The sequence below is a fragment of the Halorubrum sodomense genome (assembly GCF_900111935.1).
Classification (GTDB): Archaea; Halobacteriota; Halobacteria; order Halobacteriales; family Haloferacaceae; genus Halorubrum; species Halorubrum sodomense.
Genome location: NZ_FOYN01000001.1, coordinates 652,661 through 708,216 on the forward strand (window position 1 = coordinate 652,661; position 55,556 = coordinate 708,216).

58 protein-coding genes, 2 tRNA genes and 1 pseudogene (2 of these 61 running past the window's edge) are annotated in these 55,556 nt (G+C 64.6%); 28 read left to right on the plus strand and 33 right to left on the minus strand.

Annotation, left to right across the window (positions count from 1 at the left end; translation table 11 throughout):
• The 3 genes from BM286_RS03350 to BM286_RS15110 form a co-directional block, all read right to left on the minus strand.
• Positions 1-1,645 carry the 5' portion of a transposase gene (locus BM286_RS03350; RefSeq protein ID WP_092920487.1) on the minus strand. The gene continues 68 nt to the left of window position 1, outside the view, so 1,645 of the gene's 1,713 nt are visible here — the first part of the coding sequence; it begins with the start codon at positions 1,643-1,645; its stop codon lies beyond the left edge, outside the window.
• Positions 1,646-1,740: 95 nt separating this feature from the next.
• Positions 1,741-2,451 carry a hypothetical protein gene (locus tag BM286_RS03355; protein WP_092920166.1) on the minus strand — a complete coding sequence of 237 codons (711 nt, stop codon included), beginning with the start codon at positions 2,449-2,451 and terminating at the stop codon, positions 1,741-1,743.
• Between the two features lie 168 nt (positions 2,452-2,619).
• Positions 2,620-3,189 carry a hypothetical protein gene (locus tag BM286_RS15110; protein ID WP_143103850.1) on the minus strand — a complete coding sequence of 190 codons (570 nt, stop codon included), beginning with the start codon at positions 3,187-3,189 and terminating at the stop codon, positions 2,620-2,622.
• A 306-nt stretch (positions 3,190-3,495) separates the two neighbouring features.
• Here BM286_RS15110 and BM286_RS15435 point away from each other — a divergent pair, with 306 nt between their 5' ends.
• The 4 genes from BM286_RS15435 to BM286_RS03380 are packed head-to-tail and all read left to right on the plus strand — an operon-like array spanning position 3,496 to position 5,519.
• Entirely contained in the window at positions 3,496-3,831 is a 336-nt protein-coding gene (locus BM286_RS15435) for a hypothetical protein (protein WP_092920168.1), read from the plus strand.
• Between the two features lie 5 nt (positions 3,832-3,836).
• Complete coding sequence (locus tag BM286_RS03370) at positions 3,837-4,706, plus strand: FAD:protein FMN transferase (RefSeq protein ID WP_092920169.1); 870 nt, start codon at positions 3,837-3,839, stop codon at positions 4,704-4,706.
• A gap of 22 nt (positions 4,707-4,728) precedes the next feature.
• Positions 4,729-4,977: a hypothetical protein gene (locus BM286_RS03375; protein ID WP_241989489.1), complete on the plus strand. Its 249-nt coding sequence runs from the start codon at positions 4,729-4,731 to the stop codon at positions 4,975-4,977.
• Positions 4,977-5,519: a hypothetical protein gene (locus BM286_RS03380; protein ID WP_092920171.1), complete on the plus strand. Its 543-nt coding sequence runs from the start codon at positions 4,977-4,979 to the stop codon at positions 5,517-5,519. Before BM286_RS03375 ends, BM286_RS03380 begins: the two co-directional genes overlap by 1 nt.
• Here BM286_RS03380 and BM286_RS03385 read toward each other — a convergent pair.
• The 8 genes from BM286_RS03385 to BM286_RS03410 all read right to left on the minus strand — a co-directional run bounded on the left by BM286_RS03385 (position 5,516) and on the right by BM286_RS03410 (position 17,453).
• A complete protein-coding gene (locus tag BM286_RS03385; RefSeq protein ID WP_092920172.1) occupies positions 5,516-6,037 on the minus strand; it encodes a winged helix-turn-helix transcriptional regulator in 522 nt (173 codons plus the stop codon). The genes BM286_RS03380 and BM286_RS03385 overlap by 4 nt on opposite strands.
• Positions 6,038-6,040: 3 nt before the next feature.
• On the minus strand, positions 6,041-6,328 hold the full coding sequence (locus BM286_RS03390) for a hypothetical protein (RefSeq protein ID WP_092920173.1): 288 nt from the start codon (positions 6,326-6,328) through the stop codon (positions 6,041-6,043).
• A gap of 338 nt (positions 6,329-6,666) precedes the next feature.
• The gene (locus tag BM286_RS03395) at positions 6,667-8,343 is read right to left on the minus strand and encodes a transposase (protein WP_092920174.1); all 1,677 of its coding nucleotides are present in this window, start codon (positions 8,341-8,343) and stop codon (positions 6,667-6,669) included.
• Between the two features lie 454 nt (positions 8,344-8,797).
• Complete coding sequence (locus BM286_RS15970; RefSeq protein WP_369333759.1) at positions 8,798-9,181, minus strand: DUF5658 family protein; 384 nt, start codon at positions 9,179-9,181, stop codon at positions 8,798-8,800.
• A 1-nt stretch (position 9,182) separates the two neighbouring features.
• Positions 9,183-9,776, minus strand: a complete 594-nt coding sequence (locus BM286_RS03400; protein ID WP_073307163.1) for a response regulator — start codon at positions 9,774-9,776, stop codon at positions 9,183-9,185.
• A 10-nt stretch (positions 9,777-9,786) separates the two neighbouring features.
• Positions 9,787-10,110 (minus strand): HalOD1 output domain-containing protein, encoded by a 324-nt coding sequence (locus tag BM286_RS15975; RefSeq protein WP_158293471.1) that lies wholly within the window; start codon positions 10,108-10,110, stop codon positions 9,787-9,789.
• Between the two features lie 158 nt (positions 10,111-10,268).
• Positions 10,269-12,977 (minus strand): response regulator, encoded by a 2,709-nt coding sequence (locus BM286_RS03405; RefSeq protein ID WP_092920175.1) that lies wholly within the window; start codon positions 12,975-12,977, stop codon positions 10,269-10,271.
• A gap of 24 nt (positions 12,978-13,001) precedes the next feature.
• Entirely contained in the window at positions 13,002-17,453 is a 4,452-nt protein-coding gene (locus tag BM286_RS03410) for a PAS domain S-box protein (protein WP_092920176.1), read from the minus strand.
• A gap of 430 nt (positions 17,454-17,883) precedes the next feature.
• Between BM286_RS03410 and BM286_RS15980 the strand changes: the two genes are divergently transcribed.
• Entirely contained in the window at positions 17,884-18,285 is a 402-nt protein-coding gene (locus BM286_RS15980) for a hypothetical protein (protein ID WP_092920488.1), read from the plus strand.
• Between the two features lie 132 nt (positions 18,286-18,417).
• Positions 18,418-18,588 (plus strand): annotated as a pseudogene (locus BM286_RS03420) (type II toxin-antitoxin system PemK/MazF family toxin); the annotation flags it as partial.
• A gap of 461 nt (positions 18,589-19,049) precedes the next feature.
• Here the strand turns inward: BM286_RS03420 and BM286_RS03425 are convergent.
• On the minus strand, positions 19,050-19,544 hold the full coding sequence (locus BM286_RS03425; protein ID WP_092920177.1) for a metal-dependent hydrolase: 495 nt from the start codon (positions 19,542-19,544) through the stop codon (positions 19,050-19,052).
• Positions 19,545-19,652: 108 nt separating this feature from the next.
• Here BM286_RS03425 and BM286_RS03430 point away from each other — a divergent pair, with 108 nt between their 5' ends.
• The 3 genes from BM286_RS03430 (at position 19,653) to BM286_RS03445 (ending at position 23,328) form a co-directional block, all read left to right on the plus strand.
• Positions 19,653-20,153, plus strand: a complete 501-nt coding sequence (locus tag BM286_RS03430; RefSeq protein WP_092920178.1) for a CBS domain-containing protein — start codon at positions 19,653-19,655, stop codon at positions 20,151-20,153.
• A 622-nt stretch (positions 20,154-20,775) separates the two neighbouring features.
• Complete coding sequence (locus tag BM286_RS03440; protein ID WP_092920180.1) at positions 20,776-22,101, plus strand: 5'-deoxyadenosine deaminase; 1,326 nt, start codon at positions 20,776-20,778, stop codon at positions 22,099-22,101.
• 129 nt (positions 22,102-22,230) lie between these two features.
• On the plus strand, positions 22,231-23,328 hold the full coding sequence (locus BM286_RS03445) for a DUF4382 domain-containing protein (protein ID WP_092920181.1): 1,098 nt from the start codon (positions 22,231-22,233) through the stop codon (positions 23,326-23,328).
• Here the strand turns inward: BM286_RS03445 and BM286_RS03450 are convergent, their stop codons facing one another.
• The 4 genes from BM286_RS03450 to hemC all read right to left on the minus strand — a co-directional run bounded on the left by BM286_RS03450 (position 23,329) and on the right by hemC (position 26,780).
• On the minus strand, positions 23,329-23,730 hold the full coding sequence (locus tag BM286_RS03450) for a hypothetical protein (protein WP_092920182.1): 402 nt from the start codon (positions 23,728-23,730) through the stop codon (positions 23,329-23,331). It abuts the gene before it with no gap.
• A 248-nt stretch (positions 23,731-23,978) separates the two neighbouring features.
• Positions 23,979-24,761 (minus strand): uroporphyrinogen-III synthase, encoded by a 783-nt coding sequence (locus tag BM286_RS03455; RefSeq protein ID WP_092920183.1) that lies wholly within the window; start codon positions 24,759-24,761, stop codon positions 23,979-23,981.
• Positions 24,758-25,657 carry a uroporphyrinogen-III C-methyltransferase gene (gene cobA, locus BM286_RS03460; RefSeq protein ID WP_092920184.1) on the minus strand — a complete coding sequence of 300 codons (900 nt, stop codon included), beginning with the start codon at positions 25,655-25,657 and terminating at the stop codon, positions 24,758-24,760. The genes BM286_RS03455 and cobA overlap by 4 nt, the downstream gene beginning before the upstream one ends.
• Positions 25,650-26,780 (minus strand): hydroxymethylbilane synthase, encoded by a 1,131-nt coding sequence (hemC, locus tag BM286_RS03465; RefSeq protein ID WP_092920185.1) that lies wholly within the window; start codon positions 26,778-26,780, stop codon positions 25,650-25,652. Before hemC ends, cobA begins: the two co-directional genes overlap by 8 nt.
• A 209-nt stretch (positions 26,781-26,989) precedes the next feature.
• Here hemC and BM286_RS03470 point away from each other — a divergent pair, with 209 nt between their 5' ends.
• The 8 genes from BM286_RS03470 (at position 26,990) to BM286_RS03505 (ending at position 34,824) form a co-directional block, all read left to right on the plus strand.
• A complete protein-coding gene (locus BM286_RS03470) occupies positions 26,990-28,072 on the plus strand; it encodes a beta-ribofuranosylaminobenzene 5'-phosphate synthase family protein (RefSeq protein ID WP_092920186.1) in 1,083 nt (360 codons plus the stop codon).
• A gap of 3 nt (positions 28,073-28,075) precedes the next feature.
• Positions 28,076-28,912: an RAD55 family ATPase gene (locus BM286_RS03475; protein ID WP_092920187.1), complete on the plus strand. Its 837-nt coding sequence runs from the start codon at positions 28,076-28,078 to the stop codon at positions 28,910-28,912.
• Positions 28,913-29,051: 139 nt separating this feature from the next.
• Positions 29,052-30,011: a hypothetical protein gene (locus BM286_RS03480; RefSeq protein ID WP_092920188.1), complete on the plus strand. Its 960-nt coding sequence runs from the start codon at positions 29,052-29,054 to the stop codon at positions 30,009-30,011.
• On the plus strand, positions 30,008-30,649 hold the full coding sequence (locus tag BM286_RS03485; RefSeq protein ID WP_092920189.1) for a hypothetical protein: 642 nt from the start codon (positions 30,008-30,010) through the stop codon (positions 30,647-30,649). Before BM286_RS03480 ends, BM286_RS03485 begins: the two co-directional genes overlap by 4 nt.
• Before the next feature lie 88 nt (positions 30,650-30,737).
• Positions 30,738-31,829 carry a putative sulfate/molybdate transporter gene (locus tag BM286_RS03490; protein ID WP_092920190.1) on the plus strand — a complete coding sequence of 364 codons (1,092 nt, stop codon included), beginning with the start codon at positions 30,738-30,740 and terminating at the stop codon, positions 31,827-31,829.
• A 535-nt stretch (positions 31,830-32,364) separates the two neighbouring features.
• Positions 32,365-32,694, plus strand: coding sequence for a transcription factor S (locus BM286_RS03495; RefSeq protein WP_092920191.1), 330 nt, complete (start codon positions 32,365-32,367; stop codon positions 32,692-32,694).
• 5 nt (positions 32,695-32,699) lie between these two features.
• Entirely contained in the window at positions 32,700-33,242 is a 543-nt protein-coding gene (locus BM286_RS03500; protein ID WP_092920192.1) for a hypothetical protein, read from the plus strand.
• A gap of 337 nt (positions 33,243-33,579) precedes the next feature.
• Positions 33,580-34,824, plus strand: a complete 1,245-nt coding sequence (locus BM286_RS03505) for a glycosyltransferase (protein WP_092920193.1) — start codon at positions 33,580-33,582, stop codon at positions 34,822-34,824.
• 46 nt (positions 34,825-34,870) lie between these two features.
• Here BM286_RS03505 and BM286_RS03510 read toward each other — a convergent pair whose 3' ends face one another.
• The 4 genes from BM286_RS03510 to BM286_RS03525 form a co-directional block, all read right to left on the minus strand.
• On the minus strand, positions 34,871-35,515 hold the full coding sequence (locus BM286_RS03510; RefSeq protein ID WP_092920194.1) for a CocE/NonD family hydrolase: 645 nt from the start codon (positions 35,513-35,515) through the stop codon (positions 34,871-34,873).
• A gap of 31 nt (positions 35,516-35,546) precedes the next feature.
• Positions 35,547-35,945: a DUF5778 family protein gene (locus BM286_RS03515; RefSeq protein ID WP_092920195.1), complete on the minus strand. Its 399-nt coding sequence runs from the start codon at positions 35,943-35,945 to the stop codon at positions 35,547-35,549.
• Between the two features lie 75 nt (positions 35,946-36,020).
• Positions 36,021-36,944: an HhH-GPD family protein gene (locus BM286_RS03520; RefSeq protein WP_092920196.1), complete on the minus strand. Its 924-nt coding sequence runs from the start codon at positions 36,942-36,944 to the stop codon at positions 36,021-36,023.
• Between the two features lie 25 nt (positions 36,945-36,969).
• Positions 36,970-37,617: a DUF7384 family protein gene (locus tag BM286_RS03525; RefSeq protein WP_092920197.1), complete on the minus strand. Its 648-nt coding sequence runs from the start codon at positions 37,615-37,617 to the stop codon at positions 36,970-36,972.
• Positions 37,618-37,737: 120 nt separating this feature from the next.
• On the opposite strand from BM286_RS03525, the gene BM286_RS03530 reads away from it, so the two are divergent.
• On the plus strand, positions 37,738-38,598 hold the full coding sequence (locus BM286_RS03530) for a carbon-nitrogen hydrolase family protein (protein ID WP_092920198.1): 861 nt from the start codon (positions 37,738-37,740) through the stop codon (positions 38,596-38,598).
• Positions 38,599-38,678: 80 nt separating this feature from the next.
• Entirely contained in the window at positions 38,679-39,227 is a 549-nt protein-coding gene (gene dpsA / locus BM286_RS03535; RefSeq protein ID WP_092920199.1) for a DNA starvation/stationary phase protection protein DpsA, read from the plus strand.
• Positions 39,228-39,322: 95 nt separating this feature from the next.
• Here dpsA and BM286_RS03540 read toward each other — a convergent pair whose 3' ends face one another.
• The 4 genes from BM286_RS03540 to BM286_RS03555 form a co-directional block, all read right to left on the minus strand.
• Complete coding sequence (locus tag BM286_RS03540; protein WP_092920200.1) at positions 39,323-39,868, minus strand: DUF1684 domain-containing protein; 546 nt, start codon at positions 39,866-39,868, stop codon at positions 39,323-39,325.
• A gap of 133 nt (positions 39,869-40,001) precedes the next feature.
• Entirely contained in the window at positions 40,002-40,703 is a 702-nt protein-coding gene (locus tag BM286_RS03545) for a helix-turn-helix domain-containing protein (protein WP_092920201.1), read from the minus strand.
• Positions 40,704-40,768: 65 nt separating this feature from the next.
• A complete protein-coding gene (locus BM286_RS03550) occupies positions 40,769-41,047 on the minus strand; it encodes a DUF7521 family protein (RefSeq protein ID WP_092920202.1) in 279 nt (92 codons plus the stop codon).
• The gene (locus BM286_RS03555; protein WP_092920203.1) at positions 41,044-41,442 is read right to left on the minus strand and encodes an ArsR/SmtB family transcription factor; all 399 of its coding nucleotides are present in this window, start codon (positions 41,440-41,442) and stop codon (positions 41,044-41,046) included. Before BM286_RS03555 ends, BM286_RS03550 begins: the two co-directional genes overlap by 4 nt.
• Positions 41,443-41,540: 98 nt before the next feature.
• Here BM286_RS03555 and BM286_RS03560 point away from each other — a divergent pair, with 98 nt between their 5' ends.
• From BM286_RS03560 to rnhB, 3 genes are all read left to right on the plus strand, one after another.
• Entirely contained in the window at positions 41,541-43,178 is a 1,638-nt protein-coding gene (locus BM286_RS03560) for a potassium channel family protein (protein ID WP_092920204.1), read from the plus strand.
• A gap of 90 nt (positions 43,179-43,268) precedes the next feature.
• Positions 43,269-43,640 carry a 30S ribosomal protein S8e gene (locus BM286_RS03565; protein ID WP_092920205.1) on the plus strand — a complete coding sequence of 124 codons (372 nt, stop codon included), beginning with the start codon at positions 43,269-43,271 and terminating at the stop codon, positions 43,638-43,640.
• Positions 43,641-43,722: 82 nt separating this feature from the next.
• Complete coding sequence (gene rnhB / locus BM286_RS03570) at positions 43,723-44,436, plus strand: ribonuclease HII (RefSeq protein WP_092920206.1); 714 nt, start codon at positions 43,723-43,725, stop codon at positions 44,434-44,436.
• A 28-nt stretch (positions 44,437-44,464) separates the two neighbouring features.
• Here the strand turns inward: rnhB and BM286_RS03575 are convergent, their stop codons facing one another.
• From BM286_RS03575 to secF, 4 genes are all read right to left on the minus strand, one after another.
• A complete protein-coding gene (locus BM286_RS03575; protein WP_092920207.1) occupies positions 44,465-45,166 on the minus strand; it encodes a TMEM165/GDT1 family protein in 702 nt (233 codons plus the stop codon).
• Positions 45,163-45,867, minus strand: a complete 705-nt coding sequence (locus BM286_RS03580; protein WP_092920208.1) for a metal-dependent transcriptional regulator — start codon at positions 45,865-45,867, stop codon at positions 45,163-45,165. The genes BM286_RS03575 and BM286_RS03580 overlap by 4 nt, the downstream gene beginning before the upstream one ends.
• A gap of 181 nt (positions 45,868-46,048) precedes the next feature.
• The gene (locus tag BM286_RS03585) at positions 46,049-47,638 is read right to left on the minus strand and encodes a preprotein translocase subunit SecD (protein ID WP_092920209.1); all 1,590 of its coding nucleotides are present in this window, start codon (positions 47,636-47,638) and stop codon (positions 46,049-46,051) included.
• Positions 47,638-48,537 (minus strand): protein translocase subunit SecF, encoded by a 900-nt coding sequence (gene secF / locus BM286_RS03590; protein ID WP_092920210.1) that lies wholly within the window; start codon positions 48,535-48,537, stop codon positions 47,638-47,640. Before secF ends, BM286_RS03585 begins: the two co-directional genes overlap by 1 nt.
• Before the next feature lie 144 nt (positions 48,538-48,681).
• Here secF and BM286_RS03595 point away from each other — a divergent pair, with 144 nt between their 5' ends.
• Complete coding sequence (locus BM286_RS03595) at positions 48,682-49,350, plus strand: hypothetical protein (RefSeq protein ID WP_092920211.1); 669 nt, start codon at positions 48,682-48,684, stop codon at positions 49,348-49,350.
• 21 nt (positions 49,351-49,371) lie between these two features.
• Here BM286_RS03595 and BM286_RS03600 read toward each other — a convergent pair whose 3' ends face one another.
• Both BM286_RS03600 and BM286_RS03605 read right to left on the minus strand, forming a co-directional pair.
• Positions 49,372-49,842, minus strand: a complete 471-nt coding sequence (locus BM286_RS03600) for a DUF5812 family protein (protein ID WP_092920212.1) — start codon at positions 49,840-49,842, stop codon at positions 49,372-49,374.
• A gap of 61 nt (positions 49,843-49,903) precedes the next feature.
• Positions 49,904-50,485: a hypothetical protein gene (locus BM286_RS03605; protein ID WP_092920213.1), complete on the minus strand. Its 582-nt coding sequence runs from the start codon at positions 50,483-50,485 to the stop codon at positions 49,904-49,906.
• Between the two features lie 79 nt (positions 50,486-50,564).
• Between BM286_RS03605 and BM286_RS03610 the strand changes: the two genes are divergently transcribed.
• The gene (locus BM286_RS03610) at positions 50,565-51,227 is read left to right on the plus strand and encodes an undecaprenyl diphosphate synthase family protein (RefSeq protein ID WP_092920214.1); all 663 of its coding nucleotides are present in this window, start codon (positions 50,565-50,567) and stop codon (positions 51,225-51,227) included.
• An 89-nt stretch (positions 51,228-51,316) separates the two neighbouring features.
• Here the strand turns inward: BM286_RS03610 and BM286_RS03615 are convergent.
• Positions 51,317-51,387: transfer RNA gene (locus BM286_RS03615), tRNA-Gly, on the minus strand.
• Between the two features lie 91 nt (positions 51,388-51,478).
• Positions 51,479-52,186, minus strand: coding sequence for an enoyl-CoA hydratase/isomerase family protein (locus tag BM286_RS03620; RefSeq protein WP_092920215.1), 708 nt, complete (start codon positions 52,184-52,186; stop codon positions 51,479-51,481).
• A gap of 59 nt (positions 52,187-52,245) precedes the next feature.
• Between BM286_RS03620 and BM286_RS03625 the strand changes: the two genes are divergently transcribed.
• The 3 genes from BM286_RS03625 (at position 52,246) to BM286_RS03635 (ending at position 54,430) form a co-directional block, all read left to right on the plus strand.
• Positions 52,246-52,908 carry a DUF7114 family protein gene (locus tag BM286_RS03625; protein WP_092920216.1) on the plus strand — a complete coding sequence of 221 codons (663 nt, stop codon included), beginning with the start codon at positions 52,246-52,248 and terminating at the stop codon, positions 52,906-52,908.
• Between the two features lie 98 nt (positions 52,909-53,006).
• A tRNA-Thr gene (locus tag BM286_RS03630) sits at positions 53,007-53,078 on the plus strand.
• A 134-nt stretch (positions 53,079-53,212) separates the two neighbouring features.
• A complete protein-coding gene (locus BM286_RS03635; RefSeq protein ID WP_167603301.1) occupies positions 53,213-54,430 on the plus strand; it encodes an RNA-guided endonuclease InsQ/TnpB family protein in 1,218 nt (405 codons plus the stop codon).
• A 94-nt stretch (positions 54,431-54,524) separates the two neighbouring features.
• Here BM286_RS03635 and BM286_RS03640 read toward each other — a convergent pair whose 3' ends face one another.
• Entirely contained in the window at positions 54,525-54,941 is a 417-nt protein-coding gene (locus BM286_RS03640) for a protein-tyrosine phosphatase family protein (RefSeq protein ID WP_092920218.1), read from the minus strand.
• Positions 54,942-55,074: 133 nt separating this feature from the next.
• Here BM286_RS03640 and BM286_RS03645 point away from each other — a divergent pair, with 133 nt between their 5' ends.
• Positions 55,075-55,556: the 5' portion of a hypothetical protein gene (locus tag BM286_RS03645; protein WP_092920219.1), read on the plus strand. Its footprint extends 520 nt past the window's final position; 482 of the gene's 1,002 nt are visible here — the first part of the coding sequence; the start codon lies at positions 55,075-55,077; its stop codon lies off the right edge, out of view.

Here is a 55,556-nt window from a genome sequence, read left to right on the forward strand (position 1 = left end):
CATACTCACCCGTCAGCTCGACTTGGACGAGCAAATCGACCGCTCGCCAAATCGAGTACAAGAGACACGCGAATGCGAAGTAGAAGAATCGGAGCCCGAAATTCTTCGACGTCGTCGCCGCCATGAACCGCTTTATCGATCGATAGCCACTCTCGATTTCCCACCGGTAGCCGTACTCCGTGAGGTGTCCGCTCCCCCGGTTCGTCATGAACACCGAGTACTGCCGATGATCGTCGTGCTCGGAGTCCTCTTTCCGGCGGTAGATCAGCGTCGTCTCGTGCCACTCATTCTTTCCGAGATGGAGCTTCCGGTCGGTCTCGTAGCGGTCTTGGTCGCGCTGGAGCAATCGCTTGGCCTGGGCTTTCTCGCTGGTCTGCATTCGCTTCGGCACGACGTATGAAAGCCCGCGCTGGCTGATCATCTCCAGGATGTGCTGGCTGTCGAACTCCCGATCCATCAGCACGTTATCGACGTGTACCAACTCTTCAGCCGAATCCAGCAAGTCCTCGACGATTTCCAGTCGTGTCTCCCCCTTTCGGACGGGGCGGGCATCGAGGACCAGCGGGACGGCGTTGCCGACTAACTGGACGGACGCCCACTGGTAAGCATACTCGTCGGTCTTCTCCTTCGTCCCGATGATCTCGTCCTCGTGGCCCGTGCGGTTACCTGTGAACGGGTCAGCTTCGGTAATGTCGATCGCGACGATTCCGGCTCGAAAGAACTGCTCTGTCTCGGCAACTTCGTTCAGGAGCCGAGTGATGGCCTGCCGGTACATCGCTCGAACCTGTTCAATCGAGAGGTTCCGAATCTGCCCCCGATGGGCGTGCCCCAGCGGCGTCCGATCCCGAGTCGATTCGTAGACGAAACTGCGAGCCCCTTCGTTCGCAGCCAGCCGCTCACGAAGACCCAGATACGTTTGTAAGTCCCAGTACGCGTTCTCATGGATTTCACAGCCATCACCACGGTCCAACGAGAATGACGGGAAGACGACTCGGCTGACGTGATCGCTGATCTTCGCTGCTTCTTCCAAAATAGTCTGGTCGTCAAGATCGGTCTCCATAGACTCTTCGTTGTGGTACTGGAGCTTCCGTTCCGGGTCACGAGGAACCGCAACACCGGCATTCTGGGCGTTGATGAGGGTCGTCCGAGCCGTTCTCTCGACAGTCTCACGGAGCTTGGCACTGAAGCGCTCATTCCAACTGCGCCAGAGAGTCGACTGGTCGGGAACGGAATCGAACCCAAGCGATCGACGGGTTTCAGAGTGCTGACGGAGATACTCGACGAGCGCGGTTTCGTGATCCCAGCCGTACACTTCTTTCAGCAGGAACGCTCTGAAGAGCTGTGGCATCTCATATCGGGTCGGACCGGAGTACTGGTCGTGGGGACTGAACTCCACGTAGGACAGTAGATACTGACAGACCAACCCCTCGACCGAGTTGTGAGCGCTGTGTTCGAACCAGATTCCAGAGACAGTCCGGAAATCCTCAATGAGCGCAGTCAGTGAACTTTGGTCGTACAGTGGCGTCGCGTCGTAGGCCGGCCAATCGACGTGTGGGCGTTGAGCGATTCGTCGAAAGACATCACGGCGGGAAGTGTCACTCGGGACCACTAGAACTCCATGCCCCTGACTCGTGTACGGACTCATCTCCATCGAAAGATGTGCGGTACTGTCCGAAACGGGCCAATTCCAACTTTGCTGCCAGTCCTCTACTATCAGGCTGAGTCGAGACCACGGGAAGGTCAGTCACCGATTGCGGTGATAATGTGGAGGACGAGGATGATGGCAGTGACAACAGTCAGCAAGACGTGTATTCGTCGCCATCGTGAAAAGAGAGTCTCTTTTGTGACAGTCAGCACACGGCCAACGACTGACGGTGTCTCATCTCCTCGTCCAAGCCGGACGACGTGTCGATGTAGATATCGACCATACAGGCCACTCGCCACCTCTACACCGAGCAAGACAGCAACTGCGAGACCGAGGCCTTCCCACTCTTCGACAGCAATGAAGTGTGGCAGCGTTAGTGCCGTCCCGATGAGAACGACCCACTGGTGTGTTTGTAACTGATACCGACGGTACTGCACCGGCAGCAATCGCTTTCGCTTTACAAGACTGTACCCGAGGACACCGAAGACGAGAAGGACAACGCCAGCTTCAACCACACCAATGTACGGAGCCTCATTCACTTCGCCACCAAGGCCCCACCAATCTCCAATCAGACTCGCGCCTGTCTCATCTTCGTCCGAATCCTCTGCATCTTCACCTTCCTCTTCCTCACCCTCCAATTCATCCACGTCCGCAACAGGAGGGAGTGACTGTTCTGTTGCGTCAAGATTTTTCACGACTATATGATCACCATCTACTGGTGATGCCCCCGCTTGAACAGTGCCGACTCCACTAACGACCAGAATGAGCACAACGGCGAGACCGACTTGCGATAATCGATTATACATATCTAGCTGTGGGTACGGTATCAAAAAGTGTGTTCGCGTCCAGTCATCGAATCGTATGCGTCCACACAGTATTCTGGCATAATACGAAGGGCTCAACGCAGGTGCCCGGGACTACTGTGCCTGCAGACGGTTACTTTACAATAGCGGATAGGTTTGATCCGCGATCAGCTAATCTTCGTCATCATCGTCGGACTGGTCGTCAGAGTCATCATCGTCGGACTGGTCGTCAGAGTCATCATCGTCGGACTGGTCGTCAGAGTCATCATCGTCGGACTGGTCGTCGGAGTCAGAGTCTGAATCAGGGTTGCCAGCGTCATCCTCATCAGAGTTTTCGTCACCTTCGTTCTCGTTTGAGCTGTCGTCAGAAACCGTATCCTCTGAATCCGAATTGTCGTCGGTGTCGGTCTCGTTGAGGTCGTCAGTGTCTGTCTCGTTGATGTCGTCAGTGTCTGTCTCGTTGATGTCGTCGATATCGATGGTCTCACTCGGGGTGTCGGCAGTCAAGCTATCGGATGCACTATCATCGGAAAAGAGTGCTCCGAGCGAATCAAATAGCGATAGTCCGCTAAGTGACTCTATCCCTATCTCACTCGTCCCCGTAGCAGTACTGTTCGTTTCTTGATCAGCATCTGCTGTTTGGTTCGCGGGCGCGGCGGTGGCGGAACCAGTTGCTGCTGCACCTGCACTCAATATTAGCAAGGCAACGAGCGCGATACTGGTTATCTTGTTCCTTGGCATTGCAATCCCACATAGGTACAGTTTACAAAATAGCATTCGCGTCCATCTATCGAATCGTCGTACAACCATCGAATCGTCTGCGTGCACAGGGTCAGACAGACACTGATCGCACCAGATGCCTGGTAACCGAATCACATGCGTGCTCAGAACCCATTTCATGTCCTGAACAGATTCGATAGCTGTACGAACATTCGATGGTTGGACGCGAACGCCTTACTACGGCTGTCTCAACCCTCTATTTGCAATGACAGAACGCAACGACCGACACGTCGAAGATAGTGGTTCTGAACCGAGGGGTAGCTAATTATGCGCGTTCCCGTCCCGAAAAACAAACTCGTCGCCTTCACGCTCGTCGGTGCGCTCCTCACAGCTGGTGTCGCCGGGGCCCTCGCGCTGCCCGGTGGCGGCCTCGCGCAAGTTGGCGAGCAAACTGACTCATCCGGTTCAACGGCATCGGATGTAGCACAACAGGCCGCTTCGGATGCGCCGACGCCGAATCAGGAGTTCACCCCAGCAGTCCAGACACAGTCCGGATACGAGGACAAAGAACACGAGGAGTACGAAGAAGACGACGAAGATGAAGACGACGAGGAAGAATACGAAGAGGAACACGAGGACGAAGAACACGAAGAGGATGAGTGACCGAGATGATGGGATCGCTCGCATCGGTCTACGAACGGTTCGGGGACACCCAACGCGAGTTCGAGTGTTGTGACACAACGTTTCGGATTCAGGCGACGGGCGTTTGGGCCGAGGCTGGGGCTACTGTGGCCCGAAAAACGGCTAAATCACTCGAAGCCCAACTGAACGCCTTCGATGCGGCGAGTGCCGTCAGCCGGCTCAACCGTGAAGGAGAAGTCAGGAACGAACACGTTGCCCAAATCGTTCGCCGTGGAATCGAATACAACGACCGGACCGACGGGGTGTTCGATATTCATCAGGGCCGCGTCGAACACACCCTCAAAACATTCCTGCGCGGTGACAGTGAAACACTACCAACAGAGTTTGATACTGGAACTGTCCAAGCCAGCGGCTCTCACATCACGACCGACGTCGAACTCGACCTGAATGGCCTCGCCAAAGGGTACATCGTTGATCGGGCCAGCGAGGCACTCGGCGGCGTCGGCCGACGTGGGTTCGTCAGTGGTGGCGGTGACATGTCCCCACCGACGGGACCGGTCGCCATCGAGAGCCCGTACGGTGACGACACACCGCTGAAGGTCCTCGACACGGACTGGTATGTCGCAACATCGGGCGGATACCGACGGTCACGAAACGGCACTGACCACGTCTACGATCCGACCACCGAATCGCTCGGCTCTCGCCATGAATCGGTCACCGTCGTGGCACGCCGAGACTGTATGGAAGCCGACGCCCTGGCGACGACCCTCGCGGCACTCCCGCTTGCCAAGGCACGCGAATTAGCATCGGACTGGGAGGGTCTAGAGGCGCTCATCATCCACGATGGCGTCTTCCATACGACAGATGGCTTTGAGACACATGTTTTGGACACATAAGCAACGAATCACCGTCGTGGCGATGGTCGTCTTAGTGGTGGCTGTCCCTGCTCTTTGGCAGATCGGAGACGTGCGTGCCGCCCAAGCGACCGAACAAAAACAAAGCGACCTCGTCGACCAGACCGTTTCAACGCGACAGGCCCCAGCCGATTACGATGATGATGATATCAACGACTCCGCGGATACGTGTCCGACACGACCGGAAACGAAAAACGGGTTCCAGGACGCGGACGGCTGTCCCGATATCGTCGAAACGACGGGGGCATCGTGATGTCACAGCTCGTCTGGCTCCTCGACCGAGGTGCCGCACTTGTCACGTATCCGGCATTGTATCTGGCAGTTCTCACGGGCATCCTCTACAACACGGAATCGTTTGGAATGCTCCACGAGGCCGCTCAACGAATCCATATCGAACTATCCGTGTTCGCGATGATCGTCACGTTGCTACACGCGGGACTCGGTGTCCTTGATGCGTGGTTCGTTATCACCGGACAGGTTCCAGCGCCGGCATACTCGATGCCGTACTTTCTCGGCGGCGTCGCCGTCGGTGCGGGGGCACTGCTCATGCTTGTCGTCGCGGTGCTTGGCTTTATTGACGCAAGACGCTTCCAGCGCCCCTGGGGCCCACGCGTCGTCCACTCATTCGCGTATGCTGGGTTCGCCTTCGGGACAATCCATGCTGCAGCGATCGGGACTGATCTGACGGGACTTATTCGTCCCCTGCTGGGACCCTCAGTGGCGTTTCTCGTGTACGTGCTCCTGTTGCGTCTGTTGGTGCTTCGAGGGCTCCCGTCGAACGCGGCGGCGAGCTAGTAGCTGTCCCAGAGGCCCAGGATACGGTCGACGACTTTGTCAGTGAACGAGCGCCGGTGAACCGTGTAGAGGTATTTTACCCGATCAGGATCGCTGACTTCGTAGACGACACTCCGGCCGTCACGCTCTTTGGTGACGAGGTCGGCCTCGGCGAGTTTCGAAAGATGCCACGAGGCGGTCGATTGTGCCTTGTCGAGGCGGTCGCTGAGTTCGGTTGTCGAGAGCGGGCCGTCTGTGAGAAGATGTGCGAGGATGCGGCGACTGTATTCCCGGCGCAGCGCGTTCATCACTGTTCGATCGGCTTCGTCGAACTCGGCAGCCGGATAGTACCGTGTGTACTTGCCGTCATCCGAGACGTCGATCAGGTCCCCATCGGCGAGCCACCTGAGCTGGTACTGGAGTGTCCCTTGTGCGTACTCAAGATCGTCGAGGAGCGCGCGAAAGTGAATTCCGGGCGTATCGGCTATCCGCTGGTAGATTTCCCGCCGAGAGGCCAATTCGAGATCCGGGTCCGACATTGCTTAGTCCCGCGTCAAAGCGACGAAAAACGCCAGGAGGCCACCGAGGATCAGGATTGCACTCCCGTGTTCGAGCAATTCCAGCGTCGCGTACGGGAAGTACGGGAGCAGCGGGTACTCAAGGAACACGATGAACCCATAGACGGCGAACATCGCGTACCCGAGCGTAACGATCCACATACGACGATCACGTTCCCGCCGCCATGCGAGGAAGCTGAGTACACTCAGGCCTGCAGCGAGGACGAAGATACCCAGACTGACGTATTGTTCGAGGAGTTGAGCGAGTGGCATACGTTCTATCTGTACACACAGCCGGTGCGACGTGCTCGGCAATCGATACAATTCAATTGAAGGGGGTAGCGGGGAAAACGATTGGCGTTCAACCGTCGAATCCAATCTTATGCATTGAGACGACCAGTCTCAACTACCCCTTGGATCGTGAAGTTGAGACTACAGTGGGTTTAGCGGGCCTGTGATGTGCGAATTTGAACGATTCGGTCAGCGGAAACTGCTCCAGATCACTCTCCAAGCGGACATTATTGTCACACTTCCAATCGTAAGGGCGAATTTTCGAGATATCCAATAGTGTAGCCACTCAAACGGCGCGCTAACCCAGACAGGGTGTCTCTCTACCCGATTCCCGTTTCCTTCTTCAGCAACGTCAGCGTGTTGTCGGCTGTTACGATCGGCGAATGTTCGTACTCACCAGTCAACTCAACCTGCACGAGCAGATCGACAGCCCGCCAGATCGAATACAACAGGCAGGCGAACGCGAAGTAGAAGAATCGCAGCCCGAAATCCTTCGACGTCGTCGCCGCCATGAACCGTTTGATCGACCTGTACCCACTCTCGATTTCCCACCTGTAGCCGTACTCCGTAAGGTGTCCGCTCCCCTGATTCGTCATGAACCCCGAATACTGCCGGTGATCGTCGTACTCAGAGTCCTCTTTCCGGCGGTAGATCAGCGTCGTCTCGTGCCACTCATTCTTTCCGAGATGGAGCTTCCGGTCGGTCTCGTAGCGGTCTTGGTCGCGCTGGAGCAATCGCTTGGCCTGGGCTTTCTCGCTGGTCTGCATTCGCTTCGGCACGACGTATGAAAGCCCACGTTGGCTGAGCATCTCCAGGACGTGCTGGCTATCGAACTCTCGGTCCATCAGCACGTTATCGACGTGAACCATCTCCTCGGCAGAATCCAAGAGGCCCTCAACAATTTCTAAGCGGGGCTCACCCTTCCGAACTGGCTGCGCGTCTAGAACGATCGGAACGGCATTCCCGACTAACTGGACTGTCGCCCACTGGTAGGCGTATTCGTCGTTCTTCTTCTTCGTTCCGATGATCTCATCCTCGTAGCCAGTTCTATCGCCTGTGAAGGGGTCAGCTTCGGTAATGTCAATCGCGACGATCCCCGCTCGAAAGAACTGCTCTGTCTCCGCAACTTCGTTCAGGAGCCGAGTGATGGCCTGCCGGTACATCTCTCGCACTTGGTCAACCGAGAGGTCGCGGATGTGCTCGCGATGGGCGTGGCCCAGCGGTGTCCGATCCCGAGTCGATTCGTAGACAAAACTGCGAGCCCCTTCGTTCGCAGCCAGCCGCTCGCGAAGTCCGAGATACGTCTGTAAGTCCCAGTAGGCGTTCTCGTGTATCTCACAGCCCTCGCCACGTTCCAGCGAAAACGCCGGGAACACGATGCGGCTGACGTGTCCGGTGATCTTCTCTGCCTGCTCCAACGTAGTTTGATCATTCGGGTCTGACTCACCAGACTCGTTCCCGTGGTATCGGAGCTTTCGTGCCGGCTCACGCGGAACCGCGACACCTGCATTCTGTGCTTTGATGAGAATCGTTCGAGCCGCTGTCTCGACAGTCTCTCGGAGGTCAGGGGTGAACCGCTCGTGCCAGCTTCGCCACAGTGTCGATTGGTACGGGATCGTCTCGAACCCCAGTTTATCGCGGAGTTCAGGGCGGTTCCTGAGGTAGCCAACGAGTGCGGTTTCGTGCTCCCACCCGTGGCATTCTTGCAGAACGAACACCCGGAAGAGAGTGGCCATCTGGTAGCGTGTCGACCCCGCATACTGATCATGGGCGCTAAATCGAAAGTAGGCTAGCGGGAGTGTACAGACGAACTCCTCGATAGAGTCGTGACTATCGTGATCGAACCACGTCTCCGAGACTGTCCGGATATCTGATTCCAGTCCAGCGAGCGACGTTCGATCGTACAGTGGTGTCGAATTGTACGCCGGCCACTCACTATATTGTCGTTGGGCGATCCGTCGAAACACAGTCCGACAGGACTGACTGGTGTAGGGCATCAGTCTATAGAAAGTAGAACGAACTCAAAACGCGTGTTATATTTAATTAAACGGGGGGGTGGGGTGGGTGTGCCTCTGACGCTTCGCTGGATACCAGTTTGAGAGGTATCCGGTTCGATTATTATTGAGGAAGAACATAATTCTGAACCCAATAGATGTACCTGATCAATATTGTCAACGTCTAAGTATTGGCCTTACTATCTATAATCCGGCTTTGAGGGGTGAACGGGGCTATGTATAGTGTAACTCGTGGATTGTCTCTGCTAATAGGTGCCAATACTCTATCCAGTTTTAATCCGTGAATTTCCGCAGGGTTAAGCCATCCTCCTATACCGTTTATAAAGTGAGGGTTTGGAGCTTCATTGCAGAAATTAAAGCAGAGAAAGCAGCATAGCAAATGATATAATTAACACAATTGAAACATATAATAATACGCCGACAAACTCGATCAATCTCATATCCAAATGAGTACCATATTATGAAGCGACACAGCGCTCCATACGACCAAAGCTGAAAGGTATGCTACATTGCTCCACAGATCGATATTATGTCTCGATTGTCCGACCCAGGGAAGCAGGTATTCACCAAGAAAGAATAATAACACTAGTGACACCGACGAGAGAAAGAATAGGCCGGGGATGATTCCGAGAGTCTCAACAATAAGTACGACAATCGGATTGGCTTCTCGCAGTCCGATGCTTAGCCCATAGTACGTGAGACTCGCATCTATAGCTCGTACGAAGACCAATCCGATGAGCAGTGGATATTTATTTTCTGCGAGTACTTCGATACTGCTGCTGGTAGCACAATTAGTGGATGCCACGGCTCCTCGCACCATATCAGAACTGCTCTACAGGTTGGGATCCGATACGCTGGTCTCTGACCAGCATATCGATCTGATAATCTGTCTCGAGACGCTGGAGTGTCGTATCAGCTTCTTCCTCCAACTCTCGTATTCTCTGGAGGAGATCGCCGTATCGGTCGTCCTTTTCTAGCTCTGTCTTGTCGAGGTTCGCTTCTAACGTGGCTTTCCTCGCGGTGAGTGAGAGAAGCTCTGTGAGTGAATCTTCGTATGTTAGAACCAGCTCCGCAGCTTCCACAGCTCGAAGAAGCTTCGTCCGGTCGATTGGTTTGAGAAGATAGTCATCCACATCGATGGACGCTAGGTCTTCCGTTGGCTGAACAGCTGTTACCATGATCACCTGCTGGGCATCGCCGCCTTCACGAATTGATTGTAGCACCTCCGTGCCAGAGAGGCCCGGCATTCGACGATCTAAAAGGACAATATCAATCGGTTCCTCAGCGAAGATTTCCAGTGCATCTTCCCCGGAATAGGCCACATGAACCTCGAACTGCTCCTGTAGCCAAATGCCAAACAAGTCAGCGAGATTCTCTTCGTCTTCGACGATCAGAACGGTACTGGAATGGGTCATCTATTCTCACTCACGCATCTCGTTCGACGATGACACGCACCGTTGATGCGTACATGACCGTCACAAGTGCGTCCTGAAAGAGAAACTCCACAGAGGGCATATGACTGGTCTCCTCGACTGTACGAGTTTTGAACAAGCCATCTAATTTGTCTGTATCAACAAATTCGAACACCGGAGGTGATCTACTGAGTTCCGGCCAGTCTTCGACAGCTTCCATAAGTGTCTCAATGACCGCATCCGAAACACGGACAGGTCTATCAAATTCACGCACTATTTGGGAATCTGTACTCCATCCCGTAGGTTCAGACTCTCGGTGCGGAGAGCTTTGGGCCATAAAGAATACATCTATTCTACAATCAAACGTCTTCTACCCTCTAATATCGGGTTGCCAAATTTAATGCCTATATGGAAAGGCCCACTATTTGGAGCCAGTTTTCCGAATGTCGATAAGCAGGACAGCCCGAGTACTGTAGAACGTGATACTGAGGCAGGTCACAGCTCGGTTGAATCCTGATAGAGAGTCGTCAGCAGATTAGACTCAGCAGCTCGAAGATGCTGGTTGAACGTTGACTGTGCGATATCGAGAGTCTTGGCAATCGACGTCGAATCTGCATCCCGCGGCCAATTAAAATATCCTGCGTAGAGCGCCGTCTGCAAGACTTCTTCTTGCCGGGCGGTAAGAGCTCCATCAAGACGTGCTGAGAGAGAGGTATTAGTTTCTCCCCGCTCACTATCCAGTTTGGATAACAGGGTGAGATCGCTGTAGTCTTCCCGGAGTGAACTCAGATATTCCCCGACGTCGACGGTGAATGGCACGGTTACTGAAACCACGATCTCGTTGGACTCGGAAGCGTTTGTGATTTGATTTATCGCAACTCCTTGGTCGGTCAGTTTCTCGCAAAAGCTGCTGTTCCGCACCGGGACTTTACAGTAGATACCATTTCGAGAGTCGCTCAAAATGACCGTCTCTGGATCGAAACCAGCAGCTTCGAACGCCTCGGGGGTCACGTTTTCACCGGTCACTCGCGCGAACAGGAGGTGATCTGGACTCTCAGTCACTACATTCAACACTTCGAGATCCGTCTCCATATCCGAAACAAGAGTTGCAAGGCCAGTATCGTCCTCGAACTGAATTTCGAGAATTGTGCCCCCACCAGATAGAAGCGCCGCCTTTTGCCGGAGTGCTGATATCCCGTGACCTATTATTTGACCGAGCTCTGTGAGGGCTGTCACCTCTTCTTCAGCGAAGGCGTTTGGTAGTTTGGAGTGGACTTCTAATACGCCAAGGATCGACGCCTCGCTCTGTAGTGGTACAGCCACAATCGAGTTGGTGCCATTTTTCAGTGCGTCTTGTTCCCACTCCGTTTCGGAGCGAGCGGTCATTAAGTCGCTCTCCACGACCGAACCTTCAATCCTGTATGCCCGTTCAGCAGGTGGCAATGTAGAGTTACTCCGTTGGGTATTGTCATCTGCTGGAGTGTCGTTCGCCCCCACTTTTTGATATTGGAGCGACTCCGTTTTGGCTCTGACCTCGATCGTATTCGTATTAATATCTTTTTTACCGATCCACGCCCCGCTAATCAGATCCAGATGAGCTAAAGCATTACAGACCTCTTGCTCCAGTTCTTCTCGTGTATTTGCACTGATAACCGTGGCACTTATCGACCGTATCAGTGTATTGATTCGATCCAGTCGTGTCAGCCGTTCGTTTTGCTCGTTTAACCGCTGGTCGCGTTGCCGAAGGGCCGCCTCTTGTGCTGTTCGTTCGAATGCGCTTGCTGCGTTCGCTGCTAACGTCTTTGCCAATTTGTTCTTTCTTGAGGAGATCTCTGGCGTCGTGGTCATCCCCACCAACAGAACCCCCTCTGATTCTAGTGAGTAGAGTCGCCACGACGAGAACTCCTCTGCCAACCACTGGCTTGACCGAGTATCTACTACGTCTTCGTCGTCGGGAGCCAACTGTTCCGTTCGAGTCACATAGGTCGTCCAGACTGGTGTGTCTCCTTCAGAGATAGTGGGAAGATCGATTTCAGTAACATCTTCCGTGGATGCGTGTGCTAGTGGGACCAAGCGTCCCGTGTGCTCTTCTCGTGTATATATCGCGGCAAACTCGAATCCGAGTTCCCCGACTGCGGCAGTTGTCACGGTCTCGCCGATGCTACGTTCCGAGTCCGCTGTCATTAGATCGCGGGAAACCGCATGCAGATCCTCAAGCTGTTGTTCATACGCGTACCTCTCTGTAATATTGTGGTAGTGTTCAATCCGCCCGCCTGCATAAAGACCAGTTTGAATCGGCCCGCTCCAGTACTCCAACCACTGCTGCTCTTTCGAAGCCGTCTCAGGGATACGGACGATGGCTTCGACTTCGGAATTCATGTTCTCTAGAGAATGAGTTACGAGGTCAGACAGTGTTTGCTCACCTGAGGGATATTCCTGGTACGATTCAGAAGCAATTCGACTGTAGTCAGACCCTTGGATATCGTCTCTATCAACTCCAAGTAATTCTTCGGTAGTTTCGTTTGCCCACACCACTTGTCCATCACGGTCAATTACAATGACCCCTTCCTGTGATGTGTCTAATACGTCTTCAGTGAGGGACTGGTACTGCTGTTGTTCCCTGCGCTCTGCTGCTGTTCGTTGCAGGCGCTCGATAGCCACTCGAAAATCCCTATCTGGCAGGTTCTGGAGGTACCGTTCGACTTTATCCTCGAGTTCTGTGATTTGGTCTGTGAGTGCCTGGTATTTCGGGCTCGTTTCGAGGGTATCTGCCTCCATGACGGCTTCCAAGGTCGATTGGCGTTCTATCAGCGAGAACAGCTCTTGCAGATCCTCGTTGTACTCGGCACGAGTGAGCATCTGGGAGATAACGTCTTCGAGGTCGTCAGCTTCAACGGGCTTTTCGAGATACGCATCGAATCCCATTTTGACGATATCGAAGTCCGGTGTCACCGCAGAGACGATAACCACCTGGCAGTTCGACTCATATTGTCTGAGTCGCGTGAGAACCTCTCCGCCGGATAACCCGGGCATCATCCGATCCAGAAGAACGATATCGACAGTCGCATCGAACGCCTCCAAGGCTTCTTCGCCAGAGTATGCGGTTTCGACAACATAGCGGTCTGCGAGCCACTCTGCATACAGCTCAGCCAAATTTTGGTCATCCTCGACGACCAGGATTTTTGTGTTTCCGTTTTGGGTCATAGTTTACGACACGATGCCCGGTTTTTATAAGTCCTCTCGAGCCGGTTGGGTGGGGACTTCCAATGTGATCTCACTCCCATCGCCCGAGGTTTCAACTGAAATCGATCCCCCGGCATGAGCCACCAGTGATCGCACCATCCACAATCCGAGTCCCTGCCCGTGACTCAGCGGCGTTTCTTCGCCAGTTTCGAGGAGATTTTTCTCCATTTCCGGGAGTCCAGGCCCAGTATCGGACACACAAACCTCTACCCACCGTTCATCGGCTTGCGAGACACTGATCTGTACGGATGGATGCTCAGTATCGTTCGCTGTGATGGCGTTCTCAACGAGCTCAGAAATCGCCTTGTCAAGTTCACTCGGTATTTGTGATTCTAGATCGTGGTCGGCTGTGATAGTGATATTCGCATTAGCATATTCGTCTTCTTTTTTGGCTTGAATATCCTGAGCTATTTGCTGAGCACTCTGGTAGGAAGCGAGAGCGCTCTCGCTCGTGAGTATATTCTGGAGCTCTTGGGTCTTGTTTGCCATTCTTTCCCACTTGTCGAGAATGTCTCGGATCGTCGCAGCGCGCTGTTCACGAGTGTCTGTCTCTGTGTCCGACGCAAGCAGATCGACATACCCTCTCAGTTTCGTCAGATCATTTCGGATATTGTGCCGCATAATCCGGTGTAAGACCTGGACGTGTTGCCGACGCTGCTCCTGAGCTGTGATATCTCGTGCCTCGAATACCAGGAAGCTAAGCTCCCCGCGCTGGCTTGAGATCGGCTTGACCGAGAAGTCGAAGCTGGCGAGTCCATCAACGCCTTCTGCTTCCACGTTGAACCGAACGAATGAACCCGAAGATGCTTGAGTAACTGCCTGCCTGATTTGAGTTTGCACTTCAGACGAATGCGCGAACAGAGAGCACTCCCAGAGCGGTGTGCCTCTGCTCTCCTCCACACGTATGCCGCCGAACTCTGTGAGTGGGTCGTTTAGCTCGAGGATTTCACCACTCTGGGTCATCAGCCCTGTCAATTGGAACGTTTGATTGAATACGGATTCGAATTTTTTCGTTTGTTCTCTTATATTACTGATGTCACGTATATATAACAGAAACCCACCAATTGCTTCATCGTCAAAGAGATTCCGTCCACGTGCCTCTACAGTAATCCACTCCTCATCCGCATCCATTGCTTGGAACTCTAGCTGAACGCTTGAATCGGAATCCTCCACGGCGGCGAAAAACGCTTCCATTACACGTTCCCGATCCTCAGGATGGATAATATCAAAGACACTCTCTTGATTTAGCTGAGTTGGATCATATCCAAGAACCCGTTCAGTAGAGCCACTAAGATAGGTGAAACACCCGTCGCGATCTAAGATAGACACGACGTCGACTGATTCCTCAACGAACCGCTCTGTTCTACGCCGCTGTTGACGCTGGTTAGTAAGATCTCTGATGACCATCCCGTATCCCAGGAACACTCCATCTTCAGTTTGAAGCGGGACGTATGAGACTTCTGCAGGAAACGACGATCCATCCTGACGGACTCGCTGTCCTTCGTGAGTACTTTCTCCTGCGAGTGATGCCTGTTTTAGTAACCGATCAGCAATCCCACGTTTTTGATCCTGTTCAGGGTGTAACTCTGCTGCTGGCATACCAATTGCAGCTTCTTCGTCATGTCCAAAGATGTCGGCTGCTCCATCGTTCCAGCTGTCGATCTGTCCATCGTCATCGAGAAGGACAAAGGCGTATTCCTCGAGACTTTCCGAGAGGATCTCGAATCGCTTCCGCTCCTGTTGAATCTGCCGAATCCGTCGTTTTTGATCCGTTATGTCCGTGGCAATCGCGACAAGTCTCTCTCCAGTTTCGTCATCGGGTATCAGAACAGCATCTGTGTGTATCCATCGCGTTTGTTCGTTGGCATCAATAACTCTGAAATCCGCAGACAAGTCGTTGGTCTCGCCGACTTGTTCTAGTGACTCACGAACACGGTCCCGATCTTCCGGCGCGACGATCTGTACGAACTCTTCATAATTGTCCGGATCATGGCCAAGTAAATCGACAAGCGTGTCGTCGAATGATATCTGATCCGTCTCAAGACTCCACTCTGCAATACCAGTGTCCGTTCCAGAAAGAACCAATTCGAGTTTCCGGTTCTGTTCTGCCAGGCTCCGAGTCCGTTGCCTCCGACCTGTTACGTCCTGCTGTATGCCAATAAACTTCGAAAGCGTCCCATCTACATCAGTGACTGGCGTGACGGACAATCGATTCCAGTATTCACTCCCGTCTTTTCGGTAGTTTTTCAATTCTACTGTCACCGGTTCACCGGCCGCAATCGCCTCTCGGAGCTTCGATATTTCGTCTGGGTCTGTCTCGGGTCCCTGGAGGAAACGTGGATTACGACCCAACGCGTCGTCCTCTTCGTAGCCAGTAATGTCGGTAAATCCTTTATTTACGTACTCGATTGGGTTGCCTTCTCGCTGTGGGTCGGTGATCATAACCCCAACATTCGAGGAGTCAATCGCTTGCTCCTTGAGTTCGAGTTCACGTTCCCGTTGCTGTCTTTCAGTTTCATCGCGCACAGTACACACGAGGGGACCATCATCGATGATAGTCAGAGAGATCTCTGCCGGGAACGTCGTTCCGTCTGGTTGGGATCCGGTTACTTTGCCCCGCCAGTGCCCCTCCGACTCAAGAACAGGGAAGGCTTCCGACTCAAGGCGCTCTACCTCATCTTCGTCATAGAGTATCCGCCAAGAGTTCCCGATGAGTTGGTCAGTATCATCGAATCCATACATATCCACGTGTGTCTCGTCGATGTAGGTGTATTCTCCATCTTCGAGGATGGCGAAGCCGTCTTTCGCATCCTCGACAGCCTGTTGGAACGTCTCCAATTCGCGACGGCGCTGCTCGCGGGGCGTGATATCCCGACTGGAAATAACGAGTGATTCGACGCCTGATTCCCCTGTAACCGGACGGATTGTGCCCGTAACGAACCGCATATTACCGTCCCGATCCGGATGTTCCGCCTGGAAACTGACGTACTTGCCAGCAGCCGCTCGTTCGATCCAGCCTTTAAGATCTTCTTGTAGGTCCGAGGAATGCGACCACCAGTCTCCTTCCCAGAACGGTTCCCCCAAGATATCGGATTTGTCGTTCGAAACGTAGTCTAGCGCTGTTTCATTGACCTCAATCGTCTCACCATCAGTTTCTAATAACGCCACCAGCATTTCGGGGTCTTCGAACACCGACTCGAAACGCCGCTCATTCTCCCGAAGTTCCGCTTGACGCCGATATTTTTCAGACACGTCACGGACAACACAGACAATTCGATCGTCTTCCAAGCGTGTCAGCGATAGTTCAGTCGGAAATTCTTCCTTGCCTTCTGGAGAGGCAGTTACAGTGCCTCTCCACTCACCATCAGATCGGAGCGCTGAAAGCGCCTCATCCTCCATTCGCTCGATTTCAACGGGATCAGTATACAAATCACGCCAAGTCTGCCCGAGTAACTCATCTTGGTCCTCGAACCCGTACATTTCGGCATGCGTTTGATCAACGTACGTGTACTCCTCGTTCTCCAAAATAGCAATCCCATCACTCGCGTTCTCGATGGCCGATTTAAATGACTCTAGGCGACGCCGGCGTTCCCGCTGTTCCGTCACATCTCTCGCAACGGTATGCATATAGGCCGCCCCATCGCGCTCGATCCGACGGTTCGAGAACTCGACATCGATTTTACTGTCGTCGCTCCGAAGTAGTTTCGCTTCAGTGGTTGCTGGTTCGCCGGCTAAAATTTGGTCGTGGTAATCCTGATAGGCATGTAAGTCGACCTCTTCGTGAAGATCGGGAATACGCATCGAGAGGAGTTCCGCTCGCGCATAGCCAGTTAACTGGCAAGCAGCCTGATTCACTTGGACGAAGTTCGCATCTGAATCACTAATGAAAATGGCATCGTTGGAGCCTTCAAACAACGTGTGTGTCCAATCACGCTCGGCCTGTAGCTCCTCGACGTATCGGATTCGTGAAATTGCGTCTTCGAGATTCGAGGCGACGAGTTTCGCCAGTTCTGCGTCTTTCTGGGTAAAGGCATCCACTTCAGTAGCTCCGACACTCAAGACGCCGAAGTCCGAGATTGGCACGAGAATTTCGCTCCGAATCGGGGTGCCTGAATTATACGTGCCGTCGGCCTCGTGGACATCGTCGAACACTTCCGGACGATTCTGTCTGTACACACGCCCCGCGAGAGAATCAACTGGAAGGATAGGTGCATCGCCAATCACCTCTTGTGCCTCAGTTGATTCGGCGATTGGGCGGAGTTCGTTTCCCTCTTCATTGTACTCCCAGATCGCCGAAAGAGGCGCATCAAAATTGAGATCCAACATTCGGACAGCAACGACAGAGACGTCCTCGATAGAACCAGCTTGATTCAGTTCCGAAGACAACTCGAGAAGTCCTGCGGGGGTATGGTCCGTGTACGCGTCTCCATCGCTCATACATCCGATTTTGTTGTTCCGCTGTATTATGTTTTCGCTTAGAGAACCATTTCATATCGGCCCTAATAGAATTAGATCGATAAATATAGGGTACAGCTATTCAGCCTTGAGAATCAATCGTGGTAACAAGATGTCGACGGAAGCAGTTGAGGTACTCGGGCGGAAATACAGCGTAGATATACTGCGGGCGGCGAAGGAACCGCGATCAGTTAGCTGGCTGAGTCAAGAGCTAGATATCCCGATTGCCACCTGTTATAGACGTGTGAAGGAACTTTCTGAGAATATGTATTTAGAAGAGGTCACTGCGGACGAGAGCAGGGATAGAACACAGTACTGTCGAACGGCGGATAGTATTGAACTCAACCTTGCATCTGACGTATTACTTAGCGGCTCTTATTCTTGGGAAACTCGAGAAGTACCAAGAGAAACAATACCGTTAGATTCCGTTACGCTCGATGAGTTCTCCCAAACGATTGATATTGTCGAAGCCTACTTCGGGAGTTTGATCGACGATGTTGCTGTTCATGTATCCATTTCACGCCGGCAGCTTGTGGCGGTGCTGGCACGCGCCCAGCTCTCGGGTCGTCAACTTGACACCGAGGGACTGACCGATAACGGCGATATCATCTATCAGTCGGACGACGAGACACTCTTTTGGCTTGACGGTGATTTCTGGAAGAGTCTGGGCGGGTTCCACTACCTAAGCCCAGACGAGGGACGAGCAGCTAGAGAAGTTCATCGCCGACTCATCGAGGCGGTCGCCGGAGACGTCGCCGACTACAACCGCGAGCGCGATCCGTTTATTCTCATCACGCAAACTCCTGGGTGTTGATATCGTTTTATATGCTCCGTTCACTATTCAGTGTATATTGTAAGCTTCGGCCGCTACCGACCGTAGTATGTCGGACAGAAGAAATCCTCGGTCGGGTATCATCGTTCTCACTTCTTGACGGATCGATTGGCGTTACTTGTGGAAGCATCGGACTCACTGTTTGAGAAAGACCCCTTCGTGCGGCTTGACCAAATTCGAGTCGTGTCTGTCGAGAACCGAATCCATTCGGTTGCTGGCAGTCTCGACGACGCGACAATGTGCGAAATCGACGACGCGCTCAAATTAAATCACGGGCTCGACTGATCGAGAGACCCTGTACAAAGAAATCAGTGTCAGATCCGTATGCATTGAGACGGCCAGTCTCAACTTTTGAGTGAGAAGGAGAGATGAAGTCTCTAATCGGTAACAGAAGGCAGGTAAGTACAACCACCATAATAGAGTTGAAATACACACCCACCTCCGGGTAGTAATCTGGCTCTCCTTCTCAGGAGTACATCCTCCAAATAAATCAGAACGGCAAAACGGAGGTGTCCATCGGCGTTTCAGAAACCGACGGACAAAATTCGGATTGCCAACATAAACAATGCTACCAAACACAGTGCTGCCGCGAACAGTATTGGAATCTGTTTTGCGTCCATTGTCACCTGTCACTGGCTTTTCTTGGCCAGTGACGTTTCGGAGCTCAAGAGCGTATAAAATAGACACCCGCGCGCCGGGGTGACGCTCAGAAATCTACGTTCAAAAATGGTCATACAGCATACCCCCTACACCGGAACCGCCTCACCGGCGACGAGCGCGACCGCGACGACGACGCCGCCCACCCCGAGGAGTCCGTAGTTCGCGAGCGGGTTCGCCGCCGTGAACAGGTCGAGCGTGTACTCGTGGCCTCGCACGGGTGCGTACGGCCGGATCCCCATCGGCGTCAGCGCGTCCGCGAGCAGGTGCGAGACGATCGTCACGGCGCCGAACAGGAACCCGGCGCCGCCGAACAACAGCGCCTCGACGGCCCCGGTCTGGAGGCCGACAGCCAGCCCGACGACTCCGAAGGCGACGCCGACGAGCAGCGCGAACCAGACGGTGTGGGTGATCCCGCGGTGTTTGACGAAGGGGATCCGCATATCGAGGTCGGGGACCATCGCCATCGCGGCGACGCCCGCGGCGCCGACGACGCCGACCTCGATCGAGGCGAGGGCCGTGACGAGGAACCCGAACGGAGCGTAGACGACGAGCGACGCCCCGACGTGACCCTTGCGGTGCATGTGAGCGACTGCGTTCCCGGTCCCTAAGTCCGTTGCGTCGGCACGCAAATCGTTGCGTCGGCGCGCCCGGGGCGAAACGCCTACGGCCTCCCGCCGTGACGCTTCGGTATGACACTGACCGCCCGCGACCTGATGGAACCGGACGTGAAGACGGTCTCGCCCGACGACGACGTCGCCGAGGTGTTCAAGCGGTTCGCCCGCTACGAGTTCAGCGGCTTCCCGGTCGTCGACGACGACGAGCGGGTGGTCGGCGTGATCACCGAGTCCGACCTCGTCGACCTGTTCGAGCCCGAGGACGAGACGCTGTGGATCCCGATCGGGCTTCCTCCCTTTGTCGATACGCTCTCCTATCAGATCAAGCGACCGTGGGCGGACATCGATCTCGGGGTCGACCTGATCCGCAACGCGGACCGCCCCGTCTCCGAGGTGATGAGCACCGACGTGGCGACGGTGACGCCGGACGCGAGTGTCGACGCCGTGCTGGACCTGCTCGTCGGCGACGACCCGGATATTAACCGCGTTCCTGTGGTCGACGAGGAGGGGCGGATCGTCGGGATTATCGCGCGCCAAGACGTGATTCAGGCGTTCCGCGATCGCCGACTGGCATAGATCTAATCGGACTGAGTTGGTGGCTATTTATAAATTGTTGACTCTGGGATGCCGATATCCCCTACCGCTCAGTTATAAATAGTTGTTCGAGGACCGACGGCGAACACCTCCAAAGCCCCAGCCGCGAGGCGGGCGCACGCTCGCTGCGCGCTTCAGTCGCTCGCGTTGCTCGCTCCCTCCAGTGCTTGCGTCGCCTGCGCCCGCCTCGCGGCTGCCCCTTTGAGTCCCGCCCCGCACCGCAACCGCCGGAAGACGGTCCTGCTCGCTCGCTTCGCTCGCTGCGCGGGCTGCGACTTCCGTGCTCCCGCTCGCTCCCTCCGGTCGCTCGCGGGACCGCACCTCACGCCTCCCCAGCCTCGCGGCTCCCTCCGCTTCGCTCCGGTCGCCGCGTCCCTCGCGCGTGCTGTCTCGCGGCCGCCGTGGGCGGCCGCTCGCAGGCACGCGCCACCGCACCTATTTATAAGCGGTCGCGCGGCCGCTCACTCATATTTAAATATCGCGTCACTGGTACTGGGCTGATCCCCCGTCTCGACACCTGATCGCTCGGCAGCCCCGAACGGACGGGATCGGGGGGTCGCGAACGGACAGCCTCTTACCGGTCGACCGTCAGGAACGGACGGACATGCTGATCGCCGGAACCGTCGTCGCCGACTCCGAGACCGTCATCCCCGACGGCGCCGTCGTCGTCGAGGGGAACACGATCGCCGCGGTCGGCGAGGAGGCCGCACTCCGCGACCGCTACCCCGACCACGAGCGGCGCGCGTTCGACATCGTCACCCCCGGCCTCGTCGGCGGCCACGTCCACTCGGTCCAGTCGCTCGGACGCGGGATCGCCGACGACGACGCCCTCCTCGACTGGCTGTTCGACGCCGTGCTCCCGATGGAGGCGGCGATGGACGCCGAGGCGACTCGGGCGGCCGCCGAGCTGGGCTACCTGGAGTGTCTCGAATCGGGGACGACGACGGTCGTCGACCACCTCTCGGTGAACCACGCCGACGAGGCGTTCGAGGCCGCGATCGAAACCGGGATCCGCGCGCGGCTCGGCAAGGTGCTGATGGACAAGGACTCGCCCGACGGGCTCATCGAGGAGACCGACGCCGCGCTCGCGGAGAGCGAGGAACTCATCCGGAAGTACCACGGCGCCGCCGGCGGTCGCGTCCGCTACGCGGTCACGCCGCGGTTCGCCGTCACCTGTACGGAGGCCTGCCTCCGCGGCTGCCGCGAGCTGGCCGACCGGTACGAGGGCGTGACGATCCACACTCACGCCAGCGAGAACGAAGACGAGGTAGAGACCGTCGAGGCCGACACCGGGAAGCGCAACGTCCGCTGGCTCGACGAGGTCGGCCTGACCGGCCCGGACGTGACGCTCGCGCACTGCGTCCACACGGACGAGCGCGAGCGCGAGGTGCTCGCGGAGACCGACACGGTCGTCACGCACTGCCCCTCCTCGAACATGAAACTCGCATCGGGGATCGCCCCGGTTCAAGACTACCTCGACCGCGGGATCACGGTCGCGCTCGGCAACGACGGCCCGCCGTGTAACAACACGCTCGACGCCTTCACCGAGATGCGGCAGGCGAGCCTGCTCGGAAAGGTCGACGCCCGGGACCCGACCCGCCTCCCGGCCGCGACCGTGCTGGAGATGGCGACCGAGGGCGGCGCCCGCGCCGCCGGCTTCGACCGCCTCGGCGCCCTCCGCGAGGGGCACCGCGCCGACGTGATCGGACTCTCGACCGACCTGACCAGGGCGACGCCGCTCCACGACCCGCTCTCGCACCTGGTGTACGCGGCCCACGGCGACGACGTGACCTTCGCGATGGTCGACGGCGAGGTCCGCTACGCCGACGGCGAGCACGTCGGGACCGACGCCGCCGCGGTCCGCGAGCGCGCGACGCGCCACGCGGAGCGCGTGGTCGAGGCGGCCGGCATCGAGACGGCCGGCCCGTAGCCCGGCTCAGCGATCCCGCCCTCTTCGGTCCCGAACCGCGGCGATCGGCGGAAACCCGGCTTTATCCGCACAAATTCGGACGGAGTATCTACCGCTTATACCCGTTCGGGGCCCGTTCGTCCGCTCACGATGACTGACCGATCGCGGACGACAGGCGGCGACGAATCGCGGACGACGGGCGACGGCGGATCGGGGCCCGCGGACGGCGGACGCTCGGCGGACGCGTCCGCGGACGGCGTCCGCCGACGGGAGTTCGTGGCCCTCGGCGCCGGCGCGAGCGCGACGCTGCTCGCCGGCTGCGCCGGCGACGGGTCTCTCCCGTCGTCGGGGGGCTCAGACGGCTCCGACGGTTCCGACGGCTCCGGCGGGTCGGAGACGCTCACCGGGAACTTCCGGCTCCTCATCAGCGACGCCCCGGCCGACATCGGCGACTTCGACCGGCTGGACGTCACCCTCGATCGGGCCCGCGTCTTCGAGGCGGGGGACGGGGAAGACGAAGACGATGACGAGAGTGACGACGAGGAAGAGCCCGATGAAGACGACGAAGCGGACGACGGCGCCGACCGGAACGCCACCGAGACGGACGATGACGACGAGTCCCTGAACGAGACGGCGGACGAAGACGACGACGCGAACGAGACGGACGTCGATGACGGCGGGGACGACGAGGAGGAGGCCGACGGGGAAGACGACGACGAGGGCGACCGCGGCTTCACCGTCGTCGAGCTCGGCGGCGCGACGGTCGACCTCACGCAGGTGATCGACGAGGACGCGATCGCCGTGTTCGACGGCGAGATTCCGGCGGGGAGCTACGAGAAGATCGAACTCGAGGTATCCGCGGTGTCGGGGATCGTCGACGGCAGCGAGGTCGACGTGAAGCTCCCGAGCGAGAAGCTCCAGATCACGAACGAGTTCGAGGTCGCGCCCGACGAGGCGGTGAGCTTCGTCTTCGACATCAACGTCGTCAAACGCGGAAAGAACAACGGCTACATCCTCAAGCCCGTGATCTCGGGGAGCGGAGTCGCGGGCCGAGACGTCGAGGTCAACGAGATCGACGACGAGGACGATGACGACGACGAGGACGATGACGACGCCGAAGGCGAGGGATCAGACGACGAGGAGGGCTCCGACGACGGGGAGACGGCGGACGACGACTCCGACGGAGACGACGCTACCGGCGGGAACGAGACGGACGACGCGGCGAACGGAACCGCGGCCGGAAGTTAACTACGAGGAGGTCTCGACCGACGAGGCGCCCGTAGACGGGCACCTCGCCCACCGCATCGCGGCGTCGTCGTCGTTGAACGCCTCGGTGTCGACGCCCTCGACGTCGATGGTCCGCTTGAGGTAGCGCCGCTTCGAGCGCTGCCCGACGACGGCGAAGCGGTCGACGCCGCGGGCGACCGCGATCTGTGCGGACTCGCGGAGCGCCCGACGGCCGGCGTCCGAACACGGCCGGCTGGTCCGCACGACGATCACGACGGCCTCGACGGCGTCGGGGTCCGCCGCGTTCCGCCACCGACCGAGCAGCGCCTCGCCGTCCGCGGGGCTCAGTCCAGTCCCGTGTGGGAACTCGACGACGAGGACGTCGTCCTCGACCCGCAGCAGCCAGCGCTCGCTCGGTTCCATACCGTCCGATATCACGTTCCTGATTATAAACCTCCGCGTCAAAATATCAGATACAATACTACCGGCCGACGCGCTGATCGCACAGATCCGGCCAGCAGCCACAACGGAGGCGTTTCAGAGCGACCGTCGAAGACGCCCCCTCGGTGTTCTCGGTCGAGAGACTCGGATACGTTCATCAACTCGCGAACCTATCGACTCCGCGGCACGTCTGATTCCCGCGGCGGCCACGAGGCGAGGCCTGACTCAGGCTACCGTGGGTCGGCGTCGGACGCGTCGACAGTCCCCGCGTCGACGGCGTCGACGGCGTCGACGACCGCAGTCGCGAGGGACTCGAACGACGCCTCGTCGGGGACGACGTCGACGTCGACGCCGCGGGCCGCGGCCGTCTCCGCGGTCGGCGGCCCGATGGCGCCGACGACCGCGTCCGCCAGTCCGGCACGCGCCCCCTCGTCGACGCCGCGGTCTGCCGCCGCCGCGAGGAAGTTGTCGACGGTCAGCGAGGAGGTGAACGCGGCCGCGTCGAGGTCGCCCGACGCGGCCGCCTCTGCGGAGTCGCCGGCCTCAGGCGGCCGGGTGAGCCGGTACAGCACCGTCTCGGTCACCTCGGCGCCGGCCTCGCGGAGACCGTCGAGGAGCACGTCGCTGCCGTGATCGGAGCGGGCGACGACGACGCGCTCGCCCGCGATGTGCGGTTCGAGCGCCGCGACGAGCCCCGCGGAGGTGTACTCGTCGGGGACCGCGTCGACCGTCCACCCCGCCTCGCGGGCGGCCGCGGCGGTCGCCGGCCCGATGGCCGCGAGGTCGGCGTCTCCGGGCTCCCAGCCCGCCTCGGCGGCCAGTTCGACGCCGGTCTTGCTCGTGAAGGCGACCAGCGGCGCGTCGGCCGGCACCGCGCCCGTCGGCTCGACTTCGAGCATCGGGTCGGGGACCGGGTCCGCGCCGAGCGACCGGAGCAGTTCGACCGCCGATTCGATCCGCTCGTCGTCGGGGCGGAAGACGGCCACGCGCGGGCGGTCGGTCTCGTCGCTCACGCTCCGTCGCCTCCGGTCGGATCGTCGTCGCCGGCCGCTCCCCCGTCCTCGCCCGCCGACCGAACCGGCGCCGAGCCGGCGTTCTCGAGGAAGCTCACGACGCGGTCGCGGGTCGCGGCCACGTCCCCGATCACGGTGATCGCGGGCGGTTCGATCCCGGCATCGTCGCGGGCGTCGACGATGGTGTCGAGCGTGCCGGTCGCGACGCGCATCCCCGGCCAGGTGGCGCGCTCGACGAGCGCGACGGGCGTGTCGCCGTCGAGGCCCGCGTCGCGGAGTTCGGCGGTGTACGCCGGCAGCTTCCCGACGCCCATCAGCACGACGACGGTCCCGCCGGTCGCCGCGAGCGCGTCCCAGTCGACCGCCGACTCGTCCTTCGTCGGGTCCTCGTGGCCCGTGACGAAGGAGACGGACGAGGCGTGGTCGCGGTGGGTCACCGGGATGCCGGCGACCGCGGGGCCGGCGATGGCCGAGGTGACGCCAGGGACGACCTCGAACGGGATCCCCTCGTCGGCGAGGTGCTCCGCCTCCTCGCCGCCGCGGCCGAAGACGAACGGGTCGCCGCCCTTCAGCCGGACGACCCGGTTCCCCTCTCGGGCCAGTTCGATCATGCGGCGGTTGGTGTACTCCTGCGGCGTCCACTCCCCGCCGGCGCGCTTCCCCACGTCCTCGCGTTTCGCCTCCGGGATCTCGCCGAGGATCTCCGGACCCGGGAGCTTGTCGTGGAGGACCACGTCGGCCGACTCGATCAGCCGCTTCGCCTTCACCGTGAGCAGGTCGGGGTCGCCCGGCCCGGAGCCGACGAGGAAGACGGTGCCGACCCGCTCGTCGCGGCCGCGAGTCGGGGGTTCGTCCGCGTTCGATCCCGGGCCCGCGCCGGTGCCGGAGTCAGTCATCGCCCCCTCCGGTCTCCGCCTCGTCGCGCGCCTCGGCGATCAGGTCGTCCGCGCCTCGGTCCGCGAGGTCGGCGGCGAACTCGGCGGCGGCGGTCGCGTGCGACCGGATCGGGAGGTCGCGGGTGTCGGCCACCTCCTCGGTGCCGTCCGTCGAGAGCACCCGCGCCCGGACGTGGACGTGTTCGCCCTTGACGAGCGCCGAGACGCCGATCGGTGCGACACAGCCCCCGTTGAGCTCACCCAGGACCGTCCGCTCGACGGTGACCGCGACGCGGGTCCGCGGGTGGTCGACCGCGTCGCGGACCGCCTCGATCACGTCGGGATCGCTCGCGGTGACCGCGATGGCGCCCTGCCCGGCGGCGGGGACGAACTCCTCGCGCGGGAGCCGCGTCGTCTCCACCTCGTGGAACAGGTTCGACCGCCGCAGGCCCGCCTCAGCGAGGACGAGCGCGTCGTACTCGGACTCGACCTTCCGCTCCATCGCCGCGCGTTCGAGGTCGGACAGCGAGTCGAACCACTCCTCGACGGTGCGGTCGAACTGCTCGTCGACCTCGGCTTCCGCGTCCCCGGCGTCGTCGGCCTCGGCGGTCAGCGCGGCCTCCTCCCCGGAGGCGATCAGGCGTCGCTCGTGTTCCGCCTGGAGGCCGGGTGCGAGCAGCTTCTCTATCCGGGTGTCGACGTTGCCGCGGATCGGCTCGACGGTGAGGTCGGGTCGGGCGGCCCGGATCTGCGCGCCCCGCCGGAGCGACCCGGTCCCGACGACGGCGCCGGCCGGGAGGTCCTCGATTCCGAGTCCGTCCGGATGGACGACCACGTCGCCGGCGGGCGCGCGCTCGGGGACGCCCGCGACGACGAGGTCCGCCATCTCCTCGGTGGGGAGGTCCTTCAGCGAGTGGACCGCGAGGTCGGCGTCGCCGGCGAGCACCTCCTCGTCGAGGGCGCGCACGAACGCGCCCGTCTTCCCGAGGCGGTGGATCAGTTCGTCGGGGATCTGGTCGCCGCGCGTCTCCACCTGTCGGAGTTCGACGTCGCGGCGCCGGCTCGACAGCGCCTCGCGGACGGTCTCGGCCTGTCGGAGGGCCAGGTCCGACCCGCGAGTCGCGAGCCTGAGCGTTTCGGTCATACGCGAACGGAGGTCCCCCGCGTTCAAAAGCGCACCAGTTCGGTCGCCTCACCGACCGAATCGGCGCGGCGGGGTTCACGGGTCTCGCGCGCCGGTTCGCGGGTCGCTCCCGCCAGTTCGCGGGTCTCGCGCGCCGGTTCGCGGCTTCCGAGGCAACTCCCGCCACGGTCACGGGCCCTTTAGTACTCCGTCCCGAACCCGGAACCAAGATGGCACGCGCGAGCGCCGGGGCGCGGCTCCACTTCGGTTTCTGTAACCTCTGCCTCTCCCACGAGCGGCTGTACGGCGCCCTCGGCGTCGGCCTCGCGGCGCCACGGGTCGTGATCGACGCGGAGCCGGCCACGGACGTACGCGTGACGGTCGAGGACGCGGCGGTCGAGGACCCCGCGGCGTCGACCGGTTCCGCTCCGGGCGTGCGCGACGACGTCCGCGAGTACGCGACCGTCGCGGTCGACCAGCTCGGCGTCGACGGCGCCCGGATCGCGGTCCGCGAGTCGCTCCCGCGACACGCAGGCCTCGGCAGCGGGACGCAGCTGGCGGCGGCGACGCTCGCGGCGGTCGCGGCCGCGCACGGCGAACCGACTCGGGTTCGCGAGCGCGCGCCGGCGCTCGGGCGCGGCGGGCGCTCCGGCGTCGGCGTCGCGACGTTCGAGTCCGGCGGCTTCGTCCTCGACGCCGGCCACCCGACCGCGCGCTTCACCACGGACCGCCCGGCGGACGGCGAGTGGACCGTGCCGCCCGTCGCCGCCCGTCACGCCGTCCCGGACGACTGGCGGTTCCTGCTCGTCGAGCCGGACGCGGACGCCGGGCGGAGCGGGGCGGCCGAGGATGACGCGATGCGGACCGCGGTCGAGCGCGCCGATCCGGGGCTCGCAGACCGGATCGGCGGGATCGTCACCCGGCGCGTCCTCCCCGCGATCGCCACCGGGAACGCGGAGGCGTTCGGCGCGGCCGTCGCGGAGATCGGTCGGCTCAACGGCGCGTGGTACGCCGACGAACAGGGCGGGGTGTACCGGCCGCCGGTCGGCGGGATCGTCGCGTCGCTGTCGGCCGCCTCGGCGGTGTTCGGCGCGGGGCAGTCCTCGTGGGGGCCGACGGTCTACGGCGTCACCGACGCGGCCCGCGCGGACGCGGCGCTCGTCGCCGGCGAACGCGCCCTCGACGCGGCCGGGGTCGACGGCGAGGTGTCGGTCGTCCGGGCGTCGAACGAGGGGGCGCGGATCGGGGCGACGGACCCGCAGTCCGCCGACCCGGAGAGGGGTAACACTAAACCCCGCGGCGACGGGGCGTAAGCCATGTCCAGTCTTCCGTTCGGGGTCGCGCGCCTCGACTCGATCCTCGGCGGCGGCGCGCCGCCGGGGAGCGTCGTGCTGCTCGCGGGCGAGGCGGGCGCCGGCGCCCGGGAGTTCTGCTACACCAGCGCCGCGATGAACGCCCTGGCGCGCGCCGACGAGGAGCTGTTCGACCTGTACTACGGCGAGGTCGACCCCGACGCGGCGCTGCCCGAGTCGGTCCACTACATCTCCTTTACCGCCGGCACCGACGCGATCACCCGGGAGATGGGGTACACGATGGCAGACGAGATCGTCGACGCGGCGGTCTCGGAGATCTCCTTCCGAGACCTCTCGCCGGAGTACTTCCAGCTGTCGCCGGTGCCCCGCGACTGGTACGAGACGGCGACGGCGTCGATCACCGAACTGGGGGACCGCGGCGAGTACGAGGACGTGCTTACCGCCTTCGGCGACTATCTCTCCGAACACGGCCGGGGGAGCCTCGTCTGTATCGACTCCGTCACCGACCTCGTCTCGATGGTCTCCGACGACACCGACTGGAGCGACGTCGCCATGGTGATGAAGGGGCTGAAGAAGGCGGCCTACGAGTGGGACGCTCTGGTGCTCGTGTTGGTGAACACCGACTCGCTGCGCGACCGCGAGTTCGGCACCCTGATGGACGCCGCCGGCGGGACCTTACAGTTCTCCTGGGAGAGCGGCGGGTCACAGCGCGCTCGGACCATGTTCGTCCGGGAGTTCCGCGGCGTGCTCTCGCAGCTGGAGGCCGAGAACATCGTCCGCTTCGAGACCGAGATCCACGAGGGCGGGTTCGACATCAGCGACGTGCGGAAGATCCGGTAGCGAGCGCGGTCCGCCCGGTACGTCCGCCGTCCTCGCCTCTCTCGACTCGACCCCGCCGCCGAGTATCGATCGGGAGAACGGCGCGACAGGTTACTTAAGCCTCGCCACGCAACGACGGATAGATGACGGAGGACCCGCGATGAGCGACCTCGATCCGGCGGCGGCCGCCCTCGACGCCGCGGCCGAAGACGCCGGCGTGAGCCGCGAGGAGCTCCTCAAGCGCGCGCTCGTCGCGCTCGCGGAGTCCGAGGGGGTCGACGTCCCCGACGCCGAGGAGGTGGCGACGCTCGAGGCGCGCCTCGACGACCTCGACGACGAGCTGGACGAGAAGGTCGCGGACCTCCGCGAGCGGTTCATCGACCTCTACCGCGAGGTGGAGTCGCTCGACGCCGGCGACGGGGAGGCAGCCGCCGGGGGAGACGCGGCGCCCCTCGACGACCTCACCGACGAACTGGAGGGGATAGCCGCCCGGCTGGACCGCCTCGACGCGGCGGTCGCCGACGCCCCGTCCTCGGAGGCGGTCGACGACCTCGACGGCCGGGTCAACGACCTCGACGCCCGCCTCGACGAGTTAGACGCCGTCCGCGACCGACTGGACGCCGTCGACGCCCGCCTCGCCGGGGTCGACGATCGCCTCGACGAGGTCGACGAGCGGGTCTCGGGCGTCGAGTCCGATCTCGCCGGGATCTCCGCGGACGAGCTGACCGAGGTCGACGACAAGCTCTCCCGGGTCGCGAACGCGGTCGTCAAGGTCAAGCGCCGGCTCGACGCGGCCGAGCGCGACCGAGCGGACCGCGAGCGCGTGGACGCGCTGACGCGGACCGCGAACCGGCACGGAGTGCGGACCGCCGACTGCGACTACTGCGGCGGCGGCGTCGAGTTGGGGCTGCTGTCGGCGCCGGAGTGTCCCCACTGCGGGAGTCGGTTCGAGGACCTCGAGCCGAGCACCGGCTTCCTCGGCACGTCGAAGCTCCTCGTCGCGGAGCAGCCCGCCATCGACGGCGACGTCGCGGACGACGAGCGCGACGAGACGAGTCGGACGACCGACCGGACGAGCACCGCCGCGAGCGACGGCGGACCGGACGGGGACGGTCGATGACCGACGGCGATCGGTCGGACGGCGACCACTTCGACGACGGACCCTTCGACGACGGAGCGAGCGACGAGGCCGGCGCCTTCGAAGCTCCCGACGCCGACGGGGCCGACGACCCCTTCGCGGCGCTCGGCGAGGGAGTGGACGACGGCGCCGGATCGAACCGAGACGCGGGCGGCGGTTCGGACGACGCCGACCCAGAACCCCGAACGGACCCGGAACCCGCCGTCCCTCCGGACGACCCGTTCGCCGAGTTGGACGCCGACGCGGGCGACGCGGCGGGCGGAGACGACCCCTTCGAGGCGATGGCGGTGGGCGACGTCGGGGAGGACGTGTGGGAGGCGCTCGACGAGGAGTCGTCGGTCGGCACCGACGCGGCCGGGTTCGACGGCGGAGCCGCTGGCGGCGGGGTCGACGGCGCGACGCGGTCCGCCGGACCGGCGGCGGGCGCCGCGGCGACCGGCGACGAGCGCGTGGTCGACAAGCGGAGCTACTGTCAGCAGTGCCCGCACTTCACGGCGCCTCCGGAGACGGCGTGTACTCACGAGGGGACCGACATCGTCGAGTCGGTCGATTTCTCCCGGTTTCGGGTCCGGAACTGCCCGATGGTCGACGCGAACGACCCGGCGTTCGACGACGAGTAATCGAACGTGGTTTCGCTTCGACGGCGGGGTGACCCGGAGCGATTGCTGAACAGCTTCAAGCGCGCTCGGACGAAAGGGCGCCCGTCTCGTGAAACGCTCCGATTCTACGGGGGTCCGGTCGGTCGAGTTCGGAGCCGGAGCGGTCACCGGCGCGATGGGGGATTCGATTACGGTCATCCCGCTGGTCGTCGCGCTGGCGCTGCTGACGGACGTCTCGCTGCCGCACGCGCTCGTCGCGTTCGGCGCGTTCCAGATCGTCTGGGGGGTTCGGTACGGGCTTCCGGTGTCGGTCGAACCGATGAAGGCGCTGGCCGCCCTCGCTATCGCCGGCGCGCTCACCTACGCCGAACTCGCGCTCGCGGGCGTGATACTCGGCGTCCTCCTCCTCGCGATCGGGCTCACGGGAACGCTCGCGCACGTCGAGCGGTGGATCGGCGAACCGGTCATCCGCGGCGTCCAGTTCGCGGTCGGGCTCGTCCTCTTCGAGACGGGGCTCGGACTCGCGGTCGAGGACCCGGCGGTGGCGCTCGCCGGGGTCGCAATCGCGGCTGTGTTCGCGCTCGCGGGCCACGGGAAGGCGAGCGCGCTGGCCGTCGCGGTCGTCGGAATCGCGACCGCGCTCGTCGTCGCGGGAGTGCCGACGCCGCGGCTGCCCGGCGCGCCCCCGACGCCGGCGTTCGGCGCGGCCCTCACGCGCGCCACCTTCGACGGCGTGGCCGCGCAGTTGGCGATGACCATCGGGAACGCCGCGCTGGCGACCGCGCTGCTCTTCTCGGACCTGCTCGACGCCGAGGTGACGCCCGACGAGCTCTCGACGAGCATGGGGATCACGAACCTGATCGCGGTGCCGCTCGGGGGGATCCCGATGTGTCACGGCTGCGACGGAGTGGCCGGCAAGCACGCGTTCGGCGCGCGCACCGGCGGCGCGAACGTCGTCCTCGGCGCCGGCTACCTCGTCGCCGCGCTCTTCGCCACCCCCGCGCTCATCGCGGCGTTCCCGCTGGCGATGCTCGGCGCCCTGCTCGCTATCGTCGCCGTCTCGCTCGCGCGCAACGTCACCGACTCGGGGAACCGCGCGCTCTCGGTCGGGATCGGCCTCCTCGCGCTCGCGACGAACCTCGGTGTCGCGTTCCTCGCCGGGATCGCGGTCCACCTCGCGTGGGAACGGATCGGCGGATAACGGGTCAGTGAGAGGAGACCATTTATAAACACGATGCGGTGGCGCGTGCCGACGAGCGGCCGACAGGCCGCGAGTCGCACGCGCGAGGGAGTCAGTCGCCCGAAGCGAAGCGAGGGCGACTGACGAGGCTGGGGAGGCGTGAGGTGCTGTGCGGAGCGGGGCGGGACTCGAAGGGGCAGTCGCGAGGGCGGCGCACGCTCGCTGTGCTCCTCACTCGGTTGCTCACTGCGTTCGCTCCCTCGTTGCGGTGTCGCCGGCGGCGAAGCCGCCGGCTTTCCGTGGCGCTACGCGCCACGCTACTTGCGTCGCCTGCGCCGCCCTCGCGACTGGGGCTTCGGCGGTCGTCACCGCGGGATCGGTTACAGCGTATCCCCGAGCGGCTGGGGCTTCGGCGGTCGTCACCGCGACGACGGATCAGAGCGTCCCAGTTCCTCCGTCGGGGGCATCGCCAATTCACGGTTGCTCTACGACGCACGCCGCATATCCGGCCGCACCCACCGGACCTATACCGCTCGATACCCTGTCTCCCACGTATATGCAGTTCTGTGACGACTGCGGCTCGATGATGGTCTCTCGCGACGGGGAGATGGTGTGTCAGAACGACGACTGCGGCGCCACGACCGAGCGCGACGAGGCGCTCGCCGCCGAGTTCGAGTCGACGACGGAACAGACCGGCGACGAGGTGATAGAGACGGAGGAGGGCGCGAACTTCGAGGGGAAGCCGACCGCGAACGACGTCGTCTGCGACGAGTGCGGCCACGGCGAGGCGTGGTACACGATCAAGCAGACGGGCGCCGCCGACGAGCCGCCGACGCGCTTTTTCAAGTGTAAGGAGTGCGGCCACCGCTGGCGCGGGTACAACTGACCGCGATGGACTCGGACCCCTCACGGCGACGGCCCCTCAGTGCGTCCGTCGCCCGCGCGCTCGCGGCGCTCGCGGTCGTCGTTCCCGCGGTCTTCCTCGCCGGCCGCGCCGTCGGGTTCTGGCGCGTCAGGCTCGCGGTCGGCAAACTGCTCGCGCTGCTGCCGGACGACGGCGCCCCGGACCACGTTCGGGTGCTGCCGCCGCCGGCGGACGAGTACGCCGGGACGGTCCGGACGAGCCCCGCGGAGACCCGCGCGATGCTCCCGGAGCACGGCTTCTCGGAGCTGATTCGCGCGTACTTCCACGCCTACGAGCGCGACGGGGAGACGGTCCACGAGGTCGGGAGCTTCGTCCACCGGCCCGAGGGGCTCACCGGCGACTGGCAGGTCCACGTCCGGCTGTTTCCCGCGCCCGGCGGCGGCACCGAGGTGTGGGCCCACTGGGAGCGGAACCCGTACGTGGCGCCGCTGGCGCACCTCCGGATGGAGGGGTACGACCCGGCCCGCGGCGAGCGGATGGCAGCGGAACTGATAGACGACCTCCGGTGAGCGGCTCCGGCTCAGTTCGAGCCTCTCCGGACTCCTCTGATCCACCTCCGCACGCATCTGCGATCTCCGTTTGGACCGCGAGGAGAGCGCTGAAACGATAGTCGAACGCGGCGAACCGGTTCGGTGCGCGCGACGCGATCGCCCGGGCCGAACCCGGAATCGGCCCCTATCGAGTCACCCGGTGTCGTTTCACGCGCTACCGTTTACCACAGCAGCGCAGTCTACCGATTTGTTCGAGTACGCCGCGATTAAGCGCGTAAATCCGGCCGAAACACGACTGAATTCCGCTGTAGCGTTTGGCCGGTTCATATGATTCGACGAGAGAGGTCGGGGCACGATGAACACCGAACGCGTCGCACTGGTCGCGGTCACGCTTGCGCTCGTCGTCGGCGGGGTCGCGACGCTGCTCGCACCGACCGTCGTCTCCGGTCCCGGGGCCGCTCCCGGCCAGGCGTCGGCCACCACCGCCGTCACCGACGGCGGACTCGGATCGCTGTTCGGGGTCGCGCTCTGGGGCGTGACGCTCCTGTTCGGCGCGACCGCGCTCGTCTGGTTCGTGCTCACGACCGTCGTGGGCGCGGGCTACGAGACGCCCCCGAACGAGTACGGCCTCGACGAGGTTCAGATCCGCATCATGACCGTCGACGCCGCCGAGGTCGTTCAGGAGACGGTCGACTCGCTCCCGGACGGGCTCGACGACGTCCACGTGATCGCGGAGTCGCCGATCGACGTGCGTGGGGCGACCGTCCACGCCGTCCCGGACGAGTTCTCGTGTCACGCGGTCCGGAAGGGCCGCGCGCAGGAGTGGGCTCGGCGGGCGCTCGACTGTCGGACGGAGTTCGTCCTCTACTTGGACGAGGACAGCGTCGTCGAGTCGTTCGACGGGCTGCCGGACGCCGACATCGTCCAGCTCCGCGAGAAGCCGCGTCGCACGGACTCGAGCCTCAGCTACCTGGCCGACGTGTACCGGATGGGCGTCCAGATCGAGCAGCGCGCGTTCGCGCGGCTCTCGATCCCCCTGTTCGCGTGGGGCGGCGGCATCGCCGTTCGCACCGAGATCGAGGAGAAGACCACCTGGGACCGCGAGACGCTGGTCGAGGACACCGCCTTCGTCTGGGCGGCTTTCCGCGAGCTCGACGTGACGTTCGCGCTGTCGGACGCGGTCTGTCGCAACGAAGCGCCGCCGTCGCTGTACGAGATCCTCCAGCAGCGCCGTCGCTGGGCGGCCGGGAACGTTCAGGCGTCGACGATGCTCCCGCTGCGGTACGAGCTGCTGACGCGGGTCCGTAACTACGCGTGGGCGCTCTCGCCGATCGTCACCCTGCTCGTCGTCCCGCTGTCGCTGTTGAGCGTCACCATCGCCTACAGCGGGCTCTTCTTCGCCGCGTCGATGGGCCTGGCGCTGTGTACGCTCGGCTGGTTCCTCCTCGGCGTCGCTTACTACGGGGACGACCACCACCACTGGGCGCTCGCGGTCCCGCTCGCGCCGCTTATCACCGTCGTTCACTCGATGGGGACCGTCGCCGGGATCCTCAACCCTCCGGAGACGTTCCGGGTGACGACGAAGGTCGGCAGCGACTGATCCCGCCGCGAGGCCGCTCGATCTCCTTTTCGGCCCCGACTCGTGCTCACTCGCGCAGCCGCGGCGCGAGGAACTCGGCGACCGTCTCTCCGACGCGCGCCGCCCGACCGACGAAGAAGTGGTCCGACTCGAACGCGACCGTCTCGACGCCTAACGCCTCCGCCCGCTCGATCACGGGCTCCCAGTCAGCGGTCGAGTCCCGGGTCGCGTACACCACTCGGACCGGCACGCCGCGGTCGACGACCTCGCCGAGCGCGGCGACCGCGTCGACGTCGGGGTTCAGCCGCGCCGTCGGCGCGAGCGCGCAGACGGCCGCGAGCCCGGGCCGCGACGCGGCCGCGACGAGCGCGACCGTGCCGCCGAACGAGAAGCCGAACAGCCCGACGCGTCCGTAGCGGTCGAGCGCCCAGCCGACCGCCGCGTCCGCGTCCGTGCTCTCGCCGTACCCCTCGTCCCAGTCGCCGTAGTCGAACCGGAGGCAGTCGATTCCGCGGTCGGTCAGGGCGTCGCTCACGGCCGTCAGGCGCTCGTCGCCGCGGTGACCGCGCTGTTGCGGGTGCGGCGGACAGGCGACGACGACCGCGTCGGCGTGGGGCGCGTCCTCGGCGTCGGCGTTGGGCGCGTCGCTCGCCGCCGTGTCGAGGGTGGCGCGCACGTCGCGGCCGCCGGGGATCAGGACGGTGTCGCTCACGGGAGATGAGACCGGATCTCGTCGGGGTCGTTCAGGGGACCTGCGTCACGCGCTCGACGTTGTCCAGTTCCCCCAGGTCGGCCGCGAGCGCCTCCTGATCGACGGTCGCCTCGTAGTAGAAGACGAGGTCGAAGGCGCCGTCGCGGAGGAGCTGCTGGCACTCCCAGACGAACTCCTCGCCGTCGAGCGTCAGCCCCTGGAACTGGTTCGAGGAGAAGTCCGTGTCGTCGTTACCCGCCTCGATGTACGTCTCGCCTTTCCCCGCGTGGTCGGCGATGACCTCGTTTGCGGCGACCGTCAGCTCGTGCATCTCCAGGTCCTGCTGACCGCCGAGGTCCGTGTGGACGATACAGCCCACCAGCTCGATGTCGCCGGGCTCAAGCAGGGCCTTCGTGCGGGTGTACAGGTCCGAGTCGACGGTCTCGCTCATGCGTCTCCCTTCCGGCTCCCGTAATAAACGGGTGACGGTTCCCGGGGCGGCGCGCCCCGCCGGGGCAGCCGGCTCTCAACGACGGAGCGACACGACGACTTCGTCCCCGCTCGGGTCGGCCTCGACCAACCCGTCGTCCGCGAGGTCGTCGACCAGCCCGCGGAGCCACTCTCGGCCGCGTTCGCCGTCCGGCGCGTAATCCACTCGGATCCGGTGGCCGAGCGCGTCGAGCTCCATCTCGTCGTGTTCACCGAGAAGCCGAACGATCCGGCCCCGGAACTGCCGCCGGCTCCCCTCGAAGCTGGGCTGTTCCGGCACGTCCGGGGCCGTGAAATCTCCGGTCTGGTAGGCGGCACACCACTCGCGCCACGGACAGCCCGCCTCGTCGCAGCGCGGGCGCTTCCCGCAGGCGACGCCGCCGAGCTCCATAATCGCGTTGTTCCACACCCGCGACTCGCCCGCCGGCATGAGCCGGGAGGCGACCCGCTCGAAGGCGTCGTCGTCGTCCGGTACGTCGAACGCGCGGTACAGCACCCGCTTCACGTTGGTGTCGACGACGGCGTCGCCGTTGTCGAACGCGAACGACGCCACCGCGTTGGCGGTGTAGGGGCCGACGCCCATCAGCTCGCTGAGGCCGTCCGGGTCCTTCGGGAACGACCCGCCGAACTCCGCCTCGACCTGTTCGGCCGCCTCGTGGAGGTACTTCGCGCGGTTGTTGTACCCCAGCGAGTGGTCCGACCAGAAGGCGACCACGTCGGCGCGGTCGGCCGCGGCGAGGTCGGCGGTCGTCGGCCACTCGTCGAGGAAGTCCTCCCACGCGGGCACCACGCGGTCGAGCTGGGTCTGCTGGCTCATCACCTCGCTGACGAGTATCTCGTAGGGGTCCTCGGTTCGGCGCCACGGGAACTCGCGGTGGTCGGCCTCGTACCAGTCGACGAGCGCGTCGCGGACCGCGTCGAGGTCGGTCGGGAGCTCGGGGACGCTCTCCGCGTCGGTCATGCGGATCGCTCCGGCCGGCGGCGGTTTATCGGTGCTGGTCCCCGTCGGCGCGGACCGGGTCCATCGTCCGCGGGTCGCGGTCGGGACCCGGGTATGCCCCGCCGACGGCGTCCGGGTACAGCTTCGCCGGGTCGAACACCGTCGCGAACGCGCGCGGCTCCCGGACGCTCACGGGCAGGCGGTCGCGCAGTCCGGCGGCGGCCCCCGGCCCGGTCAGCGAGGGGTCGAGGCTCACGATCTGCATCGCGCCGCCGCGGTAGGCGGACGCCAGCGCGGGGTGATCGACCGGGGGCTGCGCGACAGGCTCGCGCCACCCCGTCGCCGCCGCGCGCCAGTCCGCCGCGAGGTCGGGGTCCGACAGCGACGCGATCACCGACTCGGCGTCGTCGAGGAGCGGGTCGCTGGCGACGAGCGTCGTCCAGGCGTGCGACCGGAGGACGTCGAGGGCCTCGCGGGCGGCGCCGCCGACGAGGAGGTCCGCCGCGAGCGCGTCGGCGTCGACGACGACGCGGGCCGGACTGGGGTCGAGGGGGTCGCCGACCGCGTCGCCCGCGGAGTCACCCTCCCCTCGGTCGGAGGCCGAACGCACGTCGTCGACCGCGCGCCGCACGTCCGCTTCGTCGAGGTCGCCGCCGAGCGCGGTCGCGCGCTCGAACAGGTCGGCGAAGGTCATACCAGCCGGTCGGCGCCGCGGGCGTATCGTCCTTGCGGCCGCGGTCGAGCGCCGACCTCGGACCTCCGGACTCGTCGCGCGAGCCCGGAGTTATTGGTCGCTCGGTCCGAACGCGACGGCGTGAGCGACCGATCCGCCCCCGATCCGACCGTCGCCGTCCCGCAGGTCCCCGTCGACGACCTCCGCGTCGACGCGAACGCCGAGCGGTTCCGGCGCCGAGCGGCCGGCCTGTCGAACGGAGTCGACCTCGCCGTCTTCCCCGAGTACGCGCTCACGGGGTTCGCGGCCGACGAGCGGCTCCGGGAGACAGCGCTTCCTCGGGACGCCGCGCGCGAACGGCTCGAATCCGTCGCGGAGGCGGCCGACGCGGCCGTGATCGCGGGCTACGCCGAGCGCGACGGGGCGGGCGTGTACAACGCGACCGCGTACGTTCCGCCGCCGGACCGCGCCGCGCGCGACGGCCCGGGCGCGGAGACAGGCGACGGCCAGGGCTCGGCCGCGACCGCCGACCGCGGTGGATTCTCCGTCTATCGCAAGCGACACCTCTGGGACGAGGAAGGGGCGTGGGTCGAGCCCGGGACCGAGCGCGTCGTCGTCGAGACGCCCGCGGGACCGACCGGGCTGTTGACCTGCTACGACCTCAACTTCGTCGCGGAGAGCGCGTGGTTCGCGGAGCGCGCGGTCGACGCGCTCGTCGTCGTCGGCGCGTGGCCCGCCGACCACGTCGCGAACTGGCGGCTCCTGTGCCGCGCCCGCGCGCTCGACGGCGTCAGGTGGGTCGTCGGCGCCGGCCGCACCGGGAGTTCGGGCGGCGGGCGGGCGACCGACGAGGCGACGTACGCCGGCAACTCCCTCGTCGCGCGGCCGGACGGCGCGGTCGCGGTCGAGCTCGACCGGGCGCCGGCGACGCTGACCGCGACGCTCGACCGCGACACCCTGTCCGCCCAGCGGGACATCGTCGGCGCGCTCGACGAGCTATAGAAAATAATTTTGGTAATATTGAAAGAGTAGTTTCTATAATAGAAGCTATTAAGTGGGTCGCACGCGTATGAACAGTTGAAATGAGTACCCAGAAGCAGGCCCGTCAACGGTACGGCGACGTTCACGAAAGCGAAGCGCTCCGCGTCCCCGAGGAGAAGGCCGAACAGCTCGTCGACGCGCTCAACAGCGACCTCGCGGCGACGTACGTCCTCTACCACCAGGTCAAGAAGCACCACTGGCTCGTCGAGGGCGCCGAGTTCCTCGACATCCACGAGTACCTCGGCGAGGTCGCGGCCGACCTCGAGGAGGGCGCCGACGTGCTCGCGGAGCGCGCGCAGGCGCTCGGCGGCGTGCCGCTCTCGGGCGGCGCGAACTACGAGGAGCACGCGCCGGTGACTCCCGAGGACGCCGACGCCTACGACATCCGGATGTCGCTGGAACACGACCTCGAGATGTTCGGCGACATCACCGAGCAGCTCCGCGAGCACATCCAGCTCGCCAACAACCTCGGCGACTACAACACCGAGGAGCAGCTCCGCGACATCCTCGAAGACGTCGAGGAACACGGCCACCACCTCGAACACTACCTCGAGGACGACACGCTCGTCACGAGCGAGACGCTCGAATAGGCCGACAGCGGCGGGCCTTTTCAGGACGATCCGGAATTCAATTTTCGTGTTTTTCACGCCCCGACCAGCGGCGACACCGGCGACGAACCGGCCGTTCAGTTGAGGTCGGGCGCCCGCTCGCCCGCAGGGACGACGATCTCCAGCCAGTTCTCCTCGGGCGGGAGCGGACAGGAGAACGTCTCGCTGTACGCGCAGAAGGGGTTGTACGCGAGGTTGAAGTCGACCGTGACGGCGTCCCCGTCGTCGAGCTCCCGCTCGGGCGCCAGATCCATGTACCGCCCCTGGTGGTACGTCTGTTGGCCGGTCGTCTTGTCGCGGAATGGCACGAATATCTCCCCGTCGTCGCCCTCCTGCTGGTAGCCCGCCAGCGTGTGCTCTTCGCCGCCGATCTCGAACGCGAACGTGACGACGCGGAGGTACCGCACCGGGTTGCTCGCGGTCGTCTCCATCTCGACGGGGTCGGGCTCGTCGTGAACGGTGACGGTCGCCTCGACGCGGTAGGTCGGGTCCGGCTCGAAGTAGTCGAGCCCGTCGAACTCGTCGCGCTGCTCCGGCGGGATCGGTGACTGCGGGTGGTCGGCGAAGAACTCGTCCTTCTCCCGGCGGTTCGCGCGGAGCCGCTCGGCGTAATCCTCGCTCATGCCCGGCCCGACGGGCGCCGGCGGTTTCAGGCCCGCGGTTCGGTCGGCGACGCGGCCGGACGGCGACGCGGAGCCGGCGACGCGGCCGGACGGCGACGCGAAGCCGGCGACGGCACCAGGTCCGCCCGCGATCTCAGAGCTTCTGGAGGTCCGCCAGGCAGTCGTCGAGGTCGCGGTTCGACGTCGCCAGCGACACGCCGTCGACGCGGGCGAGGTCGGCGGCGTGGTCCCACAGGGCGCCGTCCTCGATCCCGTGGAGCACGACCGCGTTCGGGGTGGGGCTCACGACCCGCAGCGCGACGAGCGGCGACTCGCCGCGCGTCACCCGCGTGAACACGAGCGCCCGGTTCGTCGACTGGCCGTACAGCCGGTAGAACTCCTCGCTGGAGAGGCGCGTGATCGCCTGGATCGAGTCGATGACGGTGTGACCGTTCACGTGGTCGTGGTCGCCGCGCACGATCTCCGTCGCGCCCATCGCCTCGTAGAACTCCTCGAGGGGCACCGCCGTCGAGTACTCGCGGAGGTCGTGGACGATGTCGCTCTCGAACCCGGCCGAGAGCACGCGGGCGTGCTGGCGGAGCCGGCCGCCGCCGCGGCGCTCGTCGATGTCGAGCAGCCCCTCGACGGTACGGCGGACCACGCCGATGCCGGGGCTCTCGCGGCGACCGCTCTCGTAGTCGGAGACGACGGAGGAAGAGACGCCGAGCTGGTCGGCCAGCTCCGTCTGCGAGACGTCGAAGTCCGTCCGCCACTTCCGGAGGGTCGCGCCCGGGTCGTCGCTCAACGTTATCTCGCCGGCGATCCGGCGAGAGAGCTCCTCGCGTGCGTCGCTCATGCCGTGAACGGACGGCCGAACGCCGCAAAAGGGTACCGTTCGTCGCGCGTCGAAAGCCGCGCAGCCTACTCAAGGTACAGCGAGTAGACGATGACCGCGAACCCGACCGCCGTGAGGAGGCCGTCGATGGCGATGCCGACCGCCAGGTCAGCGCCGATTATCTGATGGGAGACACCACCCAGCAGCGCCCCGACGGTGACGATGCCGAAGCCGACGCCGAGCTCGCGCAGCGACCGGTCGCCGGTCCGGTCGTACGCGCGGAGCGCGTAGTAGGTGATGCTGCCACCGAGCACCAGGATGGCGGTCTTTGCGACGATGATCGTCAGGTCGATGTAGGGGTTCATGTTTCCTCTCGTAGCTCCGACCACAGGTCGGCCAGACGCTCGTCTCGGGTCCGCTCGGGCCGAGAGAACTCCACGTCGAACTCGCGACGGTCCGCGTCGCCGTCGGCGCCGTCGTCGACCGAGACGGTGACGGTGTCGAACGACACCGAGTACCGCGTCGTGTGCTGTCCGTCTCGCCGGATGTCGGTCGACTCCGACAGCAGGGAGGCGTCGGTGAGCTTCTCCAGTTTCCGGTAGGTCGTCGACAGGGGGATGTCGCACTCCTCGGAGAGTTCGCTCGCGGTCTTCGGCTCGGTGAGCGCCGCGACGATCCGACGGGCCGCGTCGTCGGCCAGCGCGTCGAGCACCTCGTCGACCGACGGCGGCTCCGGCTCTCGCGACGGGTCCCGCACCATGCGTGACGCTTCGGCCCCCGGAACTTAAACCATCGAACTTCGGTCCGCCGCCGCGCGAGTCCGCCCGTTTTTGTACGGTCGCGGCGTATCGCGGTCCGATGGACACGTGGAAGCGGCGAGTCGTGCTGTACGCGGTCTTTCTCGGCGCCATGCTCACGTTCACCGCCGTCGTCTATCGGTGGGGCATGCGCGTCTTCGAGGAGGACCCCCGAACGCTGATCGAGTCCTTCCAGTTCGCGATCGAGATGTTCACGACGACCGGGTTCGGCGGCGACGCGTCGTCGTGGCAGAGCCAGCAGATGCACGCGTTCGTCGCCGTGATGGACCTCGTCGGGATGGTACTGCTCATCGGCGCGCTCCCCGTCGTCGCGACTCCCCTCCTCGAGTCCGCGTTCGCGACGACCGTTCCCCGGTCGCTGGAACGGGAGATGGCGGGGCACGTCGTGGTCGCGTCCGACACCACGCGCTCCGACGCGCTCCTCGACGAGTTCGAGTCGGAGGACGTTCCGTACGTGGTCGTCGAGCCCGACCCCGATCGGGCGTCGGCGCTGTACGAGGCGGGACACACGGTGATCCGCGCCGACCCGGAAACGACCGAGGGGCTCTCGAACGCGCGCCTGCCGGCCGCCCGCGCCCTCCTGACCGACGTCTCGGACCGGGTGGACGCGAGCATCGTCCTCGCCTCGAAGGAGCTCTCGACGGACGTCCGCGCGATCAGCGTCGTCGAGGATCCGAGCCGCGAGCGCTACCACCGCCTCGCCGGCGCGGACGAGGTGTTCTCCCCGCGGTCGCTGCTCGGCGAGAGCCTCGCCTCGAAGGTGACCACCGCGGTGCGGACCGACCTCGACGAGGCGGTCGCGATCGGCGACTCGCTGCGGATCGCGGAGGTGTCGATCCACCACGGAAGCGGGCTCGCCGGGTCGACGCTCGCCGGGAGTCGAATCGGCGAGCGGACCGGGGTCGACGTGATCGGCGCGTGGTTCAACGGGTCGTTCGAGGCGGCGCCGCCGCCGGACGCGACGCTTTCGGCCGGCACCGTGCTCCTCGTCTCGGGGACCGAAAGCCAGGTGGAGCGACTCGTCGATCTGACGAACTCGGCGGCCCGTCGGTTCGGCGCGGGCGAAACGGTCGTCATCGGTCACGGCCAGGTCGGAGAGACCGTCGCGAACGCCCTCGAAGACGCCGGTCTCCCGGTGGTCGTCGTCGACCGAGACGGCGGCGACGCGATCGACGTGGTCGGGGACGCGACCGACCCGGAGACGCTGCGGGACGCCGGCGTCGCGGACGCGCGGACCGTCGTCCTCGCGCTCCCCGACGACACGACCGCGGAGTTCGCGACGCTCGTGGTCCGCGACCTGGCGCCGAACGTGGAGGTCCTCGCGCGGGTCGAAGACCCCGAGAGCGTCCCGAAGATGCACCGCGCCGGCGCCGACTACGTGCTCTCGCTCGCGACGGTGACCGGTCGGATGTCCGCGTCGGCCGTGCTCGCGGACAGAGACGTGCTCTCGCTCGACACGCACGTCGAGGTCGTCAGGAGCGAGGCGCCGTCGCTGGCCGGTCGGACCGTCGGCGAGGCGTCCGTCCGCGAGGTCACCGGCTGTACCGTCATCGCGATCGAGCGCGGCGACGACCTCGTTACGGACGTCGGCCCCGAGACGCGGATCGAGCGCGGCGACGAACTCGTCGTCGCCGGCACCGACGATGGGGTCCGCGCGTTCGAGCGCGCGTTCGCCTGAGCCGGCCCCCGACGCCGGTCCCGCTCGCGCCGCCGTTCCCCGCCGGGACGAGTCGAACGCTTCAAGTATTCGCTGGCTGTTCGTACCCGTATGAAAGACCAGGGACGCTCCGCGCGCAAGCGGACCGGCGGCCGACTCAAGCACGCCTCGAACAAGAAGCGCCACCAGCTCGGCCGCGAGCCCGCCGAGACGACGGTCGGCGAAACGCGACTCCAGTACATCGACGCCCGCGGCACGGACAAGAAGGTCCGCGCGCTCTCGACGAACGTCGCGCAGGTCGCCGCCGACGGCGACGTCAGCGAGGCCGACATCGAGAACGTCGTCGACAACCCCGCGAACGTCAACTACGCCCGCCGGAACATCGTCACGAAGGGCGCGATCATCGAGACGTCCGCCGGCCGCGCCCGCGTCACCTCCCGTCCCGGGCAGACCGGCCAGGTCAACGCGGTCCTGATCGACTGACGCCGACGCGCGCTCCGTCGCCCGGCGTCTCCGGTCGACGCCTTTCTGAAGGTATTTCCCCTCGCTCGTCCACCACCGACGCGTGTACCTCGGCGTCGACGAGGCCGGCAAGGGTCCCGTTCTCGGACCGATGGTCGCGGCGGCGGTGCTCGCCGACCCGGCGAGCCTCCCGGCCGACGTGGACGACTCGAAGCGGATAGCGCCGTCCAGGCGCGAGGGAATGGCCGCGGCCCTCCGGAACGACCCCGATATCGCCGTCGGCGTCGCTCGCGTCGAGCCCGCCGAGATCGACCGACCGGACACCGACATGAACACGCTCACCGTCCGTGGACAGGCGCGGGCGGCGCGAATAGCGCTCTCCGGGAGCGTCGCGGCCGGTCTCGGAGAACCGGTCCGCGTCGTCGCGGACGCCGGGGACACCAGCGAGGCGCGGTTCGCGCGCCGCCTCCGGGAGTTCGTCGAGGACACCGACGAGAACGAGGTCCCAGAAGCCGGCGAACCCTTCCCGTCGGTCGACGTGACGGCCGCCCACGGCGCCGACGGGGACGACCCCGTCGTCGGCGCCGCGAGCGTCGTCGCCAAGGTGGCCCGCGACCGGCGAATGGCCGCGATCGACGCGGCGTACGCCGAGTACGACGACCTCGGGAGCGGCTACCCGAGCGACCCGGTCACCCGGGCGTTCCTCCGCGAGTACGTCGCCGAGACGGGCGGTCTCCCCGACTGCGCCCGTCGATCGTGGGCGACCTGCGACGACGTGCTCGCGGCCGCCGAGCAGTCCGCGCTCGACGAGTTCTGACCGATCCGACGGCCCGGCGTGACACCGGCTAGAACAGCCCGGCCGCGAGGCCGCCGACCGCGCCGACGAACGCCTCCCACACCGAGAAGCCGGTGGCGATCGCTAACACGGTGTCCGCGCCGAAGAAGGCGAAAAGCAGCGCGGAGCCGAGGTGCGCGAGCCGCATGTCGACCCGTCCGGCGAAGGTGTGGAAGAAGTACGCGTTCGCGATGCTCACCGGGATGATCGCGAGCATCTCGCCGGCCCAGATGGCGGAGGTGGCGCCGTACTGGACCGCCAGACCGATGGTGACGAGCTGGGTCTTATCGCCGAACTCGCCCGTCGCGGTGAGCGCGAAGATGGGGAGGAAACCGCCGAGCGACCCCGAGTACCGGTCGAGTCGCCCCGGTAGCGAGAGGTCGTCGAACGCGGCCATCCCGCCGTCCGTGCGCTCCGCCTCGGCGCTCGTTCCGCGGGGCGGCGCAGAGCGGTACAGGAGCACCGCGAAGGTGAAGAACAGGGCTGCGGTCACGGCGTCGAGCGCGAGCGGCGGCAGCGCCGACTGGAGCGCTTGGCCGAACGCTATCTCGACGGCGGTCCAGCCGGCGAACGCGGACCCGGCGGCGGCGACGACGATCTTCGGATCGTACCGCGTCGAGAGCCCGGCGATCATCAGCTGGACCTTCTCGCCCGGCAGCACGACGAGCTGAGCGGCGAACGCGACCGCGACGATCTCGACGTAGCCGATCATGCGTCTCCCGCCTCCTGGCCGTCGGTCGCGGCGGTCGACTCCGCGGCGCGGCGGACGGACACGCGGTCCGCGACCGCCTCCGGCAGCCCGTGTTCGCTCCCGTCGCTCGTCCGCACGGTGACGAGGCCGAAGGACGTGACGTCGACGACCTCGACGGTCCTGCCCGGAGTGATCCCGGCGTCGACGAGGAACTCCAACACGTCGGGGTCGCGGTCGCTGACGCGAACGACCGTTCCCCGCTCGCCGGGATCCAACGCCGCGACGAGCGCCGTTCCGGCGTCCTCCGGCGTCGACAGGTCCGCGGGCGGGATCGGATCGCCGTGCGGGTCGGCGGCGGGGTAGTCGAGCACGCGCTCGACGCGCCGCGTGAACTCCTCGCTGACGTGGTGTTCGAGCGCGTCGGCCTCGTCGTGGACCTCGGTCGGCTCGTAGTCCAACTGGTCGGCGAGGAACGCCTCGATGAGCCGGTGCCGGCGGACGACCTCCAGCGCGGCGACCTCGCCGGCGGGCGTGAGTTCGACGCCCGTGTACTTCTCGCGGGAGAGCAGTCCCCGCTCCGAGAGCGTTTCGACCATGCTCGTCACCGTTGCGGGGGTCTTCTCGAGCGCCTCCGCGATCTGCGAGGTCGAGACGGGCGGCCCCGCCCGCGACTCGATCCGATAGATCGCCTTGAGATAATCCTCGACGGCGTCGGTGGGCATACTTGTTTTTGACCGGTCTAAATTAATAGTTTGTCGGGTTGATCCCTCGTTTCCGAGTAACGCTCAACGCCGATTCGATCGGGTCGACGAACGCACGAAATGACACTCAGAATCCGAGGGAACTGACCGTTCGTGGTATCGACTCGACCCGGGTGTCGGCGGCGGGCGGTCCGGGGCCGGCTTACTTCACGGTCAACAGCCGGCGAAGGATGTCACCGTACGCGGGACGGGTGATCAGCACGCCGATCAGCACGCCGAGGACGGTGAAGATGGCGAACCCGGAGAGGTCGCCGAGCGAGAGCACCATCAGCGGCGACATCGCGATGATCGTCGTGGCCGCGGCCGCGCCGATGACCCAGAAGGCGCGGCGGAACCGCGAGTCGAACACCGTCCGAGAGTTCACCTCGCCTTCGCTCATCACCTCGTCGGCGATGATGACGAGGTCGTCGACGCCGGTCCCGACGACCGCGATGAAGCCGGCGATCACCGCGAGTTCGAGCGGGTAGCCGAGCAGCGCCGCGAATCCGAGCAGGGCGTACACCTCCACCAGCGCCGTGACGATCATCGGCAGCGCGACTCTGGGCTCGCGGTAGCGCAGGAACACCATCCCGGCGACGGCGAACACCGAGAGGACGCCGATGACCAGCGAGTACGTCCGGAAGTTCTCTCCCTGCGCGGCCGAGATGGACGACGACGTCCCCCTGCCGCTGATGTCGAGTTCGGCGGGCAGCGCGCCGGCGCGGAGGTTCAGCGAGATGGACCGGGCCTCGGAGAAGTTTCCGGTGGTGAGCCGGAAGTTGCCGGTTTCGGCCCACGAACCGCGCGCCATGCTGTCCGCGAGGTCGGGGGCCATCCCGAAGGAGTTGACGACATCGCCGTCGACGACGAGCAGGAGGCACGGGGTCGTCGTCTCGCCCGTCTCCGGGTTGTACCGGCACGTATCGCCCCGCGATTCGTACGCCTGCGGGAAGCCGCGCTGAACCACGGCCGCTTGGAAGGCGTGCGCCGGCGACTGCTCGCCGTCCGGAGCGGTGTTCCGAACGGTGACCGGAACGTACGCGCCCGTGCCCCGATCCCGCTGTGTCGCGGTGCCGATCTCCTCGAAGTCGTCTTGGATCAACACGCCCTCCTGAACGGCGGTGCCGTTGCCCTCGGGGTACGCGATGTCGATCCGGACGGTCCCGCGCTCCTCGAGGAGGTCGATCACCTCCTGTCGGCCCTGTCCGGGGACTTCGACGAGGATGAAGTACTCGCCCGTGATCGACTGGACCTGCTGGACGGTCCCGCCGGAGAGCCCCGCCTCGTTGATCTTCCCTTGGATGACGTTTATCGTCTCCTGGCGCGTCTCGCTGGTGACGCCCGATCGGATCTGCTCGTACTCGTAGCCGGCGGCGTCCATGGCCGCTCGGAACTGGGCTTCCGTCACCGACGGCTCGGTGACCTCCACCGCGCTCTCCTCGGGGACGACCCCGACGTTCCGCGTCGACGCGTTGTCGAGTTCGGCGGCGACCGCCTCCGCGACCGCTCCGGGGCTGTCGCCGCCGAACGCGACGCCGGTGGCGGTGTATCCCGACAGCGGCGCGCGGACGCGGGTCCCGCCCGCGAGATCGAGCCCGTACTGGAGGTTCGTGATTCCCTGTTTGGCCTCGCTCGCGTTCTCGCCGGGCGCCGGCTCCGGACCGAATCCGGGCGCGAAAAGCGCCACCGACGACCCGATCACGACGACGACGAGCAGCAGGATCCGCCAGTTCTTTTTGATCGGTTCCAGCATTAGCGTCCTCCCTCCTCGAACTTGTACCAGCGAAGCAGCGAGACGTTCATCAGATACGTGTTCATCAGGTCGGCGCACAGCCCGACCGAGAGGATGATCCCGATGTCGCGGAGGAGCCCGATCCCGAACACCCAGGCGACGACCGCCATCACGACCATCGCCGCGATGGAGGTGAGCGTCATCGTCACCCCGGTCCGCATCGCGCGGCTGACCGATTCGTAGAACCCGCCGGTGCGGCGCAGCACCGAGTCGTTCAACAGGATGTCCGAGTCGACGCTGTACCCGATGATCATCAGGAGCGCGGCGATCGTCCCCAGCGTCATCTCGATGCCGAGCAGGTTCATCGCCGCGATCGGTATTACCAGATCGGAGAACGCGGACGCGATGACCGCTAGCGAGGGGATGAACGTCCGGAACAGCGCGAACACGAGCACGCTCATCCCGAAGAACGCGAGCGCCACGCCGAAGAGGGCGGTCCGCGCGGTGTCGCTCGCGAAGCTCGGCGACACCTGATCGACTGCGGTCGTGTTAAACCCCGCCGCCTCCGCCTGTCCTTGGAGATCGTTGGCCAGCCCCTCGGGATCGTTCTGGGACGCCTGGAACGTGACGACGACGACGTCGTCGTCGCCCGGGAGCGTCTGGGCCGGGATCGTCTGGATCGCGTCGGGCTCGCGGTCGAAGGCCGTCCGGATGCGCTGTTCGACGTTGTCCCCGTCGTCCGTGACTCGCAGTTCGACGCCGCCGGTGAACTCCAGTCCGAGATTCGCCGGCGCACCGGTGGCGACGAACCAGCCGCCGATGATCGCCAGCGCGAGGACCAGAAAGGCGAGCGGCACCGCCGCGAGCTGCCGGTTCGAGTAGTCGGTGTAGTTGATCGCCGGCACCTCGATCGCTACCATAAATACCGCTTCCTCTGCGGGCGCGAATAAGCCTTCTTATCTGGTAGGATACCGCGTCTCGTCCGGGGCCCCCGCGTCGACTACGCGGTCGCTCTCTCCGGTCTGGCGGCAACAATTATGCCGAAGTGCGTGTTCCGCCAACGTATGGTCGTCGAGTCGACAGTGAGGGAGACCGCGATCGCGTACGCGGAGCGCGAACTGTACGACGGCGCCGTCGAAGTCACGTTCGTCGGGATGGCGGACGCGCCGAAGGGAACCCGCGTCGGCCTCGAAGTCCAGCTGAAGGACGGCAGCCTCTTCGGCGCCTTCCTCGGAGCGCTCGTGGGGGCGTTCGTCGGGGTCCTCCTGAGCCTCATCCTCGTCTTCGTTCTCCCCCAGCTCATCCCGGTCCTCGTCGTCGCCGGGGTCGCGGGAGGCGCGTACGTCCTGTATCGCGGGATGGCGCCAACGGAGTACGCGACGGTTACCGTCGACACGGACGGCGGCGTGGTGATGTCGAACCGCGACTACGAGGCGGGGGACTTCGACGACGTCCTGGACCGACGCGTCTCGGCCCGGGGCGCGGAGGCGCGTCACGAGGCCGACGCGAAGCGCCGCGCGGAGCCGGGTCCGTCTCCGTTCGAGGTGATGGACGCGTTCTTCGGCTCCGGAGACACGAGTTCCGGCTCCGACGACGCGTTCACCGAGCCGGACCGCTGTCCGGAGTGCGGCGAGAGGGACACCCTGCTGTCGCCGCAGTTCTCCGAGCTCGGCCCGGGCCGCTACCAGTGTGCCGACTGCGGCCACATCGTCAACCTCGCGGGGAGCGATTGAGCGACGGCGAACTCCCCGCCGCTACGGGAGGTATCGAACCGCGACGACCCCCGGTTCCGACCGAATTTCGACGCGGTTCACGCCGAGGCGGGCCGCGCGCGAGAGCGTTCCCTCGCGGTCGTCGATGACGTCGGCGACCGCCTCGTCGGTCTCCGATTCCGGCGGCGTCAACACGTGGACCTCGCCGACGCCCGCACGCGGCTCCCGGGCCAGTTCCCCCGTCGGGGTCTCCGCGGCGAGTTCGCGCTCGTGGACGGTCGGCGGCTCCGGGCTCTCCTCGATCGACAGGGACCGCCGCTCCGCGACCTCGATCACCTGATAAGTGACCTCCAGCGGCGGATCGGGGGCGACGGTCGCCTCGACGGCGTCGTCGACGTCGAGGCCGGGGTTGGAACTCAGCGTGTGGACCTGTCCGTCGCGGACGTCTTTCAGCACGGCCGACTCGCTCTCGACGTGCGTGACGAGGAACGTGCTCTCCTTCTCGTCGGTCATTGCGCCCGGATAGTCGGCCGAGCGACTTCGAGCTTTCGAGCCGCGGCCGACGGCGCTCCGTTCACGTCGACTCGTCGGCGTCGACCGAGGGGTCGGCGTCGGCCGACGGCTCGCCCGCCACCGCCGCGTCGCCGTCCGCCCCGCCGCGGAGTCGGAAGTGGGTCGCGAAGACCGCGAGCGCGGCCGCGACGGGGGGGACGAATCCCGCAGGCCGCGGGAGCGCGTACAGCGCGTTGACCACGACGGAGCCGCTCGGCTCGCGGAGGCCTTCGGGCGCTGAGACGATCATCCCGAGGTACAGCGAGAGCAGGAACAGGAAGCCGGCGACTCCCATCCATCGGTCGTACGTGGCCGCTACCGGATCCCCGCGGCGGTGGTGACGGGCGACGAACAGGATCGGCGCGAGCAGCGGCCCGACGGCACCGAGGCCGGCGACCACGAACAGCGACCGCGAAAAGAGGAACGTCCCCCCGCGGGCCGACGCGGTCTCTCCCATCCAGACGATCAGGGCGAGGGTGACGACGAGCGCGACGAATCCGGCCGCGAGCGCACCGATCGCGGCGTACGCGCGCATCGTCCGCGACTCCGTCGCGCGGAACGCGTAGGGAATCGCCCCGAACACCCCGCGGTAGCTGTCTGTCATCGACCGTGGTAGGCGCGTCGGAGAATTAAACCCCTCGTCGGCGGGAAACCATTTATATGCGCGAGCGGATCCTCCTCACGTGGGTCTCTACGACGCGTACCTCGCGACGCACCACCGCCTCCACGACGCCGAGCCTCCGGCGCACGTCGCCCTAGTTCTCACCGAGCGCGACCTCCTCGCGGACGGCGCGTTCGACACGCTCTCGTCGGCGATCGGCTGGGCGTTCGAGTACGGCGCGGACCGCGTCACCGTCTCCGTCTCCGTCCTCGACCGCGCGGTCGCCCCGACGCTGATCCGGGAGCTACGTCGCCTCGACGTCCCCGCCGAGACCGTGGTTCGCGGCCCGGAGGCCGACGGGTCGACGGAGGCGCGTACCGACTCCGACGGCGCCCCCGCGTGGGACGCCGACGACGAGGCGGACGCGCCGGTCCGTATCCTGGTCGGTCTCGGCGGGAAGGCGGAGTTCGCCGGTGCCGTTCGCGAACTGGCGAGCGACGTCGCGGACGGCGACCTGGCGCCCGAAGCCATCGACGAGACCGACGTCGCAGAGCGGCTCTTATTCCCCGAAGAGCCCGATCTGGTCATCAAGACCGGCGCCGAGCGGCTCTCCGACTTCGCCATCTGGCAGTCGGTGTACGCCGAACTCTACTTCACCGACGTGAACTGGCGCGACTTCCGCAGGCGCGAGTACCTCCGCGCTGTCTTGGACTTTCAGGACCGTCAACGCCGGTTCGGACGGTAGCCGCCGGGGCACGACTGAAAGGAGTGTACCGGCCGAGATTCGAACTCAGAATCAGACGTGCTCGCTCACGGCTCGCTCCGTTCGCAAAATGCACCGGCCGAGATTTGAACTCGGGTTGCAACCATGGCAAGGTTGCGTGATACCACTACACTACCGGTGCGTGCTTCGCGTTCCGCAGTTGGTCGGAGACTCACTTAAGTCTGTCACATCGGGGCGACGGGACGGTATGGTCTCCGCGGACGCTCCCGCGCTCACTCCCCTCGCCGTCGCGCGATCTCGTCGGCGTGCGCGTCGTGAAGCCGGGCGAACGCTTCCGCCTCCGCGCGCTCTTGCGCCTCGACGTCGCGGCGGTCGCGGATCCGGCGTTTGATCGCCGCGAGCGCGTCCGACGCTCCCCCGGCGATCTCGTCGGCCACCGTTCGGGGATCGTCGACGACGCGAGAGACGAGTCCGGTCCGAAGGGCCGCTTCCGCGTCGAGGACGCGCCCCGACAGCGCGAAGTCGAGCGCGTCGCCCTCGCGCATGACGCGCGGGAGCCGGCCCGTCCCGCCCCACGCGCCGAACAGCCCGAGCGAGACGCCGGGCTCGGCGAACGTCGCTCGCGGGGTCGCGACACGGACGTCGGCCGCCAGCGCCAGCTCGACGCCGCCGCCGCGAGCCGCCCCGTCGACGCCGCAGACGACGACCGTCGGGGACTCCTCGACGGCGGTCGCCACGCGCTGGCCCCGCCGCGCGAACGCCGCCGGGTCGTCGAGCGCGGCGACCGCGTCGAGGTCGGCGCCGGCACAGAAGGCGTCGCCCGCGCCGTGGAGGTACGTCACCGGTGGACTCCCGTCGGTTTCCGACCGTTCGAACACCTCGCTCAGGGCGGTCAGATCCTCCGGACGGATCGCGTTGCGCGCCTCGGAGCGGTCGAGCGTGACGACGCGCACGTCGCCGTCGGTTCGGGTGCGGATCACGGGACTGAATCCCGTTCGTTTCCAAAGGTCTTTGCCCTTCGCTCATCTACCTGTCGGCAATGGACGATGCCGCGCGAGCGCGTGACGCCGCGCGCGAGGCGCTCGCGGACGTCGAACCCGAACAGCTCCGCGAGGCCCTCGACTCTCGACTCGTCGACGCCGCGGTGACCCCCGGCGTGCTGGCGCTGGTCACCGCTCGCGCGCTGGAGCCGGAGGTCGACCTCGACGACGTGGCCGACCGCGCCGCGGGCGTGCAGCTCATCTACGAGGGGCTGCGACTCACCCGGACGGTGGCCCGCGAGGAGCCGTGGGTGACGGCGCCGACCGCCGCCGACATCGACGCGGACATGGAGATCCTCGCGGCCGACGTGCTCGTCTCCCGCGGGTTCTCGCTTCTGGCGTGTACCGACGCCGCCCGCCCCGCGGTCGACGTGGTGCGCGCGTTCGGCCGCGACCAGACGCTGCGCGACCGCGAGGAGACGGACGCAGAGACGGCGGTCGGGCTCGACCGGAACCTGGAGGTGGATGCGCTCGAACTCGCGGTCGTCGCCGGTACCACCGCGGTCGGCGGCGACACGCCCGAGGAGCTGCTCGCGTACGCCCGCGACCTCGCCGCCGACTGCGACGGCGAGTTCCCGCCCGCGGGCCGGGCGCTGCCGGACGCGACCGCCGACCGCATCGCCGACATCTCCGACCGCGCCGTCAGCGCGACCGACCGCTGATCGGGGAGAGACCCCCCGGGGGAGGCTCCGTGATCCCCCGACGCTGCGCCCGGGAATCGAAACCCATAAAGTCGAATCCGGTCAACGACTGGTTGCGTGCCTGGGTAGCTTAGCGGTAAAGCGCGTCCTTGGTAAGGACGAGACCGGGGGTTCAAATCCCCCCTCAGGCTTTTCTTATTCTCCTCACTTTCACGTCCTCGAGAGTACGTTTCGCGAAGAGTTCTGATCAGCGAACTCGGTGAGGGCAGTGAAGTTCCCGTGACACGAGATAATCACTAAGTACCATACTGCGGTATCGAGAGACGTGGCGGACGAGTACCTGAGACGTACCGCAATTACTCGCCTAACTCTCACCAGCGAGCAGAGAACGCTGCTCGACGCCACCATCTCTGAGTGGAAACGCGCCTGTAACATCAGCAGTCGTATCGGATGGAGAGCAGATGAAGCGCGGAAAACACGTCTTCAAAAGCTCGCCTACGACGAGGTGCGAGAAGAGACACGTCTCGGGAGACAACACACGATACTCGCAACTCATCAAGCCGCAGCGGCACTCAGCGGCATCGACGATATCGAAGCTCTCGAAGAGGATTACGCCACCTCTCGGCCGGAATTCACGGCAGACACGGTGAAGTACGACACGCGCACGATGACGTTGTTCGACGACGGAACCGTCTCTCTTTCTACAGTCGGAGACCGTATCCGATGTGAACTCGTGCTGCCGGACGACGAGAACGGATACCAATACCAGTACCTCGACAGCGAGGCGTTGGAGATCACCGAATCCACACTCTCACGGCGCGATGGTGGGTACTACATTCACTTGGAGTTCCGGAAACCCAAGCCCAAGAAACGAGCCGAGGTACGGGATGACACCGAGGACAGGACAGTTCTCGGCGTCGATCTCGGTATCGCAAACATCGCGACCACCTCGACAGCGTACTTCGCATCCGGTGACGAACTCCGGCACCGACACCGAGAGTTCGAGCGGATCCGCGGTCGGCTCCAACGGACGGGTACACAGTCCGCGCACCGAACGATTCAACAGATGAGTGGGCGGGAATCGCGACACGTCCGGAACACGCTTCACGAGGTCGCCAACGACATCATCGACGAGGCCCTTGAATACGACTGCGAGTACATCGCCTTCGAGAACCTCCGGCACATCCGAGACCGTGCGCCTCGGGTGAAGGAGTTCCACCAGTGGGCGCATCGACAGCTCGTGGACATGGTAGAGTCCAAAGCGGACGCGGAGGGGCTCCGTGTCGTGTACGTGTCACCGGAGAACACGAGTCGGCGGTGCCCGGAGTGCGGTCACACGAGCGAAGGGAACCGAATCGCGCGCTCGGAGTTCGAGTGCCAATCGTGTGGTGAGACGGGGAACGCGGACTACGTCGGCGCGAAGAACGTCGGACGGAGGTACGTCCGTCGGGGCCTACAGCCGTCTCGGCGGACGGGCGACAGTCAACTCGCCCTGAAGTCAGGAACCGTGACGCCGAATCGGGGATTCGTCCCGAGCGACTGACCGTCGATGGAGGCAGAGTTCACTGACAAGTTTCGCGTCATCATTCGCGGGACGGTTGACATCTCGGCCTAGGCTCTTTCTACGACGCCGCCGCTCACTCCCGATCCCGAGCGACGAACGTCACCGCTCGCCGGACCAGCGCGTCGTGCGGATCGACCTCCGGCCGCCGCGCCAGCACCTGCTCGAACGCCTCGTCGAGTCCCCGGTCGGTCAGACGCGTCATCGCGGCCGCGGCGACCGCCGGGCTGCGCGAGGCGCCGGCCGAACAGTGGACGAGGACGCGCTGCCCGGCTTCGCGACGCGCCACGACCGTCTCCACGGCGTCGACGAACGCCGAATACTCGTTCTGCGGTCCGTCCGTCATCGGGGTATCGACGCGGGCGACGGATCCGGTGTCCGGATCGTCGTGCGTGAGGGAGACGACGGCGTCGACGCCGCGGTCCCGAAGCAGCGACTCGTCCTCGGCGTCCGACCGCGTCCCGACGAAGATTCCGGCCCCGACCTCATCCATTCCGAAACACGCTCTCGGACCGCCGTACGGTTCCCACCGGGTAAACGTCACCGGCCGTCGGATGGCTCCACGAGGGAGTGCGTCTCCCGGAGTGGGCGCTTTTTTACCTCACACACCCACACCGACACGACACATGGGCAAACACGAGCGCGGCTGGGTCGAGGCCACGGAGAAGCTGACGGCGCGGCTCGCGAACGGCGCGGAGCCGGACGCCGACCTCGGAGATCGGGGCCGGCTCGACCTCGCGGAGTCGCTCGCGGAGCGCCTCCGGAGCGACTTCCCGAGGCTGACCGCGGTGCGCCACGCCGGCAACTCCTACGACTCGCTGGGCGACCTGATCGTCGAGACGCCGGGCGGCGAGACGTTCGTCGAGGCCAAGTTCGTCGCGAGCGGCGGGACGCGGGCGAACCTCGGGCAGGACACCCTGACCCAGTTCGAACTGTTCGAGGGCGCCACCGCGTGGAGCGACTTCCGCGAGGAGATCGGCTTCCCCGAGGACCGCGAGGCGCTGCTGCGGGAGTTCGACGACTACCCGGACGACGTCCGCGACTGGTCGTACAAGTCGGCGGTGTACGACCGCGCGAAACACCTCAAGAACGTCCTCGACGTGTCGCG

Bases quoted from the DNA above. Each gene is read 5' to 3' on its own strand.
- BM286_RS03355 (WP_092920166.1), bottom strand. From the start codon at position 2,451: ATGTATAATCGATTATCGCAAGTCGGTCTCGCCGTTGTGCTCATTCTG.
- BM286_RS15110 (WP_143103850.1), bottom strand. From the start codon at position 3,189: ATGCCAAGGAACAAGATAACCAGTATCGCGCTCGTTGCCTTGCTAATA.
- BM286_RS15435 (WP_092920168.1), top strand. From the start codon at position 3,496: ATGCGCGTTCCCGTCCCGAAAAACAAACTCGTCGCCTTCACGCTCGTC.
- BM286_RS03370 (WP_092920169.1), top strand. From the start codon at position 3,837: ATGATGGGATCGCTCGCATCGGTCTACGAACGGTTCGGGGACACCCAA.
- BM286_RS03375 (WP_241989489.1), top strand. From the start codon at position 4,729: ATGGTCGTCTTAGTGGTGGCTGTCCCTGCTCTTTGGCAGATCGGAGAC.
- BM286_RS03380 (WP_092920171.1), top strand. From the start codon at position 4,977: ATGTCACAGCTCGTCTGGCTCCTCGACCGAGGTGCCGCACTTGTCACG.
- BM286_RS03385 (WP_092920172.1), bottom strand. From the start codon at position 6,037: ATGTCGGACCCGGATCTCGAATTGGCCTCTCGGCGGGAAATCTACCAG.
- BM286_RS03390 (WP_092920173.1), bottom strand. From the start codon at position 6,328: ATGCCACTCGCTCAACTCCTCGAACAATACGTCAGTCTGGGTATCTTC.
- BM286_RS03395 (WP_092920174.1), bottom strand. From the start codon at position 8,343: ATGCCCTACACCAGTCAGTCCTGTCGGACTGTGTTTCGACGGATCGCC.
- BM286_RS15970 (WP_369333759.1), bottom strand. From the start codon at position 9,181: ATGGTGCGAGGAGCCGTGGCATCCACTAATTGTGCTACCAGCAGCAGT.
- BM286_RS03400 (WP_073307163.1), bottom strand. From the start codon at position 9,776: ATGACCCATTCCAGTACCGTTCTGATCGTCGAAGACGAAGAGAATCTC.
- BM286_RS15975 (WP_158293471.1), bottom strand. From the start codon at position 10,110: ATGGCCCAAAGCTCTCCGCACCGAGAGTCTGAACCTACGGGATGGAGT.
- BM286_RS03405 (WP_092920175.1), bottom strand. From the start codon at position 12,977: ATGACCCAAAACGGAAACACAAAAATCCTGGTCGTCGAGGATGACCAA.
- BM286_RS03410 (WP_092920176.1), bottom strand. From the start codon at position 17,453: ATGAGCGATGGAGACGCGTACACGGACCATACCCCCGCAGGACTTCTC.
- BM286_RS03425 (WP_092920177.1), bottom strand. From the start codon at position 19,544: ATGCACCGCAAGGGTCACGTCGGGGCGTCGCTCGTCGTCTACGCTCCG.
- BM286_RS03430 (WP_092920178.1), top strand. From the start codon at position 19,653: ATGACACTGACCGCCCGCGACCTGATGGAACCGGACGTGAAGACGGTC.
- BM286_RS03440 (WP_092920180.1), top strand. From the start codon at position 20,776: ATGCTGATCGCCGGAACCGTCGTCGCCGACTCCGAGACCGTCATCCCC.
- BM286_RS03445 (WP_092920181.1), top strand. From the start codon at position 22,231: ATGACTGACCGATCGCGGACGACAGGCGGCGACGAATCGCGGACGACG.
- BM286_RS03450 (WP_092920182.1), bottom strand. From the start codon at position 23,730: ATGGAACCGAGCGAGCGCTGGCTGCTGCGGGTCGAGGACGACGTCCTC.
- cobA (WP_092920184.1), bottom strand. From the start codon at position 25,657: ATGACTGACTCCGGCACCGGCGCGGGCCCGGGATCGAACGCGGACGAA.
- hemC (WP_092920185.1), bottom strand. From the start codon at position 26,780: ATGACCGAAACGCTCAGGCTCGCGACTCGCGGGTCGGACCTGGCCCTC.
- BM286_RS03470 (WP_092920186.1), top strand. From the start codon at position 26,990: ATGGCACGCGCGAGCGCCGGGGCGCGGCTCCACTTCGGTTTCTGTAAC.
- BM286_RS03475 (WP_092920187.1), top strand. From the start codon at position 28,076: ATGTCCAGTCTTCCGTTCGGGGTCGCGCGCCTCGACTCGATCCTCGGC.
- BM286_RS03480 (WP_092920188.1), top strand. From the start codon at position 29,052: ATGAGCGACCTCGATCCGGCGGCGGCCGCCCTCGACGCCGCGGCCGAA.
- BM286_RS03485 (WP_092920189.1), top strand. From the start codon at position 30,008: ATGACCGACGGCGATCGGTCGGACGGCGACCACTTCGACGACGGACCC.
- BM286_RS03495 (WP_092920191.1), top strand. From the start codon at position 32,365: ATGCAGTTCTGTGACGACTGCGGCTCGATGATGGTCTCTCGCGACGGG.
- BM286_RS03500 (WP_092920192.1), top strand. From the start codon at position 32,700: ATGGACTCGGACCCCTCACGGCGACGGCCCCTCAGTGCGTCCGTCGCC.
- BM286_RS03505 (WP_092920193.1), top strand. From the start codon at position 33,580: ATGAACACCGAACGCGTCGCACTGGTCGCGGTCACGCTTGCGCTCGTC.
- BM286_RS03515 (WP_092920195.1), bottom strand. From the start codon at position 35,945: ATGAGCGAGACCGTCGACTCGGACCTGTACACCCGCACGAAGGCCCTG.
- BM286_RS03520 (WP_092920196.1), bottom strand. From the start codon at position 36,944: ATGACCGACGCGGAGAGCGTCCCCGAGCTCCCGACCGACCTCGACGCG.
- BM286_RS03525 (WP_092920197.1), bottom strand. From the start codon at position 37,617: ATGACCTTCGCCGACCTGTTCGAGCGCGCGACCGCGCTCGGCGGCGAC.
- dpsA (WP_092920199.1), top strand. From the start codon at position 38,679: ATGAGTACCCAGAAGCAGGCCCGTCAACGGTACGGCGACGTTCACGAA.
- BM286_RS03540 (WP_092920200.1), bottom strand. From the start codon at position 39,868: ATGAGCGAGGATTACGCCGAGCGGCTCCGCGCGAACCGCCGGGAGAAG.
- BM286_RS03545 (WP_092920201.1), bottom strand. From the start codon at position 40,703: ATGAGCGACGCACGCGAGGAGCTCTCTCGCCGGATCGCCGGCGAGATA.
- BM286_RS03550 (WP_092920202.1), bottom strand. From the start codon at position 41,047: ATGAACCCCTACATCGACCTGACGATCATCGTCGCAAAGACCGCCATC.
- BM286_RS03555 (WP_092920203.1), bottom strand. From the start codon at position 41,442: ATGGTGCGGGACCCGTCGCGAGAGCCGGAGCCGCCGTCGGTCGACGAG.
- BM286_RS03560 (WP_092920204.1), top strand. From the start codon at position 41,541: ATGGACACGTGGAAGCGGCGAGTCGTGCTGTACGCGGTCTTTCTCGGC.
- BM286_RS03565 (WP_092920205.1), top strand. From the start codon at position 43,269: ATGAAAGACCAGGGACGCTCCGCGCGCAAGCGGACCGGCGGCCGACTC.
- BM286_RS03575 (WP_092920207.1), bottom strand. From the start codon at position 45,166: ATGATCGGCTACGTCGAGATCGTCGCGGTCGCGTTCGCCGCTCAGCTC.
- BM286_RS03580 (WP_092920208.1), bottom strand. From the start codon at position 45,867: ATGCCCACCGACGCCGTCGAGGATTATCTCAAGGCGATCTATCGGATC.
- BM286_RS03585 (WP_092920209.1), bottom strand. From the start codon at position 47,638: ATGCTGGAACCGATCAAAAAGAACTGGCGGATCCTGCTGCTCGTCGTC.
- secF (WP_092920210.1), bottom strand. From the start codon at position 48,537: ATGGTAGCGATCGAGGTGCCGGCGATCAACTACACCGACTACTCGAAC.
- BM286_RS03595 (WP_092920211.1), top strand. From the start codon at position 48,682: ATGGTCGTCGAGTCGACAGTGAGGGAGACCGCGATCGCGTACGCGGAG.
- BM286_RS03600 (WP_092920212.1), bottom strand. From the start codon at position 49,842: ATGACCGACGAGAAGGAGAGCACGTTCCTCGTCACGCACGTCGAGAGC.
- BM286_RS03605 (WP_092920213.1), bottom strand. From the start codon at position 50,485: ATGACAGACAGCTACCGCGGGGTGTTCGGGGCGATTCCCTACGCGTTC.
- BM286_RS03625 (WP_092920216.1), top strand. From the start codon at position 52,246: ATGGACGATGCCGCGCGAGCGCGTGACGCCGCGCGCGAGGCGCTCGCG.
- BM286_RS03640 (WP_092920218.1), bottom strand. From the start codon at position 54,941: ATGGATGAGGTCGGGGCCGGAATCTTCGTCGGGACGCGGTCGGACGCC.